Origin of the sequence: Paeniroseomonas aquatica (genome assembly GCF_030409335.1) — a bacterium.
Lineage (GTDB): Bacteria > Pseudomonadota > Alphaproteobacteria > Acetobacterales > Acetobacteraceae > Belnapia > Belnapia aquatica.
On the sequence record NZ_JAUFPN010000147.1, the window covers coordinates 56,010 to 110,646 of the forward strand.

Here is a 54,637-nt window from a genome sequence, read left to right on the forward strand (position 1 = left end):
CCGGACGACAGCCGGGCGATCGCCGAGGCCGCCGTCGCCGCCCGGGCCTGCGACCTGCTGGTGACCACCGGCGGCGCCAGCGTCGGCGATCATGACCTGGTCCAGAGCGCCCTCGGCCCGCAGGGCTTCGCGCTGGACTTCTGGAAGATCGCGATGCGGCCGGGCAAGCCGCTGATCTGGGGCAGGCTTGGTCCGACGCCGGTGCTGGGCCTGCCGGGCAATCCCGTCTCGGCCCTGGTCTGCAGCGTGCTGTTCCTGTTGCCGGCGCTCGACCGGCTTTCCGGCCTGCCGGGTGCGGCGCCACGGACCGTCCGCGCCCTGGCCGGAGCGCCCCTGCCCGCCAATGACGGCCGCTTCGACCACCTCCGGGCAATCCTGCAGCCGGGGCCGGATGGCGTGCCGGTCGCCACCCCCTTTCCGGTTCAGGACAGTTCGATGATGAAGACCTTGGCGCGGGCCGAGGCACTGATCCTGCGGGCGCCGGGTGCCCCGGCCGTGCCGGCGGGGGCGCCGGTTGCGGTCATCCCATTGGGCGAACTCGGGATCTGAAAAAGCCATATCGCGTCTGTGCTTGACCCGATTTTGGAACTTCCGTAGAACATCCACACGATTCGTGGTTTGTTCGCCGAACCATGCCGAGGTTTAGCCGCGGCTCCTGGGCCGCAGACGGAGGGGACGTATGCTCACCCGCAAGCAGCATGAGCTGCTGATCTTCATCGACAAGCATCTGCGCGCGACCGGCTTCTCTCCCTCCTTCGAGGAGATGAAGGACGCGTTGAAGCTGAAATCGAAATCCGGCATCCACCGGTTGATCACCGCCCTCGAGGAGCGCGGCTTCCTGCGGCGGCGGGCGCATCGTGCCCGGGCGCTGGAGGTTATCCGGCTGCCGGAGAACGTGGCGCCGCGCCGCGCAGCCGAGGCAGCCGCCCCACCGGCCCCGGCGGGGCGGGAGGCCTCCTTCGCGCCCAATGTCATCCATGGCCGCTTCGCCCCCAACCTGCCGGGCGTGGCCCGGACGGGCCATGAGGGCATGGCGGTCCAGCTGCCGCTCTATGGCCGCATCGCCGCCGGCCTTGCCATCGAGGCGCTGCGCGACAGCGGCACCAGTGTCGAGGTGCCCGCGGGGCTGTTGGCGAGCGGCGAGCACTACGCGCTGGAAGTCGCCGGCGATTCGATGATCGAGGCCGGCATCATGGACGGCGACACCGTGATCATCCGGCGCGGTGAGACGGCGGACAACGGTGCCATCGTCGTCGCCCTGGTCGATGAGAACGAGGTGACGCTGAAGCGGCTGCGCCGGCGCGGCAATTCCATCGCGCTCGAGGCAGCGAACCCGCGCTACGAGACCCGGATCTTTGGGCCGGACCGGGTGAAGGTGCAGGGCCGGCTGGTGGGGCTGCTCCGCAAGTACTGACTATTCGACCGCGGCCGGCGGTGCGGCCGAGGCCATGCCGCGCGGCAGCGGCACCGGTGGCACCCAGGGGCGGTCGCCGCGGAAGGCCCGGTCGCTGACCACCCGCACGCCATCCGGGCGCAGCCAGATGGCATGCGGGCCATCCCGCCATACGGCAAAGCGGTCCACCACCTGGGCCAGGCAGGGGCCCCTGATCGGCTCCGCGGAGACCACCACGGCAGCGCTGGCGCAGCCCTCCCGCGGGGAATCCCCCCGCAGCACCACGGCGGCGGGTATCGTGTCGCCGAGGCTGATGCGGCAGGCACCGGCCGTGCATTGCACGCTGCCCTGCGCCAGGGCCCCTTCGCGTGGCAGGGCTTCGGTCTCGGTGACTGCGTAGAGCCGCTGCCAGTTCTCCCGCGTCATGGCCGAAGCGCCGGACAGCCTTTGGGTGAACAGCGTCGCCCCGGCATGGACGCCGATCAGCCGGCCATCACCGGAAACCAGGAGGTCCGGTCGCCGGTCCAGGGAAGCGCTGGCAAGGCCCACCAGCAGGAACGGCAGGCCGAACAGGCGCCAGCCGGTGCGCCACAGGCATAGCCAGATCAGTCCGAAGGTGCAGAGGCCGAGCCCCCAGCCCGGGATCGGCACGGCCGACATTGCCGCGCCGGGCCAGCCGGCGACCCAATGGGCGATGGCGAGGATCGCCTCCACCCCCCAGCCCATCGGCACCAGCGCCAGCCGTTCAAGGCCAAGCGGCATGAGCAGGGCCGCGACCATGCCGGCCGGCATGACCAGCATCGTGGTGACCGGCACCGCGATCGCATTGGCCAGGACCCCATAGACCTGCAGGCGGCCGAAGTGATGCAGCCCGAAGGGCGTGGTGGCGGCGCCTGCGAGGATGGAGGTCATCACCAGGCCGAAGCCGGCGAGGAGCAGCCGGCGCCGCCAATCGGCCCCGGTGCCGGCGACCGGTACGTGCGGCCGCAGCCATTCCCAGCCGGCGATCAGCGCCAGCACCGCCGCGAAGCTCATCTGGAAGCTGGCGCCGAGGATCGCCGCCGGCTGCAACAGCAGCACCGCCGCCGCGGCCATCGCCAGCCCGCGCAGGGTCAGCGCCCGCCGCCCCGCCAGCAGCGCCGCGGTGGTCAGCACCGCCATGGCGACGCTGCGCTGCATCGGCACCTGGGAGCCGCTGAGCAGCAGGTAGAAGCCGCCGGCGCCAAGGGCCAGCAGCGCCGCGAGCGCCTTCACCGGCAGGCGCAGCGCGGCCCAGGGCAACAGAGCCAGCATCCAGCGCAGTCCGGTGAAGGTGATGCCCATGACGATGGCGATATGCAGGCCGGATACGCTCAGCAGATGCGCCAGGCCCGAATCCCGCATGGCGGCGAGGTCGTCCGGGGCGATGGCGGTCTGTCCCCCGGTAAGCAGGGCGCTGGCCACCGCACCCGCGGCCCCCGGCACCGCTGCCGCGACCCTGGCCTCGATGTCGGCGCGCAGGGCGGCGAAGGCCGGTGGGGGAGCCAGGCCGGGAGAGACCTCGGCCGGCCCCAGGGCATAGCCGCTGGCGCCGAGACCGGAGAACCAGGACGCCCGCTGGAAGTCGAAGCCGCCGGGGACGGACGGCCCGACCGGTGCCCGCAGCAGGGCACGGACCCGCAGCCTGTCGCCTGGCGCCGGTGCGGCGGCATCCTGCCGCTTCAGCCGGATGCGGATGGTTCGCTCCTCCATCGCACCACCGTCGAACCGTGCCTCGGCCAGGGTGACGCGGCGGCCTTCCGCCAGCAGCTCCACGGTCAGCACACGGCCGGTGACGATCGTGGCGGTGCGCGGCACATCCAGCGCCGGAGCCTGTCGCCCGGCATGCCACGTGGCGCTGGCGAAGCCTGCCAGGCCGGCCGCGGCCAGGCCAAGCGCCCAGCCAGCCATTGGCCGGCGCAGGCCCAGCCAGACGGCGAGCAGCACCATGGGCGGGGCGACCCAGATCACCGCCGCCGGCGGTTCGCCCGGCAGAGCAAAATAGGCCAGCACACCCGCACCAAGGGCGACAGCGAGCCAGGGCGCGAGACGCGACCGCTCGTTCACCAAATGGGTGGTCCATTTGGCGGCCTGTGGAACGGGCCTGCTGGGCCACCGGACGGTCGGCCAAGCAAGCGAGATGCTCATTCGACTCGACGAATAAGGCTGCGAATCGGGAATTGCAACCAAAAGGCGAGCAAGAATTTAATCCGAGTCGATGAACCGGCTCGGCCACATGACAAAACTTTCAGAAAATACTTCACAAATTTATAGGACTAAGTTCCACCAAGTTAAGAATGCCTTGTCCTTCCGGACGTCGCATTTCCCCGCAAGCCGGGTTCCGGTAAGCTTGGCCTCCTCCGGCCAAGGTTTCCCATGAGCGTCCGTACCCGCTTCGCACCTTCTCCCACCGGCTTCCTGCACATCGGGGGGGCCCGCACGGCGCTGTTCAACATGCTGTTTGCCCGCCACCACGGTGGCCAGTACCTCCTGCGCGTGGAGGACACCGACCGGGCCCGCAGCACCGAGGATGCGGTGCAGCAGATCCTGCACAGCCTCGACTGGCTCGGCCTCAGCCCGGACGAGGCGCCGGTCTTCCAGAGCAGCCGCGCCGCCCGCCACGCGGAGGTGGCGCGCGAGATGCTGGCCGCGGGGCGGGCCTATCACTGCTGGTGTACAAGTGAGGAACTCGTGGCGATGCGGGAACAGGCCGTGAAAGAAGGCCGCCCGCCCCGCTACGACGGTCGCTGGCGTGACCGCGACCCGGCCGAGGCCCCCGCCGGCGTCCAGCCCTCCATCCGGCTGAAGGCCCCTCGGGAGGGATCGACCGTGGTCGAGGACCTGGTCCAGGGCCGGGTCGAGGTGCAGAACGCCGAGCTGGACGACATGATCATCCTCCGCTCGGACGGCACGCCGACCTACCTGCATGCGGTGGTGGTGGACGACCACGACATGGGCATCACCCATGTCATCCGCGGCGACGACCACCTGACCAACACCTTCCGCCAGGTTCAGGTCTATGACGCCATGGGCTGGTACCGCCCCCACTTCGCCCATATCCCGCTGATTCACGGCGCCGACGGCGCCAAGCTCAGCAAGCGCCACGGCGCCGTGGGCGTGATGGAATTCGACGCCCAGGGCTTCCTGCCGGAGGCCGTCTGCAACTACCTGCTCCGCCTGGGCTGGGGCCATGGCGACGAGGAGATCCTCGACCGCGACCGTGCCATCGCGCTCTTCGACCTGAAGGATGTCGGCCGCGCCGCCTCCCGCATGGATTATGCCAAGCTGACGCACCTCAACGGCGTCTATCTCCGGCAGGCCGATGACGACCGGCTGGCCAAGGAAGTGCTGAAGCGCCTTGCCGCCCGCGGCGTCCTGTTCGGCACCCTCGGCGGGGACCGGGTGAAGGCGCTGATGCCGGCGCTGAAGGAGCGGGCCAAGACCCTGGAGGAGCTGACCGGCGCCGCCGTCTTCGCCGCCCAGGAAGGCCCGCCGAAGCTGGAGGCCAAGGCCGCCGCCATGCTGACGCCGGAGGTCAAGGCGCTGCTCGCCGATCTCGCCCAGTTCCTGAACACCGCACCCTGGGAGCGGGAGGATCTGATGAACTGGCTGCGCGACTACGCCGACGTGAAGGGCGTCAAGCTCGGCCAGGTCGCCCAGCCGCTGCGCATCGCCCTCGCCGGCAGCACCCAGAGCCCGCCGATCGACGCCGTGCTCTGGGCCCTCGGGCGGACCGAGGCGATGGACCGGATCCTGGCGGCCGCGGAGTAGCGCGCGGCCGCGTCAGGCGGCCGCCAGCAGCCGCTCCCCGAGCCCCGTTCCCAGCACCACCCGCAGCGGGGCCGCGGCTGTCGCGACCTCCACCGGCAGGCGGCCGGCCGGGTCGCCATCGGCCTGCACCGCCACCCCGTCGCCCTCGATCCGTACCCAATCCGCCCGCCGCAGCACCACCCCGGGCATATGCGGCAGCAGGTTCAGCGGCAGGGCCGCGCCGTAGGCCGCGGTCGCCAGCGGCCCGGCCCCGGGGAACAGCGCCACCTGGAAGCTTGGCCGCGCCATCGCCGCGGCCGGAGCCAGCAGATGCCGACCGGCATAGAAGCGCCCCTTGGTGACGATGACGGACCGCGCCGCCACCGCCCCATCGGCGAAGACCACGCGCAGCGGCGGGAAGCCGTAGCGGCGCAGCTGCCGCATCGCTCCCCAGACATAGGCACCGCGTCCGAAGCGACGCTTCAGCCCGAGGTCCAGCGCCTCGACCACCGCCGCGTCGAAGCCCGCCCCCAGCATCTGCACGAAGAGCCGGACCGAGCCATCGCCGAAGCGGGCGACGCCCGGATGCACGCAGGCGGTTCGCCCCGTCGCCAGCAAGGCCGCCGCCGCCTCCGGCCGGATCGGAATGCCGAGCTCCCACGCAAAGACATTGGCGGTGCCGAGCGGCAGCACCCCCATCGCCGCGCCGCTGCCATCGAGCCCCGCGGCAACCTCGGCAATGGTCCCGTCGCCGCCCGCGGCAACCACCAGCGTCGCCCCGGCGGCGGCGGCCGTCCGGGCGAGCGCTGCGGCATGGCCAGGATGCGTCGTCTCGGCTACGGCATGCGTGCAGCCATGCCGGTCGAGCCAGGCCAGGGCCCGGTTCAGCCGCTGCCGGCGCCGCTGCCCCGCGGCGGGATTGTAGATGATCAACATGCCGATCTTATCGCAATCACCCATGACGTTTTTCTGTCAATCCTCGGTCACGCCGCGGTCAAGCCAGTGTATTCGCGGAAACGACCCGTATCCAGACTGACGTGCGGGTGACCCACAGGGCCCGTTACTGCACGGTTTCATGAAGGGTTCACGGCACGCCCGCAGCTTCCGCGTTACGGCCCCGTTGAGACCGTGACCGGGATTCGGCCCACCATCGGCCGGGCCCGGCGGACAGCGAGGGCAACGCGATGCAAGCCGCTCATCCCAAACGCCGGTACCGGGGCGTCTTCCTCTCCGACACCCACCTCGGCATGCGCGGCTGCCGTGCCGACTTCCTGGCCGACTTTCTCCGCCACACCGAATGCGAGCAGCTCTACCTCGTCGGCGACATCATCGACGGCTGGCGACTGCGCAAGTCCTGGTACTGGGATCCCGACCATGACGAGGCGATCCGCCTGATCCTGAAGCTGGCGCGATCGGGCACCGAGGTCACCTACATCCCGGGCAACCACGACGAGCTCTTCCGCAACTGGATGGCCCAGGGCCTCGAGGTCGCCGGCGTCCGGCTGTTGCGGGAGGCGGTCCACCACTCGGCCGACGGCCGGCGCTTCCTGGTCATCCACGGCGACGAATTCGACGGTGTCATCCGCTATGCCAAGCTGCTCGCCCACCTGGGCGACTGGGCCTATGACGCCGCCCTGGTCCTGAACCGCTGGTTCAACGCCGTCCGCCGCCGCCTCGGCTACCCCTACTGGTCGCTGTCGCAGTGGCTGAAGCGCCAGGTCAAGGAAGCGGTGAAGGCGATCGACCGCTTCGAGGAGGCTCTGGCGAACGAGGCGCGGCGCCGCGGCCTCGACGGCGTCATCTGCGGCCACATCCACCATGCCGAGATGCGCGAGGTCCACGGCATCACCTACATGAACGACGGCGACTGGGTGGAGAGCTGCACCGCGCTCGTCGAGCACGCCGATGGCCGCTTCGAGCTGATCGACTGGGCGCGCGAGATGCGCCTTGCCGCCGCCGCGGCGGACGACCAGCGGATGGCCATCGCCCGTGCCTGACCTTGCCCTGCCGGTCGCGGAAGGCGGCGCCGCTGCCGCGGCCGGGCCGCTTCGCCTGCTGATCGTCACCGATGCCTGGACCCCCCAGGTCAACGGCGTGGTCCGTACCCTCGGGATCATGGCCAGCATGCTGCGGGCGGCGGGGGATACCGTCGAGGTCATCGGCCCCGATCGCTTCTTCAACCTCCCCATGCCCGGCTACCGGGAGATCCGCCTGGCCGTCGTCCCGCCGCGCAAGCTGGCGCGGCTGGTCGACGCCGCCATGCCCTGCGCCGTGCATATCGCCACCGAGGGACCATTGGGCTGGGCGATGCGGGCACTCTGCCGCCGCCGTGGCTGGCCCTTCACCACTGCCTTCCACACGAAATTCGCTGAGTACCTGCAAACCCGCATCGGCGTGCCCGCCGCCTGGTCCTGGCGGGTGCTGCGGCACTTCCACCAGCCGGCCGAGGCGACCATGGCCGCCACCCCCAGCCTGCGGGCCGAGCTCGCCGCGCGCGGCTTCACCAAGGTGCGGGCCTGGACCCGCGGCGTTGACCTCGAGCGGTTCCGGCCGGCGCCGCGCGACCCGTTCGAGGGCCTGGCGCGGCCGATCTTCCTCCATGCCGGGCGGATCGCGGTGGAGAAGAACATCGCCGCCTTCCTGGCGCTCGACCTGCCCGGCAGCAAGGTCGTGGTGGGCGACGGGCCGCAGCGCGCGGCGCTGATGCAGCGCTTTCCCGCCGCCCACTTCCTCGGCTGGCGGGACAATGGGGTGCTGGCACGGGCCTATGCCGGGGCCGATGTCTTCGTCTTCCCCTCCCGCACGGATACCTTCGGGCTGGTGCTGCTGGAGGCCATGGCCAGCGGCACGCCGGTCGCCGCCTTCCCGGTCACCGGCCCGCTGGACGTGGTGACCGACCCCCGCGCCGGCGTGCTGCACGCCGACCTGCGCACCGCCTGCCTCGCCGCCCTCGACTGCGACCGCGCCGCCGCCCGGACCCATGCCGAACGCTTCTCCTGGGCGGCATCCGTGGCGCAATTCCGCGGCGCCCTCGCCCCCTTCAAGCCATGACCACGCACCGGAGCAACCCTTGATGCGGACCACCAGCAGCCTTGGCCAGGATGCCGACCGCCCCGGCACGGCGAACCTCCCGCTGTTCTTCCGCCGCTGGCTGTCCGACCCGCTGCAGATGGGCTCGATCGTCCCCTCCTCCCGCACCCTCTGCCGCCGCATCGCCCGCCTGGTCGCCGCCGGCGGCGAGGGGCCGGTGGTCGAGATCGGCGCCGGGACCGGGGTCATCTCCCGGGCGCTGATCGAGGCTGGCATCGCCCCCGAGCGGCTGGTGCTGGTCGAGATCGTGCCGGAGATGGCCGACCACCTGCGCGCCAGCCTGCCCGGGACCACCGTGGTCTGCGCCGATGCCTTCGCCTTGCCGCAGCACCTCGTGGCGCGGCTGCCAGGGCCAGTCGGCACCGTCATCTGCGGCATCCCGCTGGTGATGCTGCCGCTCGAGCGGCAGCGGCAGTTCGTCGCGCAGGTCGAGCGGATCGCCCCCGGCCTCGGCTTCCTGCTCTACACCTACTGCATCACCTCGCCGCTGCCATACCGCAAGCTCGGCCTCGAGGCGGTGCGGGAGGCCTGGACGCCGCGCAACTTCCCTCCCGCCAGCGTCTGGCGTTACCGTCCGCTCGGTCCGCCGGCCGGCTGAAACCCAGCTGCCATCGATGCGCCACGCAGCGGTAACATGGCCCGGCTAGGAGCAGTGCCGAACCGAACCGGATGGAATTTCCATGCGCAAGCTGCTGCTGCTCGCCACCGCCGCCCTGATGCAGGCCGCGCCCGCGCTGGCCGAGATGCGTTTTGAGGCAACCCTGGCCGGGCATGCGATCCTGCCGGCGCAGAGCATGACACTGCCGCCGGGAGATGCGCCGCGGGACGCGCTGATCGCCGGCAAATTCACCAGCCCCGGCAACCTTCGCACCGACCGCACGGGCAGCATCCCCGGCACCACCGGCCCCGCCCCTTCCGGCCGTCCCACCGGCATCGCCCTGCCCTTCGTCGGCCAGGCCATTCAGGGCTTCTCCGGCATCAAGCCGGTCGAGGGCCAACCGGGCGCCTATTGGGTGCTGACCGACAACGGCTTCGGCAACAAGCGCAACAGCCCCGACGCGTTGCTGATGCTGCACCGTATCCGGCCGGATTGGCAGAGCGGCCAGGTCGCGGTCGAGCAGACCATCTTCCTCTCCGACCCCGACCGCCGCGTGCCCTTCCGCATCACCCATGAGGCGACGGGCCCGCGCTACCTGACCGGCAGCGACTTCGACCCGGAAGCGGTCCAGCCCGTTGCCGACGGCTTCTGGATCGGCGAGGAGTTCGGCCCCTTCCTGATCAAGATCGACCGGGAGGGCCGGGTCCGGCAGGTGGTGGAGACGGTGATCGAGGGCCGCGCCATTCGCAGCCCGGACCACCCGGCGCTGCAGGTCCCGGCCAGCCCGGCCGCCACCACCGCCTTCGACTCCGCCCGCAGCGGTGGCTACGAAGGGCTGGCCGCCAGGCCGGACGGCAGCCGACTGTTCGCGCTGCTGGAGAAGCCGCTGCTCACCGCCGCCGGCACGCCGGAAGGCCGCTTCCTCCGCATCGTCCAGTTCGACACCGCTCGCGCCACCTGGACGGGCCGCGTCCTGCGCTACCGCACCGAGGAAGGCACCACCTCGATCGGCGACTTCAACATGATCGACGACCGCCGCGCCCTGGTCATCGAGCGAGACGATGGCGAGGGCGACCCCTCGCTCGCCTGCGCCGCCGGCAGCAACCCGCCCGGCTGCTTCGCCAATCCGTCGCGGCTGAAGCGGATCTACGTCGTCGACCTCGGCGCCACCGATGCCGAGGGCTTCGTGCGGAAGCTCGGCCATATCGACCTGATGGCCATCCGCGACCCCGAGGGCCTGGCCCGCACCCAGGGCGATCGCGCCGCAAGCCTCCCGCGCGACCGCTTCGGCTTCCCGTTCTTCACCATCGAGAATGTCGCCGTGGTGGATGCCGACCACATCATCGTCGGCAACGACAACAACCTCCCCTTCAGCGCCGGCCGCCACCTGACGCGAGCGGACGACAACGAGCTGGTCCTGCTGCGGGTGCCAGAGCTGCTGCGCGCGCGCTGAGGATCCCAGACCGGGGGAGGATGAGGCTGCTCCGCCCCCAGTCCCGGCTTTGGCGCGGTCGTCAGGACCGTTCGATCGGCCACCCATGGGCCCGGCGGACGCGCCGCCGCAAGGCCAGCAGCCCGGCTGCTGCCAGGATAGCCACGGCGCCCAACAGCCAGACCGCCGGACCCCAGCCGCTTCCCTGGCCACCTTCCATGCCAAGCCGCAGCCGAAGCGAGCCGAAACCCGCCCAGGCCAATTCCGCCAGCACGGCACAATGGAAAGCCGACAGGCTCACGGAAGCGCATCCATCGCCAGGTTCAGTTCGAGCACGTTGACCCGCGGGTCGCCGAAGATGCCCCATTCCGGCCCTTCGGTATGCGCGGCCAGCAACGCCCTCACCCGCGCCTCCGGCAGGCCCCGCGCCGCGGCGACCCGGGCCACCTGCCGCGCCGCATTCGCCGGGCTGATATGCGGGTCGAGCCCGGAGGCGGAAGCGGTCACCGCATCTGCCGGCACCGGCGCCGGTCCAGCCTCGGCCACCCGCGCCGTCACGCCCTGCAGCAGCGCCGCGCTCGTCGGCCCTGCCTGAGACGCCGCCGAGGCGGCTCCGTTGTATGGCGCGGCCCGGGTGCCGCCGGGCTGATCCGGGTCGGCCTCGGTCGTTACCGAGGGCCGCGGGTGGAAATAGCGCATCCCGGTGAACTGCTGACCGAGGAGCCTGGATCCCACCAGCTTTCCCCCGGCCTCCACCAGGCTGCCATTGGCAGGCCCCGGCAGCACCAATTGGGCGAAGCCCGTGAAAGCCAGCGGCACCAGGAGCCCCAGCAGCAGGGTCATACTGCCGACCATCGCAAAGGCCGGACGCAACATCGCAACCATGACTCAGGCAATCCCCATGACGGTCAGGACAAGGTCGATCAGCTTGATGCCGACGAAGGGCGCGACGATGCCGCCCAGCCCGTAGATCAGCAGGTTCCGCCGCAGCAGCGCCGCCGCGCCCACCGGCGTATAGGCCACGCCCCGCAGCGCCAGCGGCACCAGCCCCGCGATGATCAGCGCATTGAAGATCACCGCCGAGAGAATGGCGCTTTCGGGCGAGGCGAGGTGCATGACGTTGAGCGCCTGCAGCTCCGGATAGCTGGCGACGAAGATCGCCGGCAAAATAGCGAAGTACTTCGCCACGTCATTGGCGATCGAGAAGGTGGTCAGCGCCCCGCGGGTGATCAGCAGCTGCTTGCCGATCTCCACCACCTCGATCAGCTTGGTCGGATCGCTGTCGAGGTCGACCATGTTGCCGGCCTCGCGCGCCGCCTGGGTGCCGGTCTGCATCGCCAAGCCCACATCCGCCTGGGCCAGCGCCGGGGCATCGTTGGTGCCGTCCCCGGCCATGGCCACCAGCCGCCCCTCCGCCTGGGCGTGGCGGATATAGCCCAGCTTGTCCTCCGGCGTCGCCTGGGCGAGGAAGTCGTCCACCCCCGCCTCCGCCGCGATGGCCGCCGCGGTCAGCCGGTTGTCGCCGGTCACCATCACCGTGCGGATGCCCATCTGCCGCAGCGCGGCGAAGCGCTCGCGCATGCCGGGCTTGACGATGTCCTTCAGCTCGATCGCGCCGAGCACCACCCCGTCACGGCCGACCGCCAGCGGCGTCGCCCCCTGGCGCGAGATGCGGTCGATCGCCTCGGCCAGCGCCGGCGGGATCGGCACGCCGAGGCTCTGCGCCAGGCTGCCCACCGCGCCCTTGCGATAGCTGCGCCCATCGGTATCCAGGCCGGAGAGCCGGGTCTGCGCGGTGAAGGCCACCACCTTGGCCTCGGCCGGCAACCCCGGCGCGGCGACACCGTACTTCTCCCGCGCGAAGGCGAGGATGGACCGCCCCTCCGGTGTCTCGTCGCCAAGGCTGGCCAGCACCGCCGCCTCAGCCAACTCCTGTTCGCCCACCCCCGGCGCCGGCACGAAGCCCGCCGCCTGGCGGTTGCCGAAGGTGATGGTGCCGGTCTTGTCCAGCAGCAGCACGTCGACGTCGCCCGCGGCCTCCACCGCCCGGCCGCTGGTCGCCAGCACGTTGAAGCGCACCAGCCGGTCCATGCCGGCGATGCCGATGGCCGAGAGCAGCCCGCCGATCGTCGTCGGGATCAGGGTCACCAGCAGCGCCGCCAGCACGGTGACGGAGGGAGGCTCCCCGCCCCAGCTGGCGAAGCCTACCAAGGTGGCGACGGCGATCAGGAAGATGATCGTCATCCCCGCCAGGAGGATGTCGAGCGCGATCTCGTTCGGCGTCTTCTGCCGCGAGGCGCCCTCGACCAGCGCGATCATCCGGTCGAGGAAGGTCGAGCCCGGCGCCGCGGTGATCCGCACCACCAGCCAGTCGGAAACCACCAGCGTGCCGCCGGTGACGGCACTGCGGTCGCCGCCGGACTCGCGGATGACCGGTGCGCTCTCGCCCGTCACCGCCGCCTCGTTCACGCTGGCGATGCCCTCGACGATCTCGCCGTCGGAGGGCACCAGGTCGCCCGCCTCCACCAGCACCAGGTCGCCGACCTTCAGGTCGGTCGCCCCGCGCGGCTGCCACAGCGTGCGGTCATCCGCCCGCAGCAGCAGCTTGGCTCGCGCATCGCCGCGGGCGCGCCGCAGGCTTTCCGCCTGGGCCCGGCCGCGGCCCTCGGCGACGGCCTCGGCGAAGGTGGCGAAGACCACCGTCAACCAGAGCCAGGCGCCGATGCCCGCCTGGAAGCCCCAGGGCGCGCCATCGACGGCGGCCAGCACCGCCAGAAGGGTGACGAGGATCGCCACCACCTCGGTGACGAAGATCACCGGATTGCGGATGAGCTTCGCCGGGTTGAGCTTGCGCAGCGCATCCAGCGCCGCGCGCCCCAGCAGCTGCCGGTCGGTGAAGGCCGCCACGCGCAGCCGGCGCGTGGCAGTGCCCTGCGGAATCATCATGTCCATCGGATTGCGCCTCAGAAGGTCTTGCCGGCGAGCATCGAGAAATGTTCGGCCAGCGGGCCGAGCGCGAGGGCGGGCATGAACTGCAGCCCGCCGAGGATCAGGATCACCCCCGCCAGCAGGCCGGCGAACAGCGGCCCATGCGTCGGGAAGGTGCCCGGCCCCTCCGCCGCCTTCACCTTGGCGGCCAACGAGCCCGCGATCGCCATCACCGGCACCACATAGGCGAAGCGCCCCAGCAGCATGGCGATGCCGAGAGTCGTGTTCAGCCAGGGCGTATCCGCGGTCAGCCCGCCGAAGGCCGAGCCGTTGTTCCCCGCCGCCGAGGTATAGGCATAGAGCATCTCGCTCAGCCCATGCGGCCCCGCCGCCGGGATCGAGGCGACCGCCACCGGCAGCACCAGCGAGGCCGCGGCGAAGCCGAGGATGGTCGCCGGCAGCACAAGCACCGCCAGCATCGCCAGCTTAATCTCCCGCGCCTGCACCTTCTTGCCGAGGTACTCCGGCGTCCGCCCCACCATCAGCCCGGCGACGAAGACCGCCAGCAGCGCGAAGACGAGGATGCCGTAGAGGCCCGAGCCGGTGCCGCCCGGCAGCACCTCACCGAGCTGGATGAGAAACAGCGGCACCAGCCCGCCCAGCGGGGTGAAGCTGTCGAACATCGCATTCACCGCGCCGCAGGAGGCACCGGTGGTGGTCGCGGTGAACAGCGCCGTCAGCGCCATGCCGAAGCGGACCTCCTTGCCCTCCATGTTGCCGAGTGCCGGGTCCACCCCCAGCGCCAGGTGCAGCGGGTTGCCGCCGGCCTCCGCCGCATAGACCGCGAGCGTGCCCACCAGCACGTAGCCCAGCATCACCAGCAGCAGCGCGCGGCCCTGGCGGATGTCGCCGACGATGGCGCCGAAGGTCAGCGCCAGCGCGAAGGGGATCACCTGGTGCGACCAGATCTGCAGCGCCGTCGCCAGCGCGCTCGGCCCCTCGAAAGGATGCGCCGAGTTCACCCCGAAGAAGCCGCCGCCATTGGTGCCGAGATGCTTGATGGCGATCTGCAGCGCCGCCGGGCCGAGCGGGATGACCTGCGTCGCCCCCTCGAGCGTCGTCGCCTCGGCATAGGCCGCGAGCGTCTGCGGCATCCCCATCGCCACGAAGGCGAGGCCGACCAGGATGGTCAGCGGCAGCAGCACATAGAGCGTGACGCGGACGAAATCCGCCCAGAAATTGCCGAGGTCGCGCACCCCGCCCTTGGCGAAGGCCCGCGAGACGGCGAGTGCCAGGGCGATGCCGGTCGCCGCCGAGAGGAAGTTCTGCACGCCGAGCCCGGCCATCTGGCTGAGGTAGGACATGGCTTGCTCGCCGCTGTAGGCCTGCCAATTCGTGTTGGTCACGAAGGAGACCGCGGTATTGAAGGCGAGCCAGGGGCTCAGGCCCCCGAAGCCTTGCGGGTTGAAGGGCAGCAGCCCCTGGAAGCGCAGCAGCGCGTACAGCACGACGAAGCCCGCGGCATTGGCCGCCAGCATCGCCAGCGTATAGCCCTGCCAGCCTTGGCCGCGGGCCGGTTCTACCCCGGCGAGGCCGAAGATCGCCCGCTCCAGCGGCGCAAGGAAGGTGACACGCCCCGCGGCGACCGCGGCGATGTAGCGCCCAAGCGGGATCGCCGCCGTGACGACGGCGGCGAGCACGAGCGCGATCTGCGCCCATCCGATCAGGGTCATGGGATCAGAGATCCTCGGGGCGCAGCAGCGCCCACAGCAGGTAGAACAGCAGGCCGGTGGCGACGACGCCGCCCAGGATCAGGCCGAACATGGCGGTCTCCCGGGTCAGACGCGGTCGCAGGCGGCGGCATAGGCGGCCAGCAGGCCGAAGAGGCCAATGCCGAGGGCAAGCAGGATCAGGTCAGGCATGTTGGCTCCAGGCCGGAACGAAGGGTCCGGCTGGGAGGGAGCCTGCCTAACGAGGGCGAAAGCCCGCCATGCGGAAGCGGCGGGGGCGGTGTAAGGCCGGCGTAAGGACCGGCAGCCTCAGACCCGCTTGGTGTTGCGCCAGGACGCGCGCGGCCGGGCCGCACCGCTGCCGCCACGCCGGACGACCTGGGCGCCGCCGCGGGCGGCAGCCGATTCGCCCGCCATCTCCAGCGCCGCCTCGGCATCCGCCGCCACCGCCTGCTGGGCGGTCTCCTCGACGCGCGGGGCCTCGCCGGCGATCAGCATGGCGATGGCGCCATGCGTCTCCTTGACCGCGCCGTCGTTGCGGGTCGCCACATGCGGTTCGCCGGCGATGGTGAAGATGCGGCGCTGCATCGTCAGCCGGGCAACCTGTTCATCGGTGGCGGGAAGGAAGGCGCAGCCGCTGGCCTTGGCCGCGGCGATCTGCTCAGGGGTCAGTTCCATGCCGCCAGCATAGCACTTCCGTCGCGGAGGGCGACTGCCGGCGGGGCCGGCGCCCTTCATGCTGCATCGCATCACGAAATCCTGCGTTACGCGTCCGCGCCTTGACCGATCACTGGAAACGGCAGAGTTTCCATGCTCGGAAACTATTGCGTTTCCCATTTCACCGGATGCCGCCGATGTCCCGCGCCCTCTCCTTTCCCCGCGCCGCCGTGGACCGCCGCCGCTGGTCGTTCCTCCCGGCCGGGCTGCTGGCAGGGCTCGTCCTGCCCCTGGCCGCCTGCCAGGAAGAGGCGGCCAAGCCTGCCGCGCCGCCGCCGGCCGCCGTCACCGTGCTGCCCCTCAAGCCCGAGACCGTCGCCATCACGACCGAGCTGCCGGGCCGCACCACGCCCTTCCGCACCGCCGAGGTCCGCCCCCAGGTCGGCGGCGTGATCAAGGAGCGGCTCTTCACCGAGGGCGCCGCCACCGAAGCCGGCAAGCCGCTCTACCAGATCGATCCCGCACCGTTCCAGGCGAGCCTGCAGAGCGCCGAGGCCAGCCAGGCCCGGGCCGAGGCCGCGGCCACCTCGGCCCGCACCACCGTCAACCGCTATCAGCCCCTGGTCCGCGCCCGGGCGGTCAGCCAGCAGGACCTCGACAATGCGCTGGCGACCCTCCGCCAGGCCGAGGCGGACATTGCCTCCGCCAAGGCCAGTGTTACCACCGCCCGGCTGAACCTCGGCTATACCCGGGTCGATGCGCCGATCCCCGGTCGGACCGGGCGGTCCTCGGTCACCCCCGGCGCGCTGGTGACGGCGGACCAGACCAATGCCCTGGTCACCATCACCCAGCTCGATCCGATCTACGTCGACGTCACCCAGCCCAGCTCCACCCTGCTGCGGCTGAAGCGGGAACTGGCCGCCGGGCGGCTGCGCCGGGTCGCCGACGACCAGGCCGAGGTCCATCTGACGCTCGAGGACGGCAGCGACTATGCCCAGGCCGGGCGGTTGCAGTTCAGCGAGGTGATCGTCGATCCCGGCACCGGCTCCGTCACCCTCCGCGCCGTCTTCCCCAACCCCGACGGCGTGCTGATGCCCGGCATGTTCGTTCGCGCAAAGCTCGAGGAGGGCACCGCCGAAGGGGTCATCCTGGTCCCGCAGCAGGCGGTCGCCCGCAATGCTAAGGGCGAGGCGACGGCGATGGTGGTCGATGCCGAGGGCAAGGTGCAGCCCCGGATCATCCGGGCCGACCGCGCCATCGGCAATCGCTGGCTGGTCTCGGAGGGGCTGCAGGCGAATGACCGCGTCATCGTCGAGGGGCTGCAGCGGGCCCGTCCGGGCGCCCAGGTGCAGGCGACCGAGACGACGCAGCAGGCGCTCGACAACCCGGCGAAGCCGGCCGAGGGCCCCGGCCCGCAGCAACGCGCCGCGCGCTGAAGAGGGCCCCGCATGTCACGCTTCTTCATCGACCGCCCGGTCTTTGCCTGGGTGCTCGCCATCGTCACCATGCTGGCCGGCATCCTGGCGATCCGGTCGCTGCCCATCGCGCAGTATCCCTCGGTCGCGCCGCCTGCCATTGCGATCACCGTCGTCTATCCCGGCGCCTCGGCCGAGACGGTGCAGAGCACCGTTGTGCAGGTGATCGAGCAGCAGCTCAGCGGTCTCGACAACCTGCTGTACTTCTCCTCGCAATCCGCCAAAGACGGCAGCGTCCAGATCACCCTGAGCTTCGCCCAGGGCACCGACCCGGACACGGCCCAGGTGCAGGTGCAGAACAAGGTGCAGCTGGCCGTCCCGCGGCTGCCGCAGGCGGTGCAGCAGCAGGGTCTGCGCGTCGCCAAGGCCACCCGCAACTTCCTGATGGTGGTCGGCTTCGTCTCAACCGACGGCAGCATGACCAGCGGCGACATCGGCGACTTCATCGCCTCCACCGTCCAGGACCCGCTGAGCCGCACCCCCGGCGTCGGCGACTATCAGCTGTTCGGCGCGCAATACGCCATGCGCATCTGGCTCGATCCGGCCAAGCTGGTGAATTTCGGGATGACGCCGGCCGATGTCGCCGCCGCCATCCAGGCCGAGAACGTCCAGGTCGCCTCCGGCGAGCTGGGCGCCCTGCCCGCCACCCCCGGCCAGCAGCTCAATGCCACCATCATCGGCCCCTCCTACCTGCAGACGCCGGAGCAGTTCGGCCGCATCCTGCTGCGGGCCGACCCCGGCGGTGCGCAGGTGCGCCTGCGCGATGTCGCCCGGGTCGAGCTGGGCAACGAGAACTATGCGACCTCCACCAAGTTCAACGGCAGCCCCTCCGCCGCCATCGCGGTGAACCTCGCCCCCGGCGCCAATGCGCTGGCGACCGATACCGCGGTGCGCGAGACCCTGGCCCAGCTGCGTCCGAGCTTCCCCACCGGCATCGAGGCGGTCTTCCCCTACGACACCACGCCCTTCGTGCGGCTGTCGATCGAGGAGGTGGTGAAGACCCTGGCGGAAGCGGTCGGCCTGGTCTTCCTGGTGATGCTGGTCTTCCTGCAGAACTTCCGGGCGACGTTGATCCCGACGCTCGCGGTCCCGGTCGTGCTGCTCGGCACCTTCGCCCTGCTGCTGGTCTTCGGCTTCACCATCAACACGCTCACGATGTTCGGCGTGGTGCTGGCGATCGGCCTGCTGGTGGATGACGCCATCGTGGTGGTCGAGAACGTCGAGCGGGTGATGGAGGAGGAGCACCTCAGCCCGCTCGAGGCGACGCGGAAATCGATGGACCAGATCAGCGGCGCCCTGGTCGGCATCGCCCTGGTGCTCTCGGCGGTGTTCCTGCCGATGGCCTTCCTCGGCGGCTCCACCGGCGTCATCTACCGCCAGTTCGCCGTCACCATCGCGACGGCCATGGGGCTCTCGGTGCTGGTCGCGCTGATCTTCACCCCGGCGCTCTGCGTCACCCTGCTGCGCCCGCGCAAGCATGGCGCCGGCACCACCGGCCTGACCGGCTGGTTCAACCGCAATTTCGACCGCGGCAACCGCGGCTATGTCGCCGCCCTGACCCGGATGCTGCGCAAGCCGCTGCGCTGGCTGCTGGTCTATGGCGTGCTGGTTGGCGGCATGGCCTTCCTGTTCCTACGGCTGCCCGTGTCCTTCCTGCCCGATGAGGACCAGGGCGTGCTCTTCATGCAGGTGAGCACCCCGCCCGGCGCCACCGCGGACCGCACCCAGCGGGCGCTCGATGCGGTGAACGACTACCTCCAGACCGAGGAGAAGGGCGTCATCGGCTCGGTGCTTACGGTCAACGGCTTCAGCTTCGGTGGCCGCGGCCAGAATGCCGGCATCGGCTTCGTCACCATGCGGCCCTGGGACGAGCGGCCAGGGGCGGCCAACAGCACCGCGGCGCTGGCCGGACGCATCATGCAGAAATTCGCCGGCTACCAGGACGCGCTGATCTTCGCCTTCCCGCCGCCGCCGATCATCGAGCTCGGCAATGCCACCGGCTTCGACATGATGCTGGTCGACCAGACCGGCGTCGGCCATGCCGCCCTGCTCGGGGCCCGCAACCAGCTGCTGGGCATGGCGGCGCAGAGCCCGCTGCTCGCCGGCGTCCGTCCCAACGGCCAGGACGACGAGGCGCAGTATCGCCTGGTGATGGACTGGGAGAAGGCCCGCGTCCTCGGCGTCACTGCGGCGGCCATCAACAGCACCATCTCCGCGGCCTGGGGCTCCAGCTACGTGAACGACTTCATCGATCGCGGCCGGGTCAAGCGCGTCTACATGCAGGGCGATGCCTCCTCCCGCATGCGACCGGACGACCTCGAGCGCTGGTTCGTCCGCAACACCGCCGGGCAGATGGTGCCCTTCTCCGCCTTCGCCCGGGCCGAGTGGACGCAGGGCTCGCCCCGGCTCGAGCGCTACAATGGCCGCCCCTCCATGGAGATCCTCGGTACCCCGGCTCCCGGCCAGTCGACCGGTGCCGCCATGGCCGAGATCGAACGCCTGGCCAAGCAGCTGCCCGCCGGCATCGGAGTGGAATGGACCGGCCTCTCCTTCGAGGAGCGGCTGTCCGGCAACCAGGCGCCGGCGCTCTATGCCATCTCGCTGCTGGTCGTCTTCCTCTGCCTCGCGGCACTCTACGAGAGCTGGGCGATCCCGGCCGCGGTCATGCTCGTGGTGCCGCTTGGCATCCTCGGCGCGGTCGCCGCGACCTATCTTCGTGGCCTGAACAACGACGTCTACTTCCAGGTCGGGCTGCTCACGACCATCGGCCTTGCCGCCAAGAACGCCATCCTCATCGTGGAATTCGCCAAGGAGGAGTTCGACCGGGGCGCCAGCCTGATGGACAGCGCGCTCACCGCCTCGCGCCAGCGGCTGCGGCCCATCCTGATGACCTCGCTGGCCTTCATCCTCGGCGTCATGCCGCTGGCGATCTCGACCGGGGCTGGCTCCGGCGGGCAGAATGCCATCGGCACCGGGGTGATCGGCGGCATGCTGGCCGGCACCGTCCTGGCGCTGCTGTTCGTGCCGGTCTTCTTCCTGGTGGTGCTGCGCACCTTCAAGGTCGGGGACAAGGCCCCCGAGGCCGATGCCAGGCCGAGCAGTGCCCATCCCCCTGCCCATCCCCCTGCCCATCCCCCTGCCCACCCCCAGCCGGCGGCGGGAGAATGATCATGCGCGCTACCCTTCCTGCCCTGACCCTGACGGCCATCCTGCTCTCGGGCTGCAGCCTGATCCCCGACATCCTGCGCCCGGCGGCGCCTGTCCCGACCGGCTGGCCGGAAGGTCCCGCCTACCAGCGGCCGCCCGAGGCGCAGGACGCGACCACCGCCGACAACATCGGCTGGGAAGACTTCTTCCGCGATAGCCGGCTGCGCCGGACACTGGGCCTGGCGCTCGAGGGCAACCGCGACCTGCGGGTGGCGGCGCTCAACGTCGCCCAGGCCGAGGCGCAGTTCCGCGTGCAGCGCGGCGCCATCCTGCCGGAGTTCGGTGCCACCGGCAGCCTTTCGGCGACGCGGACGCCGCGCGCGGCCTCCTCCTTCGCCGGCCTCATTCCCGGCGGCGGCGTCGAGAGCACCGGCGGGCTGAACTACCGGCTCTGGAGCGCCGGCCTCGGCTTCACCTCCTATGAGATCGACCTGTTCGGCCGGGTCCGCAGCCTGACGGCCCAGGCCTTCCAGCAATACCTCGGCTATGCCGAGACCCGGCGCAGCACCCAGCTCAGCCTCGTCTCGCAGGTCGCCAATGCCTGGCTGGCGGTCGCAGCCGACCAGGAGCTGCTGGACCTGACGCGCTCCACCCTGGCCAACCAGGAGGATGCCTACCGTCTGACCAAGGCCGGCTACGACGGCGGCAATTCCACCGCCCTGGCGCTGCGCCAGGCGCAGACCTCGGTCGAGACCGCCAAGGCCAACCTGGCGCAATACACCCGCCAGCTGGCCCAGGACCGCAACGCGCTGGACCTGCTGGTCGGCCAGCCGGTGCCGGTCGCCCTCCTGCCCGCGACCAAGCTGGAGTCGACCCTGCTGCCGCCCCGGATCCCGGAGGGCCTCTCCTCCGAGCTGCTGCTGCGCCGGCCGGACGTGCTGGCAGCCGAGCACAACCTGCTGGCGGCCAATGCCAATATCGGTGCGGCGCGGGCGGCCTTCTTCCCCTCGCTCAGCCTCACCGCCAGCTACGGGTCCTCGAGCTCGGGGCTGAACCGCCTGTTCAGCCCGGGGTCCAGCGCCTGGACCTTCGCGCCGGCCGTCAACATCCCGATCTTCAACGGCGGCATCAACCGCGCCAACCTCGATCTGTCCAAGCTGCAGCGGGACAGTAACGTCGCCCAGTACGAGAAGGCGATCCAGACCGCCTTCCGCGAGGTGGCCGATGCCCTCGCCGCCCGGGGCACCTACGACGAGCAGATCGCGGCGCAGACCCGGCTGGTGGATGCCTATGCCGACGCCTATCGGCTGGCGCTGCTCCGCTTCCGCGGCGGGCTGGATACCTACCAGGCGCCGCTCGACAGCCAGCGCTCCCTGTTCACCGCGCAGCAGACCCTCATCAGTTTGCGACTGGCACGGCTGCAAAACCTCGTTACGCTGTACAAGACCCTGGGCGGCGGCTGGAGCCGCCAGACGGTCGCGGCGGCCGCCATGGCACCGCCACGGTAGCGAGGGAACAGAGCCGCGTGAGCACCTCCACCACCATCGCCCCGCGTCGGCTGAGCGAAGCCGAGCGGCGCAGCGCTCTGATCCAGGCGGCGGAGACGGTCTTCCTTCGCCAGGGCTATGCCGCCGCCAACATGGACGACGTCGCCCAGGCGGTGGGGATGTCGAAAAAGACCCTGTACCAGCTCTACCCTTCCAAGGAAGCGCTGTTCGATGCGGTGGTGACGCGCTTCTGCGCGCCGATGCAGGTCGCCGCCGAGCCCACCGCGCGGGGCGATGCGGCGGCGCTGGCCGGTCTGCTGGCGGATGTCGCGCTGCATATCCTGTCGCCGCGCCACGTGGCGCTGTTCCGGGTCATCGCCTCGGAGGTCAACCGGGCGCCGGAGCTTGCCGCCGCGGTGCAGCGCAGCCGCGGCCGCGGCACCGGCGTGGTCGAGCAATGGCTGGCGGAACAGGCCGCCCTCGGCTGGCTTCGGCTCGAGGATCCGGAACAGGCCGCCGGCATGCTGATCGGCATGGTGGTCGGCGAGCCGCACATGCTGATGCTGCTCGGCCAGCGCCCGCCGCCCGATGCCGAGGAGATCCGGAAGCGGGCCGGTCAGGCGGTCGCCATCTTCCTCGAAGGCGCCGCTTCCGGGGCTTGAACCCTACTCCGCCGCCGCCACCCGCGGGGCGAGGTCGGTGCTGTAGTCGAGGCTGACCGGCGTCTCCGCCTCGAAGGGGCTCTTGAGGTCGAGCGCCTTCGCCGTCTCCCGCAGCGCCGGCAGCACCTCCTCGCCGAACAGCCGGATGCAGGTCAGGCTGTCGGCATGGCTCACCGCGCCGTCATTGGCCCAGAGCGCCATGATCCCCGGCCGCGTCGCCTCCATCACCTGCCGCAGCTTGGCGATGACCGTCTTCGGCGTGCCGGCGATGATCATGTTGTCGCGGATCTGCTCGTCGAAGGTGGGACGCTTCCGCGGGCTGGTCCCCCGCCCGGTCGAGAATTCGACGAAGCCGCGCCGGTTCTCCGGCGAGGAATACCCCGCCGGCGTGCTCCAGACCGGATGCGCAAGGCCGGTGAACTCGCCCTGCATCCAGGTGAACTGCCGGGCATTCTCCAGCGCCTTCTCCTCGGTTTCGGCCACATGCACCTGCTTGAGGTAGCCGTGGTATTCCGGTCCGCCCTGGAAGCCGACCTCGGCGGCGGTGTCGTCGTAGAGCTTCCAGATCTTCTGCGTCTGCTCGACGGTCGTGTTCAGCGCGATATAGGGGTAGCGGTGCTGCGCCGCCCAGATCACGGTCTCGCGGCTGATGACGCCGGGCACCCAGACGCGCGGATAGGGCTTCTGCAGCGGCACCGCCCAGGGGTTCACCACCCGGTGCTGATAATGCGTCCCCTCCCAGCGGAAGGGCCCCGGCTGGGTCCAGGCCTTGACGATCAGGTCATGCGCCTCCTCGAAGCGTTCCCGGTTGAAGGCCGGGTTCACCCCGACCGCCAGCTGCTCCTGCCCGCCGCCGCGGACGAAGCCGGAGACGAGGCGCCCCTTCGAGATCATGTCGATCATCGCCAGCTCCTCGGCCAGGCGGATCGGGTTCTCCGCCAGCGGCAGCGGATTGCCGAGCATGACGATCTTCACCCGCTTGGTCAGGCCGGCCAGGAGTGCGGCGAAGATGTTGGCCTTCGCCTGCATGCAGAAGGGCGCGTTGTGGTGCTCGTTCAGCATGATGCCGTCGAAGCCGACGGTCTCGGCCAGCACGTACTGCTCGATGTACTCGTTGTAGAGCCTGCTGCCCTCGGCGGGGTCGAAGTGGCTGTTCGAGAACATCAGCGCCGTCGCGCCGAACTCCAGCCCCTTGTCGGCGGGGTAGGTCGCCATCGGCTGTTCGGTGAAATACATGATGTGCATGGCGCTCTCCCCTCAGCCGATGAAATCGGTGACGAGCCGGGCGAATTCCGCCGGCTTCTCCATCTCGACGCAGGCGCCGCAGGCCGGCACCACCGCCAGCCTGGCTCCCACCAGCCCCGCCATGACGCGATCGGCGGCGCTGATCGGCACCACCTTGTCCTCGCCGCCCCAGACCACCAGCGCCGGTGCCCGGATGGCGCCCAGCAGATGCGGCAAGGTCTGGCTATGCATGTAGGGCTTCCAGGCGAGGCGGAAATTCATCTCCCGGCAGAGGTCCCATTCGACGAGCTGGTCGGTGCTCGGCTCCGCGCCGTACACAGCCTCGAATGCCTTTTGCTCGTGGAAACCGGCCCGCGCATAATCGATATGGCTCACCAGCGCCTGGTCGAGGATATCCCCCTGCGGCGGCTTGAACCCCATCGGCCCGACCAGCACGAGCTTTTCGAAATCCCGCGGCGCCAGGCTCGCCATCTCCGCGGCGATCCAGCCGCCGAAGCCCAGGCCCAGCAGGCTGGCACGTGGGATGTCGAGCGCCGCGAGCAGCCCCTGGTACACCGCCGCCAGGTCGCGCGGATGCCGCATCCAGGCCGCACGCTCCGAGGCGCCATAGCCCGGATGCTCCGGCAGCAGCAGGTCGTAGCGCTCGGCCAGCGCCACGTAGATGGGCAGTTGGTCCGGCGTGCCGATATCCCGGTGCAGCACCAGCAGCGGAGCGCCGCTTCCCGCCCGTCGCAGCCGCAACTGCAAACCGGCGACGGCCACATGGGATTCCTGCCATTCGAGTGGCGCGGCCATTCCGTTTCTCCCGTGTTCTTGCCCGAACGCTCGCAGCCGGAACCGGGCCTGTCAATGCGACCGATCTGCGTGATTCCGTTGACGACGACTGGCATTGCACCGCAGCATTACGCTCCCAAGTCGACCGGAGGCTGCATCATGCGCCGTCGCCACCTGCTCGCCGCCAGCGTGTCCCTGGCCGCCCCACGCCTCGCCGCCGCACAGGGCGCCTCGGGCCGGCGCACCCTCCGCTTCGTGCCCCAGGCCGACCTCGCCCTGCTGGACCCGATCCACAGCGTCGCCTTCGTCACCCGCAACCACGCGCTGATGGTCTTCGACACGCTCTATGGCTGGGACAGCGAACTCCGCGCCCGGCCGCAGATGGCCGAAGGCCATACCGTGGAGGACGACGGCAGGACCGTCACCATCACCCTGCGCGAGGGCCTGAGATTCCACGATGGCGAGCCGGTTCGCGGCCGCGACGCCGCCGCTTCCATCCGCCGCTGGGCGACCCGCGACGCCTTCGGCCAGGCGCTCTTCGCGGCCACCGACGAGGTGGATGCGCCGGATGACCGCCGCATCCGCTTCCGGCTGAAGAAGCCCTTCCCGCTGCTGCCGGATGCCCTCGCCAAGGTCGGCACCCATGTCTGCGCCATCATGCCGGAGCGTTTCGCCGCCCTGCCCTCCTCCCAGGCGGTGCCGGAGCTGATCGGCAGCGGCCCCTTCCGCTACGTCGCGGAGGAGCGCATGGCCGGCTCCCGCAACATCTACGCGAGATTCGAGGGCTACCAGCCGCGGCAGGAAGCCGCCTCCTACCTCTCGGGCGGCAAGGTGGCGCATTTCGACCGCGTCGAATGGCTCACCATCCCGGATGGCGCCACCGCCGGCGCGGCCCTGCAACGCGGCGAGGTCGACTGGATCGAGATGCCGACCATCGACCTGGTGCCGCAGCTCAGGCGCGCCCGCAGCGTGAAGATCGACATTCTCGACCCGCACGGCAGCATCGGCTTCTTCCGCCCCAACTGCCTGCACCCGCCCTTCGACAACCCGGCCATCCGCCGCGCCATCCTCCGCGCCACCAACCAGGCGGATTTCATGCTCGCCGCCGCCGGCGACGACCGCAGCTTCTGGCGCGTGCCCTACGGCTTCTTCGCCCCCGGCAGCGTCATGGCCAGCGACGTGGGGATGGAGGCCCTGGCCACGCCCACCGACGCCGCGGCCGCGAAGCGCGAGCTGGAAGCCGCCGGCTACAGGGGCGAGCGCGTTACCTTCCTCGCCGCCACCGACTTCCCCGTCATCAACGCCATGTCGGAGGTGCAGGGCGACCTGCTCCGCCGCATCGGCATCAACCTCGACTACGTCGCGACCGACTGGGGCAGCGTTGTCCGCCGCATCCTGAACCAGGACCCACCGGACAAGGGCGGCTGGAACGCGACCGTCAGCTTCACCGCCGGCAGCGCCCAGGTGAACCCGGCGGCCAACAACCTCATCCGCGGCCATGGCAGGGGCGCCATCTTCGGCTGGCCCACCGCGCCCGAGCTGGAGGCGCTGCGCAACGCCTGGTTCGACGCCCCCGACGACGCCGCCCGCGCCGGCATCGGCCGCCGCATGCAGCGCCAGGCCTTCGAGGACGTGCCCTATGTCCCGCTCGGCCAGTTCTTCTCGCCGACGGCGCTGCGCACCGACCTCGAGGGCATGCTGAAGGGCATCGCCCTCTTCTGGGGCATCAGGCGGGTTTGACGCCCCGGCTTCTCCCGCCGCACCATCCCGGCCAAAGGCAGGAGGAGACCACGATGCCCCGCTTCACCGGCAAGACCATACTCATCTCCGGCGGCGCCCGCGGCCAGGGCGCCGTCGAGGCCCGGATGATCGTCGCCGAGGGCGGCCGCGTCGTCATCACCGACGTGCTCGCCGAGGAAGGCCAGGCGCTGGCCATCAGCCTCGGTGCTGCGGCGCAATTCCTGCGCCACGATGTCACCGATGCGGCCGGCTGGGCCGCCGCCGTCGCCGCCGCCGAGGCCATGGGCGGGTTGCACGGGCTGGTGAACAACGCCGGGATCTATGTCCCGGCCTCGCTGATGGACACCGACGCCGCGCTGTTCGAGCGGCACATGCGCATCAACCAGCTCGGCTGTTTCCTCGGGATGCAGGCGGTGGTGCCGGCGATGGAGCGTGCCGGCGGCGGCGCCATCGTCAACATCTCCTCGACCGCGGGGCTGCGCGGGTCGCCCGGCGCCATCGCCTACAGCGCGACCAAATGGGCGCTCCGCGGCATGACCAAGGCCGCCGCCATCGACCTGGCCCCGCGCAACATCCGGGTGAATTCCGTCCACCCCGGCCCGATCGACACGAAGATGCTCGAGGTCCGCACGCCCGAGCAGAACGCCATCCGCCTGCAGTCCGTGCCGATGCGCCGCCAGGGCACGCCCGAGGAGGTGGCGAAGCTGGTGCTGTTCCTGCTCTCCGACGACAGCAGCTACATGACCGGCTCGGAACTCGCCATCGACGGCGGCGCCTCGCTGTAGCTTGTCGTCTCCAGCTTGTCGTCTCCCTTGGGCCGGGCCAGACTGACCTGAAGCAAAACGAACGGGGAGGCACCGATGACGCTGATCGCACGGCGAAGCCTGCTGGCCGGGGCACTCCTCGCCCCGGCCCTGGCGGGGGCGCAATCCGCCTATCCCGGCCGCACCGTCCGCGTGATCAACGCCTATAGCCCCGGCGGGACCGCGGATGTCGTCTGCCGCATCCTCTTCGCCAGGCTGTCGGAACGCCTCGGCCAGAGCTTCGCGGTCGAGAACCGCCCCGGCGCCGCCGGCACCATCGCCGCCCAGGCGGTCGCCCGTGCCCCGGCCGATGGCTACACGCTGCTGTACGACGCGACCGCCCATTCGGTGAACCCGGCGCTGTTCGGCAGCCGGCTGCCCTACGACACGCGGCGGGACCTGCTGCCGGTCTTCCTTGCCATGGTCACGCCGAACACGCTCATGGTGACCAACGGCTTCGGCCCGAGAACCGTCCCCGAGCTCATCGCCCATGCCAAGGCCAATCCCGGCAGGCTCGACTGCGCCTCCACCGGGATCGGCACCGTGCAGCATGTCTCGCTGGAATTGCTGAACCACCGGGCGGAGATCCGCATCAACCACGTGGTCTACCGCGAGATCGCCGCGGCGCGGAACGACCTCACCTCCGGCCGGGTCCCGATGCAGTTCAGCAACGTCCCCTCCACCCTGCCGGTGACCCAGGCCAACCAGGCGCGCTGCCTGGCCCATTGCGGCCCGGCGCCGATCGCCCAACTGCCCGGCATCCCCGGCTTCGCCGAGACCCTGCCGGGCTTCGAGACCTGGGAATGGAACGGCGTCTTCACCCCGGCCGGCACCCCGGGCGAGGTCATCACCCGGCTGAATGCGGAGCTGAACGCCACCATTCGCGACAGCGTGGTGATCGAACGCCTGACCGGGCTCGGCGCCCTCACCCGGCCCAACACGGTCGAGGAATTCGCCGCCTTCCGCGACCAGCAGACCGAGTTCTTCACCGGCATGGTCCGGATGGCGAATATCCGCATCGACTGATCGACAGGCCCCGGCTTCGCCGGTGCCAGGATTGCAGCCGAATCCGCCGCGCTTCGGCTACACTCCCGCCGCATGACCGCTTGCGCCCAAGCCCCGCTCGTCATCTGCCTCGGCCATCTGGTGGCCGATCACACCTTCTGGGTCGAGGATATCCCGCAGCCCCCGGCCAAGGCGGTGGCGCGGCGCTACAGCCTCGGCGTCGGCGGCCTGGCCGCCAATGCCGCCATCGCCGTCGCCCGGCTGGGCGGCCGGGTGCGCTTCTGGGGCCGCATCGGCGACGACCGCAACGGCGGCCCGCTGGCGGCGGAACTGGCCGGTTTCGGCGTCGATGTCAGCGCCATCCGCATCGCCCCCGGCGCCCGCACCCCGGTCTCCTCCGTCCTGCTCGACCCGGTGGGCGAGCGGGTCATCTTCGCCTTCCGCGGCGAGGGGCTGGACCTCGACCCCGAGGTGCTGCCGATGGGGACGCTGGGCGAAGCCGGTGCCCTGCTCTGCGACCCTCGCTGGCCGCGCGCCGCCGAGGCCGCCCTCCGCCGGGCCCGCGCCATCGGCGTGCCCAGCGTGCTGGACGCGGAGAAGTCCGAGGCCCGGCTGCTCGCGGCCCTGGTGCCGCTGGCCGACCACGCGATCTTCTCCCAGCCCGGGCTGCAGATCTTCGCCCCGGGCGTCGCCCCCGCCGAGGGGCTGCGCCGGGCGCTGGCCGCCGGCGCGCGGGTCGCCGCCGTCACCCGCGGCGAGCATGGAACGCTCTGGCTCACCGACGGCATGGAGCGCCCGGCCGAGACCCCGGCCTTTCCGGTCGAGGCGACCAACACCGCCGGCGCAGGCGACGTCTTCCATGGCGCCTATGCGCTGGCCCTGGCGGAGGGACAGCCGCTGCCGGCCCTCATGCGCTTCGCCTCGGCCGCGGGGGCGCTGCGGGCGCAGGATGGGGTGACGCCGGACCGGACGGAGGTCGAGACGCTGATCCGGGGCTGAGCGCGGAAGCTGCCGCTCCCGCGTCACGGTTCAATCCAGGGCGATGCCGAGCGGCGCCGCAACCCGGCTCCAGCGCGCCAGATCCTCCCGCTGCATCGCGCCGAAGGCCGCGCCATCCGCGCCATTGGGCATGGCGCCGAGCAGATCGAGGCGCGACCGCACCAGCGCCGAGCCCAGCGCCGTGGTGAAGGCCGCCGCCAGCCGGGCCACCACCGGTGCCGGGGTTGGCGCCGGGGCGGAAAGCCCGGTCCAGATGCTGGCCTCGAAATCCTCGACGCCGGCCTCCGCCAGGGTCGGCACCTCGGGCGTCGCCGGGAAGCGCGCGGCGGAGGTGACGGCCAGTACCTTGAACTGCCCACCGGCCGCGGCGAGCACCGAGGGGACGGAGACGAACATCAGCGCGATCCGCCCGGCCTGCAGGTCGTTGAAGGCCGCCGCCGCGCCGCGATAGGGCACGTGCTCCACCTGCAGACCCTGTCGGGCCTTCAGATCCTCCATGATGAGATGGGTATTGGTGCCGATGCCCGTGGAGGCATAGGGCAGCGGCCGCGATGCCTCGCGGGCGTAGCGCAGCAGCGCCGGGGCATCGGCGACGGGCAGGTCGGGGGATGCCAGCAGCGCCACCGGGCTATCGGTGAGATGCAGGATGGGGGTGAAATCGGCGATGGGGTCATAGGGCAGCCGCCGGCCGATCGCCTTGGCGATGGTGAGCTGCCCCGCGGTGGACAGCAGAAGGGTCAGCCCATCCGGGGCGGCGCGCGCCACCGTTTCCGCCCCCAGCACGCCGCCGGCGCCGGCGCGGTTCTCGACCACCACCTGCTGCCCGAGCGGCCCGGCCACGCCCTGGGCCAGCAGCCGCCCCAGCACGTCCTGGGAGCCGCCGGGGGCGAAGGGGATCACCAGCCGCACCGGCCGGTCCGGCACCCAGCCCTCAGCGAGGGCCGCCCCGGGGATGACGGCGCCGAGTAGCGCCCGCCGCCCGATCACGGCGCCACCGAGGCGCCGAGCGACTGCATCAGCCGGTTGGCATTGGCGAACATTGCGATGGCATGGATCAGGTCCAGCACCTCCAGGTCCTCCAGCCCCGCCGCCCGCAACGGCGCGAGATCGGCACCGGTGATGGCGCCCGGCGTCGCCGTCAGCTTCGCGGCGAAATCGACGATGGCGCGGCGCCGCGGCGGCAGCGCGGTGCCGATGCCCTCATCCAGCAGCGCCTGCATCGCCGCCGGCTCCCGCGTCAGCTCGGCGAAGCGCCGGGCATGGACCGAGGTGCAGTAGATGCAGCCGTTGACGAGGGAGACCACCGCCGTCGCCAGCTCCCGCTCCGCCCGCGGCAGCCCGCGCGGCGCATACATCACGCTGTTGAACAACGCCCCGCGCTCGCCGAGCGATCCCGGGTCGTTGGCCAGCGTCAGGAAATAGGTCGAGCGGCGCTGCGCCGGCGGGCAGGCCTCGAGCGCGGCGAGCTGCGCCGGGGTGGCCTGCTCGGCCGCGACGGGCGGAATGCGCGGGTGCCAGGCGACCTCGTCCATGGTGAAGCGGCTCATGCGGCGGCCTCCTCCTGCAACGCGCGCAGGCCGGCGAGCAGCCGGATCTGAAAGGGGATGAAGGCGATCAACTGCGTCACCGCGACGATATCCTGCGGCGAGAGGCCGGCGGCGCCGAGGGCATCGATCTCCGCCTGGCCGCAGCGCTCCGGCGCCTCGGCGACGAGGTCGGCGTAGCGCAGCAGCAGACCGAGCCGTCCCTCCGCCCGCACCGGGTCCTCGGCTGCCGCCAGTGCCTCGGCCGGCACCGGCAGGGTGCGGATATGCGCCGCCAGCCCGTCATGGCCACCGAGCCGCGCCACCCGCAGCGCCAGCGCCGCCCGCTCGGCCAGGCTGACGCCGCCAGGCTCCGCCGGCAGCACCAGCTCGCGCCAGGCGCCCTCGGTATGCTGGCGGATCCCCGCCCTCTGCCCGCGCAATTCGGCGAGCGGCGAGCCGGGGGCGATCCCCAGCAGCGTCTCGACCAGATCCATCAGACGATCCTTTCCGCGGGCCATTCATCGCCCTGCAACTCGGGGGTGGCGAAGGCCTCAAGGGTGGCGAAATGCGCCTCCCGGTCGGCGACGAAGAAGTCCCGCGTGATGGCCAGCGCCAGCCGCCGGGCGCCGGCGCTGACCGCCGGGATATCCCCGGTCAGCTTGCCGTGGCTGAGGGTCGCCGGATAGGTGAAGCAGTGGATGCGGGCCAGCGCCGGGCAGGCGCCGGGGACCCGTTCCTGGAAGCTGAGGTCGGAGGCGAGGTCCGGCGAGGCCGCCAGCTCCGCCTGCTCCTGGCCCGGCCTCGGGGTGAAGCGGTCGCCCCAGCGGCGAATCTGCGGCGCCACCAGCCGCAGCTCCGGCCGAAGCGTCGCATCGACGCCAAAGCCGGTGCCGAAGATGAGGAAGTCGAGCTCGAAGGCGCCCTTCGGCGTCTCCACCCGCAACGCCCGGTCCCGCTCGGCCAGGCCCAGGATCGGGCTCGAGAGGTGCAGCCGCGCCCCGGGGTGGCGGGAGACGCGGAGCGTGCTGTCGCGCGGCGGCGGGGTCTGGGCGCCGAGCACGTGATGCAGGAAGCGCCATTTCCAATCGTCCGGCAGGGCGGCGAAGCCATGCACCACGCCGGGGCTGCCGATGCCGGTGAACTTGTTGACCCGCGGCAGCGCGGCGCGGCGGACGAAGAGCTCGAGGCTCACCGCCCCCGCCTCCAGCGCCGTCGCCGCATTGTCCATGGCCGAGGCCCCGGCGCCCACCACCCCGACCCGCCTGCCGCGCAGCGCGGCGAAGTCGATCTCATCCCGCGTATGCGCCCAGAAGCGCCGGTCGATGCCGCGCGCGATCTCCGGCACGAAGGGCCCGCCCATGCCGTCCCGGCCGCTGGCCAGCACCGCCCGCCGGGCGAGGATCTCGCCCGCGCTGGTCTCGACCCCGACCAGCTCATCGGTACGCGGCCGCAGCAGCGAGACCGCGATGCCGTTCTCCACCGGCACCGCCATCACCCGCCGGTACCAGCCGAGGTAGTCCATCCATTGCCCGCGCGGGATCTTGCCGAGCGCCTCCCAGGCGGCGGTGCCATGCTGCGCCTCGAACCAAGCGCGGAAGGTGAGAGAGGGCAGGCCGAGGGCGGGGCCGGCCAGGCCCTTCGGCGAGCGCAGGGTCTCCATCCGGGCGAAGGTGACCCAGGGCCCCTCCTGCCCGGCCGGCGCCCGGTCCAGCACCCGGATGTTGTCGATGCCGAGCAGCCGCAGCGAGGCGGCGATGGCGAGACCCGACATGCCGGCGCCGATGATGACGACATCGACCACTGGCACGCCCTCGGCCTGCCGCCGGGGCACCCAGGCCTTGGCCGGCAGTTCGAGGTAGTCGAGGTCCTGGCGAAGCCGGGCCTCCAGCGCGGGGAGGCCGATCGGGGCAGCGGGGCTGGTCATGCCCCGCTTCTTAGCAAGAAATCAGCCGTGCAGCGCGGTGGGCACGTCCTGGCCGAAATAGGCGCGTTCCAGCCGGTGCGGCAGATCCGCCTCCTGCGCCCCGGCCTCCAGCACCACCTGCCCCTGGGCCATGGCATAAACCCGGTCGGAAACGGCCAGTGCCTTCTCGATGAGCTGCTCGACCAGCAGCACGGCGGTGCCCTTAGACCGCAACTCCCGCACCACGCCGAGCACCCGGTCGACCAGCACCGGCGAGAGGCCGGCCGAGGGCTCATCGAGCATGAGCAACTTCGGCCGCTGCACCAACCCCTGCGCCACCGCCAGCATCTGCTGCTGCCCGCCGCTGAGCGCGCCGCCCTTGTCGGCCCGCTTGGCGGCGATCTCGGGGAAATACTCCAGAGCCTCCTCGATCCGCGCCATGCGTTCCCGCCGCGGCAGGTCGTAGCCGGCCAGCAGCAGGTTGTCGGTGACCGAGATCTGGGTGAAGACGCGGTGGCCCTCGATCACATGCACCAGCCCGGCGCGGGCCGCGGTGCGCGGATCGGCGCCGGCCATGTCGGCCCCGCCGAAGCGCACCGTGCCGCCATTGACCGGCAGCAGGCCGGAGATGGCGCGCAGCAGGGTGGTCTTGCCGGCGCCGTTCGGGCCGAGCAGCGCCACCACCTCGCCGGCGGCGATCGCCAGGTCGATGCCGTGCAGCACCGCGATCTTGCCGTAGCCAGACCGCAGGCCGGCCACCGCCAACAGGGGCTCACCCACCGAGATAGGCACTGACAACCTCCTTGTGCACGCGGATCTCGGCCGGCGTGCCGGCGGCCAGCACCTTGCCGAGGTTCAGCACCGTCACCTGGTCGCAGATGTCGAAGATCAGGTCGGCATGGTGCTCCACCAGCAGCACGCCGGTGCCCTGGCGGCTGACCGATTTGATCAGCGCGCCGAGCCGCTTGATCTCCTCCACCGAAAGCCCCGCCGCCGGCTCGTCCAGCAGCAAGAAGCCGGGCTTGAGCATCAGCGCCCGGGCGATCTCCATGAAGCGCAGCTCGCTGTGCTGCAGCCGGTCGGCGCGGACCTCGGCCAGCGCCGAAAGCCCCACCGCGGCCAGGGCCAGCCGCGCCTGCGCCTTCATCCGCCGCTCGTCCGCCATGTGCCGCGGCAGCGAGAGCAGGGATTCGACGAAGGTCGCGGTGCCGCTGATGCTGGCGCCGATCATGACGTTCTGCAGCACGCTGGCCTCGCCGATCAGCCGCGGCGTCTGATAGGTGCGGGCGATGCCCCGCGCCGCGCGGCCCTCGGGCGCGCCGGGCGGCAGCGCCGCAGCACCAATCGTCATGCTGCCCGCCTCCGGCTTGTAGTAGCCGGAGATGACGTTCAGCGTGGTGGTCTTGCCGCTGCCGTTCGGGCCGATCAGCCCATGCACCTCGCCCTGGCGGACGTCGAGGTCGACGCCGTCGATGGCGCGGACCCCGCCGAAGGCCAGCACGATGCCGCGCAGCGCCATGGTCTCCGGCGCGCCACGCTGGCCGATCAAGGGCTCCAGCGCCGCCGCATCCGGGCGGATGTCGCGGTTCTCCGGCAGCGCCAGGCGGTTGCGCCGATCGAGCAGCGCGGCGATGCCGCCCGGGATGGCAAGGACGATGACCAGCAGCAGCGCCGCGTAGAGGAAGGTGGACCAGGCCGCGAGCGGTGCCGCAATCTCCGGCAGCAGCGTCAGCAGGATGGTGCCGAGCAGCGGCCCGAGGATGGAGCCGCGCCCGCCGATCAGCACCGCGATGAAGAAGAGCAGCGACAGCTCGAAGGTGAAGGCATCCGGGGTGATGTAGGTCTGCAGCGAGGCAAACAGCCCGCCGGCGAAGGCCGCGAGCGCGCCGGCCAGGATGAAGACCAGCACCAGCATCCGCGGCTTGTCGATGCCGGCGGCCTCGGCCGCGACTTCCGTATCGCGGATCGCCACCAGCGCCCGGCCGAAGCGGCTATGCGCGATATTGGCCGTCGCCCAGGTGCAGACGACGGCGACCGCGAGGCAGAACCAGTAAAGGCCCCAGGCGGTATCCATCGGCGCCGGCAGCGCCGGGCCGGGGATGCCGATGCCGCCCCCCGTCACGTCCTGCCAGGCCAGGGTGATCTGGGTGACGATGGTGGCGAAGCCGAGCGTCGTCATGGCGAAGTAGAAGGTTCGCAGCCGCAGCGCCGGCAGGCCGACGATGACGCCGAAGAAGGCCCCGGCCACGGCGGCGATGCCAAGTGCGGGGAAGGCCCCGATCGGCGCCATCACCGTGCCAGCGGTCAGCACGCTGGCGGTATAGGCGCCGATGGTCAGCAGCGCGACATAGCCGATGGCGAGCTGCCCGGCATAGCCGACGATCAGGTTCAGCCCGGCGACCAGGATCCAGTAGATCGCCGCCCGCGTGGCGATCAGCGCCCAGTATTCATTGCCCGAGAGCGGCAGCAGCGCGGCGAGCGCCAGCAGCAGGGCGAATGGCCATAATGCGCGGACCATCAGACCCTCCGCGCCACGGGCGCGCCGAACATGCCCTGCGGCCGCAGCAGCAGGACGATGATGAACAGGGTGAAGACGGCGACCGAGGAGAAGATGCCACCGACGGTGAAGTTCGCCGCCTGCTGGAACAGCCCGAGCAGGATGCCGCCAATGACCGCACCGCGGTTGTTGCCCAAGCCCCCCAGCGCCACCGGGATGAAGCCGTAGAAGTTGAGCAAAGGTCCGTTGGCAAAGAAGGCCAGCAGGAGCTGCCCACCGGCGAAGCCCGCCAGCGCGCCGACGGCGCCGGCCAGCGCATAGCTGGCGATGCGCAGGTTGCGCTCGGGCAGGCCGAGGGCGCGGGCGGCGAAGTTGTCCTCGGCGATGGCGACGAAGGCGCGGCCGACCAGCGTGTGGCGATAGAGGTATTCGAGCCCGACGATGGTGACGACGCAGGCGCCGACCGGCAGCCAGTATTTCTCGTCCCAGATGCCGGAGCCCATCTCCAGCAGCCGCGGGAAGGGTTGCGGCTCCGTGCTCCACTGAAGCGCGGTCAGGTTCTGGATCAGCAGCGCGACGGCCAGCGTCGAGAGCACGTAGAGGTGCTGGTCGAGGCTTTTCAACACCGGCCGCACCGCGACGAATTCGGTGACGACGCCGAGCAGCGCGCAGGCCGTGAGCGTCAGCACCAGCGCCACCGGCCAGGGCAGCCCCAGCCGCAGCATGAACAGCGAGCCGAAGACGCCGCCGAGCATCCCGAGCTGCCCGGCGGTAAAGCTCATCACCCGGGAGGTCGAGTACATGGTGTTGTAGGTGATGCCGATCAGCGCATAGACCGCGCCGACCGCCAGGCCCGAGGCCAGGATGGAGGCGAGCATGCGGTCAGCCGTAGCCGGGGGCGAGGGCGAAGGTGCCGTTCTTGCCGGTCGAGGCCGCCGACATGACGATATCCGAGACGGGGAAGCCGTTGTGGTCGGTCGGGGTGTAGCTGTAGTCGCCGAAGTAGCCGGGGTAGTCCTTCAGGGCGTTCCAGGTCTTGATGATGGATTCGGAGGAGGAGGAGCCGCCGGTCTCGACCGCCTTGGCCACCAGGTTCACCGCATCGATGCCGCAGGCGACCCACCAGAGCAGCGTATCCTGCAGGTTCACCTTGCCCTGGAGCTTGGCCAGCAGCTCCTCGTTGCGCGGCGGCAGCTTGCCGGCGGCGTCGTAGCTGCAGCTCTTGTAGCCGATGGCGTAGACCTTCTCCCAATTCGCCGGCTTGTCGATCAGCGTGCCGATCTCGCCGGACGCCAGCGAGGGATGGCCGATGAAGGGCACGTCCCAGCCCATGGTGGCGCGGGTGTTCAGCAGCCGGGCGATCATGCCGGTGGAGACGGACCAGATGACGATGGCCTGGGCGCCGGCATTGCGGGCGCGCAGCATATCGGGGGTCATGTCCGGCTGGGTCGCGTCGATGTTCGCCTTGACGACGACCTCGGCCCCATCCTTGGCCAGGGCGGCGGCCGAGGCATTGGCGGCGCTGACGCCATAGCCGGTGGTATCGCCGAAGACCGCGACCTTCTTCGCCTTGGCGATGTTCAGCGTATAGCCGCGCACCGCGTCGTCCCATTGGGCGTTGGAGGGGGCGATGCGGAAGGCATTCGGGTAGCGCGTGGTATCGATCAGGCTGTCGACGACGCAGGGGTGGATGTTCGGCATCTTGCCGCGGGCCATGATGGCGGTGACGGCGAGCGACTCACCGGAGTTGGTCGGACCCCAGATGGCATGCACCTTGAGCTGGCTGATCATCTCCTGCGTCGCGTTCACCGCCTTGGTCGGGTCGCCCTGGGTGTCGCGGGTGATGATCTCGACCTTGCGGCCCTTCACGCCGCCGGCCGCGTTCAGCGCCTCCGCGGCATAGACCACGCCGCGGTTGAAGCCTACGGCGGGGGCGGAGCTCGGGCCGGTGAGTGCCGCGAGCCAGCCGATCTTGATCGGCTCGGACTGCGCGAGGGCGGGGGCGGCGAGGCTGCTGGCGGCGGCGAGGCCGGCACTGGCCTGGACCAGGCCGCGGCGGGTGATGGTCATGCTGGGTTATCCCTTGCTTGTCTTGGACGTCAGGCGGTGATGCGGGTCGGCGTGCCGAGGGTGGTGCGGGCCAGCAGGTCAGGGTCCGGATCGGCGCCAAGGCCGGGGCCGGTCGGCACCGCGACCCGCCCGTCCCTGCTGCGGACCCAGGGATCGAAGGGGTTCGGCGCCATCTCCAGCCAGAGCACCTCGACCAGCGGGTTCTCCACCAGCGCGGCGGCGATGTGCAGCGTGGCGACGAAGCCCGGGCCGAAGTAGGGGCTGTGCGGTGTGACGGCGACGCCGGCCGCCTCGCAGAGGCGGATGACCCGCACCATCTCGCCGATGCCGCCGACTTTCGTCACGCTGGGCTGGGCGATGTCGATGGCGCCGGCCTCGATCAGCGCCTTGAAGCCGAAGAGCCCGGCGGTGTTCTCCCCGGCCGAGAGCGGGATGCCGTGGCGGCGCAGGCTGGCGAGGCCGGCCGCATCCTCCGGTGGCCAGACCGGCTCCTCCAGCCAGAGCAGCCCGTCGGCGGCCAGCGATTCCGCCATGCCGCGGGCGACCGGCGGGGTCCAGGCGCAGTTCACGTCGAGCATGATGCGCGCCTCGGGTGCGGCGGATTGCGCCGCCAGCACCGCGTCGCGGGTCAGCTCGTGCAGCTTGATGTGGCGGTAGCCCCGGGCCACCGCATCGGCGGTATTGCGCGCGACCAGGCCAAGGTCGCCGCCATAGGAGAGCAGGCTGGCATAGGCCGGCAGGCTCTCCGGCGCGGCGCCGCCCAGCAGCCGCCAGACCGGCTGGCCGCAGCGCTTGCCCATGATGTCCCAGAGGGCGATCTCGATGCCGGAGAAGGCATAGACGAATGGCCCGTTCCGCCCCAGCAGGTGCACCCCGTGCAGCACGCGGCGGGTCAGCCCGGCGATATCGGCCGAGTCCCGGCCCACCACCAGCGGCGCGACGATGGTATCGAGCGCCGCCCTGGTGCTGGCAATGGCGGCATGGCCGAAGGCCTCGCCCCAGCCAACCAGCCCGTCCGCGGTCTCGACCCGGACCAGCAGGATCTCCATGCGGTCCCAGCGCTGCCCGGCGAAGCTGGAATGCGGGCCGCCCATGGTGAAGGGCATCGAGACCACGGAGGATTCGACGGCGGTGATCAGCATGGCGGGAAATTCATGATCCTGGATGGTCCTCCGACGCGGCCATCTCCGGGCCGTCGCGGCGCATCCTGCGGCGGGCGGGCAGCCAGTTCAACCGCCCCCCCGGGCGAATTCCCGCCTACCGCCCGGTGAACACGGGCTTGCGCTTCTCGGCGAACGCCCGCTGCGCCTCCCGCGTGTCCTCGCTGGTCGAGAGCGCCACGGTCTGCGACTGCTCGTAGCGATAGCCCTCGTGCAGCGGCAGGTCCTCGACCAGATTGAAGGACCGCTTGGCCGCCCGCACCGCCAGCGGCACCTTGCCGGCGATCTCGCGGGCGATGCCCATCGCCGTCTCGAGCAGCTCGGCATCGGGGACGCAGGCGGAGACGACGTTCATCCGCAGCAGCTCCGGCCCGGTGATGCGGCGCGCCGTCATGATCATCAGCCGCGCATCGGACTGGCCGAAGTGGCGCAGCACATGCTTCACCCCGCCGGCCAGGCCGACGTCCACCTCCGTCATCGACAGGAAGGCGCTCTCTCCGGCGATGAGGATATCGGCCGAGAGCGCCAGGGCGCAGCCGGCGCCGATGGCCGCGCCGTTGATGGCGCAGATGACCGGCTTCTCGCATTCCATGACGCAGGCAAAGGCAGCCCGCACCAGCCGGTTGTGCCGCGGATAGGCGCCTGGCTCACCCGACAGGCCCGGCCGTTCCTTCAGGTCGGCGCCGGCGGAGAAGACCCGGCCGGCGCCGGTCAGCACGATGGCCAGCACCTCCGGCGTGTCGTGCAGCAGGTCGAAGATACGGATGATCTCGTCGCGGAAGCGGCCGTTCTGGGCATTCACCGGCGGCCGGGCGATGGTCACCGTGGCGATCCCCTCGGCGACGGTCAGGGTGAAGCATTGCAGATCCTGCAGCGTGTTCATGGTGTTTCCTTGTACTGGGCGGCGAAGGCGATGACCGCCGCCGCGGTTGCGGCCGGCTGTTCGGGCAGCAGCGCATGGCCGGCCTCGGCGATGCTGACCATGGTGACCTGCGGGCCGAGCGCGGCACGGAGCGCCTCGAGGCTCGGCGGCGGCGCGATGGTGTCCTGCGCAGCGGAGACATAGAGCGTCGGCACGCGCTCCGCGACGCGGCGCCAGGTCTGGTCGGGCGTCGCCGCGGTCGCCGCCCGCTGCATCGCGGCCACCGACGGGTGCCAGCCGCCGAGCCAGACCCGGGCATCATGGCCCGGGGCGAAATAGCCGCGCCGGAGGTGGCCGAGCCGCTCCGCCTCGCTCAGCGCCGGGTCGAAACTGCCATCGATGGAGGCGCGAACATCCGCCGGCATCTCCGTGGTGACGGAGGCGGCAAGCAGCACCACGCCCCGGACCAGCGCCGGCCGAGAGACCGCCAGCGCCCGGGCCACCCAGTTGCCGAAGGCATGGCCGGCGACGATGGCCGGCGCCTCGCCCGCCGCATCGACCAGCGCCGCCGCCGCATCCGCCGCGAGGTCATAGAGGGTAAGCCCCTCCATCGGCCCCACGGAGCAGCCGATCCCGCGGGGGTCCGGCCGCACCACCTGGAAGCCGGCGGCGGCGATCCGCGGCGCGACCTCGTCGAAATCCTCGGCCCCGCGGCCGAGCGAGGCGAGCAGCAGCACCGGCGGCCCCTCGCCTTCCACCCGGTATGCGATGCGCGCCGGACCACGCCGAACCTCGGCCATGGGCCTATCCCCTCTCCCTTGGGGTGTCAGCCTGTCCGCATCCCGCCCGGCTTTCAATCCACCCCGGTTCGGCGGCATGCTGGCAGGGAGGGAGGAACAGCCATGCAGCCGCCGGATCGCTTCGACCCATGGCCCGAGGGCATCGAGCCGGCGGTCCCCATCCCCGGCTATGCCAATACCTTCACCCACCTGCCCTCCCAGCCGCTGATCCGCCGCCCGGCGACCCGCACCGAGGCGACCGGCCCCTTCCGCCTCGACCGCAAGCTGCCCTGCGGCGACGACAACCTGGCGGTGCCCGGACCCGGCCGCATCGCCCTGGGCCAGCTCATCCACATCGCCGGCCGGGTGCTGGACGAGGATGCCCGCCCGGTGCCCGGCGCCGTGGTGGAGCTGTGGCAGGCCAATGCCGCCGGTCGCTACTTCCACCCGATCGATACCCGGGACGCCCCGCTCGATGCGAACTTCATCGGCAGCGGCCGGGTGCTGAGCGATGCCGAGGGGCGCTATGGATTCTTCACCATCCGGCCCGGCGCCTATCCGGTGCCCGGGCCGGCGACCTGGTGGCGGCCGCCGCATGTGCATTTTTCGGTGCTCGGCCCGGCCTCGCTCTCCCGCCTCGTGACCCAGATGTACTTCCCGGGGGACCCGCTGAACCCGCTCGACCGCATCCTGATGTCGGTGCCGGATGCTGCGGCGCGGGAGCGGCTGGTGGCGCGGCTGGTGCCCCCGGCGGAGGTCGGCCTGGGCTGGCTCGGCTATGCCTTCGACCTCGTGCTGCGCGGCCGCGCCGCGACGCCGGCGATGCCATGAGCCGCCCGCCCCTCTCCCAGCACACCATCGGGCCCTTCTTCCCGCGCAGCTTCGTCCGGCCCGACGACAACGACCTGGCGCGCATCGGCGCCGGGGCGCCGCCCAGCACCCGGGGCGAGCGCATCACCCTGCGCGGCCGGGTCACCCGCGAGGCCGGTGCGGCCTGCGTGAACGCGCTGGTCGAGGCCTGGCAGGCCGATGCCGCCGGCCGCTTCCGCCACCCGGCCGACCCGGCGCATGCGCTGGCGGATCCGGACTTCCTCGGCTGGGGCCGGGCGGCGACCGATGCCGACGGCGCCTTCGAATTCCGCAGCCTGATGCCGGGCGGCTATGCCGAGGGCAATCATCACCGCGCCCCGCACATCAACCTGACCGTCATGGCCTCCGGGTTGATGCGGCCTTTGGTCACCTGCCTGTTCTTCCCCGACCACCCCGCGGAGAATGCCGGCGACCCGGTGCTGGCCCTGGTCCCGCCGGCGGCCCGGGCCCGGCTCCTGGCGCGGCCGGAAGGCCTGGCCGATGGCAGCCGCTGCTTCCGCTTCGACCTGCGGCTGCGCGGCGGCGCCACGGAGGAGACGCCCTTCTTCTGCGAGTGAGCCGGCCTGAGGCCGGCGCAGCCCGGACGACGGGAGACGGAAAGGAAATGCATGCCTTGGTTGACCAAGGAGGGGAAGGGATTCGAACCCTCGAAGGGCCTTGACGACCCTTAACGGTTTAGCAAACCGTCGCCTTCAGCCACTCGGCCACCCCTCCATCGGTGTGACAGGCCCACGACGTATGCAGGCCGCTACATACAGGCGGGCCGGCGGGTCGTCAAACCCGCAGCGGTGATGTCCCGGCCACGTTGACCCCGCCCCAATCCCTCCGCACTCTGCCCGGCGGGAGACAGGAGGCTGGATGAGAGGGTCGCGTTGGCGGCGGATGGCGTTTGTCCTGGTGGTGGCGGGGGCCTATGGGCTGGTCCTGGCGCCGGTGCTTGCCGTGGTGGTCATCAGCGTCTTCGCCCAGGAGATCGTCAGCTTCCCGCCCGAGGGATTCACCCTCCGCTGGTATGCCAATGCCTGGGAGAAGCGGGAATTCGCCCGCGGCTTCGTCACCTCGCTGCAGGTTGCCTTCGCCGCCTCGGCGATCGGCGTCCCGCTCGGCACCGCCGCGGCGCTGGCCATCAACCGCGGCTTCGGCCGGATGGACGGGCTGCGGGGGGCGATGAACACGCTGCTGCTCGGGCCGCTGGCCGTCCCCGGCGTGGTCGCGGGCACCGCGCTCTACCTCTTCTACGTCCGGGCCGAGTTCTGGATCGACGACGACATCAAGGGCACCACCCTCGGCCTGGTCGCGGCGCATGTGCTGCTGACCATCCCCTGGACGGTCCGGCTGGTCTCGGCCTCCCTCCAGGGCCTCGACCGCTCGGCGGAGGAGGCTGCGGCCAACCTCGGCGCCCGGCCGCTGACGGTCTTCTGGCGGGTCACCCTGCCGATGCTGCGGCCCGGCGTGGTCGCCGCCTGCCTCTTCAGCTTCATCCAGAGCTTCGAGAACCTCGAGCTCACCCTGCTGCTGGTCGGCCCGGGCCGGGTCACCCTGCCGGTCGCCATGCTCAACTACCTGGAGTTCCGCGTGGACCCGACGCTTGCCGCCGTCGCCACCGTGCAGATCGTGCTGGTCGGTGCGCTGATGCTGATCACCGACCGCTTCGTCAAACTCAGCCGGGTGGTCTGAGCATGGGCACCCTCGTCCTCGAAGGCCTCGCCCGCCGCTACGGCGCCACCGTGGCGGTGGAGCGGGTCGACCTCGACGTGCAGGACGGCGAGCTGGTGGCCTTGCTCGGCCCCTCCGGCTGCGGCAAGACGACCACCCTGCGGATGGTCGCGGGCTTTGTCCCGCCGAGTGCCGGCCGGGTGCTGATCGGCGGCCGGGACGTGACCCGGGCGGCGCCGCATGGCCGCGATACCGGCATGGTCTTCCAGTCCTATGCGCTGTTCCCGCACATGAGCGTCGGCCAGAACGTCGCCTTCGGGCTCGAGATGCGGAAGGTCGGCCGCGCCGAGCGCGAGCGGCGCGTGACGGAGGCGTTGCGCCTAGTCCGGCTGGAGGGGCTGGCGGACCGGCTGCCGCGGCAGCTCTCGGGCGGGCAGCAGCAGCGGGTGGCACTGGCCCGCGCCCTGGTGGTGAACCCGGCGGTCTTTCTGCTGGACGAGCCGCTGTCGAACCTCGATGCCAAGCTGCGCGCCGAGGTCCGCTTCGAGATCCGCGCCCTGCAGCAGCGGCTCGGCCTGACCACGCTGTTCGTGACGCATGACCAGGAGGAGGCGCTGACCATGGCCGACCGTCTCGTCGTCATGGACCGCGGCCGCGTCCGCCAGATCGGCAATGCCGAGGCGCTCTACGAACGCCCGGCCGATGCCTTCGTCGCCGGCTTCATCGGCCGCTGCAACCTGCTGCGCGGGGCCCTCGAGTCGCCCGGACGCTTCCGCGCCGCCGGCGGCGCCACCCTGCCCTGCGCCCCCGGCGCCGCCCCGGCCGATTCGGTGCTGGCGCTCCGGCCGGAGCGCGTCTCGGTCGAGACCCGGGGCGAGGGCCTTCCCGCCCGGCTGCTCGCGGTGACCTATCTCGGGGCCCAGACCGAGTACCACCTGGATCTGGGCGGCACCAAGCTGCTCGCCATCCGGGCGACGCCGGCCGAGGACGACCCCCGCCGCGCCCTGGCCCCCGGGGATGCCGTGACGGTGCACTGGAGCCCGGCCGAGGCGCGGCTGCTGCCGGCCCTGCCCGGCGACCTCGTGGAGGAGGCCGCGTGAGCCTGACCCGTCGCGGGTTGATCGCCGCCGCCCTGGCGACGCCGGCGCTGGCGCAGGCGCCGAGCGAGGTGGTGGTCGGCACCTGGGGCGGCGACTACGGACGGCGCGCTGCTCGGCAGCGAGATCGAGGGGCCGCTGCTGCGCCCGCTGGGCATCACGGCGCAGCAGGATGTCGGGACCCCGGCCGCCCGCCGGACCAGGCTGATCGCCGAGCGAACCTCCCGCCGGGCCAGCATGGACGTGGTCTGCCTCGGCGACGCGGATACCCATGCCATGGGACAGCTGGGGTTGCTGGAGGAGCTGACGCCGGAGAAGGTGCCCAACCTCGCCAAGGTCATCCCGGCGCTGCGGCTGCCCTTCACCCTGCCGCACATCTATTCGGTGCGGACCATCCTGACCAACCCGGCCCGCATCCAGCTGGCGCCGGCGCGCTATGCCGATCTGTTCGAGGAGCGCTTCCGCAACCGCATCGGCTTCTCCGACCTGCTCTTCACCCACATGACCGAGGCGGCCGCCATCGCCGCCGGCGGCGACGAGCGCAACCACCAGCCGGGCTATGCCAAGCTGCTGGAGTGGAAGCGGCTGGGCGCCCGGGTCTATCCCTCGAACGAGGCCCTGGCGGCGGCGCTGAAGTCGGAGGAGGTGAGCGCCACCATCATGTGGCTCGGCCGCGCCTACATGTGGAAGAAGGCCGGCATCCCGGTGCAGGCGGTGATCCCGGCGGAGGGGGCCACGCCCTATATCTCCTGCGCCTGCGTGCCGCGGAATGCGCGCAACAAGGCGGCGGCCTTCGCCTATCTCGATGCGATGCTCGACCCCCGCGCCGCGCTGGGCTTCGCCGAGCGGATGGGCTTCCTGCCGACCACCGACACGCCGCTGCCCGCCGCCCTGCAGGCCGAGATCGGCCTGACGCCGGCGCAGCAGGCCGCGTTGCGGGTGCAGGATTTCGATTATCTGGCGCGGAGCAATGCCGCGACGCTCGACTTCTGGAACAGGGAATTCAAGGGATGATCACCCGCCGCGGCGCGCTTGCCACCAGCCTCCTCGCCGGCCTGCCCGGCCTGTCCGCGGCCCAATCCGCCCAGGTCGTCGTCGGCACCTGGGGCGGCGACTATGGCGACCTGCTCGCCGGCAACATCGACAAGCCGCTGCTGGCGCCGCGCGGCACCGAGGTGATCCAGGACGTCGGCCCGCAGGACCCGCGCAAGACCAAACTGATCGCCGAGCGCAGCGCCCGGCGCGGCAGCATGGATGTCTGCTGCCTGTCGGACGTCGACATGTTCAGCATGGCGCAGCAGGGCGTCTTCGAGCCGATCGACGAGGCCCGGGTGCCAAACCTGGCCAAGGCCATCCCCTCGCTGAAGCGGCCCTACTCGATCCCGCACATCTATTCGGCCAAGGTCATCCTCTACAACCCGGCCAAGGTCACCGCCGCGCCGCAGAGCTATGCCGACCTCTGGGACCCGAAGTACCGCGGCAAGGTGGGCCTGGTGGACATCCTGCACCTGCAAAACATGGAGACGGCGGCCATCGTCGCCGGCGGCGACCACCACGACTACGAGCCGGGCAAGCGCAAGCTGATGGAGCTGCGCAGCCTCGACGTGAAGGTCTATCCCTCGAACGAGGCCCTGGCAGCGGCGCTGAAATCCGAGGAGGTCTGGCTCAGCCTGATGTGGCTGGCGCGCGGCTTCATGTGGAAGAAGTCGGGCATTCCGGTGGAGGCCGCGGTGCCCTCCGAGGGCGCGACCAGCATCTGCTTCGAGATGGCGGTGCCGAAGAATGCCCGCAACCGCGAGGGCGGGCTCGGCTACCTCAATGCCGCGCTCGACGCCAAGGCGCAGGGGGCCTTCGCCGACCGCATGGGCTATGCCCCGACCGTCACCGACGCGACCCTGCCGCCCGACCTTGCCCGGCAGATCAGCCTGACGCCGGAGCAGCAGGCCAAGCTGCGCACGCCGGACTACGAGTACATCGCCAGGAACCAGGTCGCGCTGATCGACTTCTGGAACAAGGAATTCAAGCGTTGAGGCGGCGGGATCTCGCGCTTGCGGTCGCCGCGCTGACGGCGGGGGCGCCGCGCCTGCCGCGGGCCCAGGGCTCCCAGGTCGTGGTCGGCACCTGGGGCGGCGACTACGGCGAGATCCTGCAGCAGGGCCTCGATGCCCCCCTCGCCCGCCCGGCCGGGTTGGAGCCGGTGCAGGACGTGGCGCCGGCGCCGCCGCGCAAGGCCAAGCTGCTGGCCGAGCGCCAAGCGCGCCGCGGCAGCATGGATGTCGCGGCGCTGTCCGACGTCGACATGTACGAGCTCTCCCAGCATGGGCTGTTCGAGCCGGTGCCGGCGCTGACGCGCGCCGCCGCCGTCATCCCGGCGCTGCGCAAGCCCTATGCGGTGCCGCACATCTATTCCGCCCGCGTCATCCTCTACAATCCGGCCCGGGTAGCGACGCCGCCGCGCAGCTATGCCGACCTCTGGGACCCGCGGTACCGCGGCCGGGTCGGCCTCTCCGACCTGCTCTACGCGCAATACGCGGAGACGGCCGCCATCGTCGGCGGCGGCGGCCCCGGCGACTTCGCCCCGGCATGGAACAAGCTGCGGGAGTGGAAGCGCCTCGGCGCCCGGGTCTATCCCTCGAACGAGGCGCTGGCGGCGGGGCTGAAGTCCGAGGAGGTCTGGCTGACCGTCATGTGGCTGGCCCGCGGCTACATGTGGAAGCAGGCCGGCCTGCAGATCGAGCATGTGGTGCCCGAGGAGGGCGCCACCTCGATCACCTACGAGATGGGGGTGCCGAAGAACAGCCGCGGCAAGGACCAGGCCTGGCGCTACATCGACCTGATGCTGGACCCGCGCGCCCAGGGCGCCTTCGCCCGCCGCATGGGCTACGTCCCGACCGTGAGCGATGCGCCGCTGCCGCCCGATCTGGCGCGGCAGATCAGCCTCTCCGAGGCCGACCAGGCGAGGCTCCGCACCCCGGACTACGGCTACATGGCGCGCATGGCGCCGGACGTGCTGGAGTTCTGGAACCGCGAGTTCAAGGCCTGAGCATGGCGGCCCTGGTCCTCCCGGCGGCACTGCTGGTGCTGGTCCTGCTGGTCGCGCCGATGGCGATGCTCTTCCGCATCAGCCTGAACCAGTACAGCCCGACCGAGCTGATGATCGAGGCGCTGTCGCCGGAGAACTACCTCCGCGCCATCGCCGACCCCTACTACCAGGACGTGCTGGCGACCACGATGGGGGTGGCGCTGTCCTGCACCCTGATCGCCCTGCTGCTCGGCTTCCCCGCCGCTTACTGGCTGGCGCGGATGGAGAGCCGCTGGAAGAGCCTCGCCGTCATCCTGACGCTCTTTCCGCTGCTGGTCGGCAACGTGGTCCGCGCCGCCGGCTGGATGGCGCTGCTCGGCCGCGACGGCGCCATCAACGCCGGGCTGATGGGCCTCGGGCTGATCGCGGAGCCGCTGACGCTGCTCTACACCCGCGGCGCCGTCATCCTCGGCATCGTCGCGGTGGTGGCGCCCTACATGATCCTGACGCTCGCCTCGGTGATCGAGGCGATCCCCCGCCAGGTCGAGGAGGCCGCCGCCAACCTCGGGGCCGGGCCGCTGACCGGCTTCCGCCGGGTGGTGCTGCCGCTGGCGCTGCCGGGGGTCGCGGCCGGCAGCGTGCTGGTCTTCATCCTCTGCATGAACGCCTATGCGACGCCGGTGCTGCTGGGCGGGCCGCAGTTCAAGATGATGGCGCCGGCGGTCTACGACCAGTTCGTCAAGGGTACCAACTGGCCCTTCGGCGCGGCGCTGGCCTTCGTCCTGCTGGTGGTGACCCTGACCCTGACCATCGCCGGCAGCGCCCTGCTCGCCCGCCGCAGCCGCCGCGGCTGATCCCGGCGCGCCGCGCCGCTCGGCACCCGGCGCGGCGCCGCTCGGCAACAGCCAGCGCCCAGGCGCGTTGCATGCGGCGAACCCAGGAGGAAAGCCGTGTCCGATACCGTCACCCCGTCCAGCCCGAACCCTGGCCCGGAAATCCCGGCGCCCTCGCCCTCCCCGGCGCCGTCGCCCGGCCCCGGACCGCTCGACCCCTCCCCCGGCCCGGGTCCGGAACTGCCGCCGACCAGCCCGCCGATGCCTCCGACCATGCCTCCGCCGCAGGCTGCAGCATATTGATTTTGCAGTATTATGTTCCGGTAATCCGGGGCGGCTGACGCATCTGGCCGGGGTCCGCCACGTTGGCGCGGGGCGGGCCGCATCGGGTGGCCCCAGAGCAGCGGAAGGAGCGGATCCCATGGCCCAGACCGGCAAGCGCAATCCAGGCAATTTCGCCAACGACCGAGAGCGTGCGGCGGCCGCCGGCCGCCTGGGCGGACTTCACCAGGGCAAGGCGACCAATCCCGGCAATTTCGCCAACGACCGCGAGCGGGCCGCCAGTGCCGGCCACGCCGGCGGGCAGAGCCAGGGCAAGGCCAACAACCCCGGCAATTTCGCCAATGACCGCGCCAAGGCCGCCCTGGCCGGCCGCGCCGGCGGCCGCGGCTGAGCAGGCAGGGCCGGGCGCGCCTCAGATCCGCCCGAGCAGCCCGGCCCCGATGACGGCCAGCCGGTCGCCGAGGCCGCGCCCCGGCGGCACCGCCCGGCCCAGCCGCAGGCGCCGCAGGTCGCGCCGTGCCAGCACCAGCGGCAGGCCGGCGGCGGTGACCAGCCGGCCGAGGCCCAGCCGCCGCGCCTCCGCCGGCCGTGCTCCGGCTGCCGCCAGTGCCGCCACGACGGGCCCGGCGGCGCCGGGCGCCGCCGCCGCCGCCTCCGCCGACAGGCCATGCCGGGCCAGCGTCTCGGCCGGCAGCAGGCAGCGGCCCTGCCCGGCCAGGGCCGGGACGCTGCGCAGGACCCCGGCCAGGCCATAGGCCACGCCGGCCTCCTGCAGCGCCACCAGCGCCGCCCCCGAGGCGCCGAGCAGCCGCCCGACGGCCACCGCGAAACCGCCGGCCGTGCCGCGCAGATAGGCCTGGAAGGCGGCCTCCGTCGGCATGCCCTCCTCCTCGGCCTCGGCTTCGCGGGCATCCGCCAGGGCCAGCAGCGCCGCCGGCTCCAGCAGTCCCGCGGTGATCGCCGCATGCAGCGGCCCGGCCACCTCGTGCAGCCGCGGCGGCTTGCCGGCGGCGGCCTCCGCCACCACGTCGCGCCACCACTGCAGGCGGATCAGCGCCAGCAATGGCGTCCGCGCCGCCTCCCGGGCGCGGGCCAGCTCGTGGTTGAAGCCGATCAGGGTGAACAACGCCTCCCGCTTCGCCGCGGGGGCGAAGAGGGCGCAGAGGAATCGGTCGGGATCGCGGGCCCGGGCGAGGGCGGCGATTCCGGAAAGCGACGACGGCGCGGGGGTCTCGGGCATATGCGGCTTCATGCCCGCTTGCTTGACGCGCGGGAAGCCGCCGCCTAGCTGTCCTTCAGCCCCCGGGCCTGCCGGGTGCACCACCCACAAACGGGAGAGACCCCATGGCCTTCAGCCTGCCTGCGCTGCCTTACGATACCAGCGCGCTCGCCGCCCAGGGCATGTGCCAGGAGACGCTCGAGCTCCATCACGGCAAGCACCACAACGCCTATGTCACCGCGCTGAACGGCCTGGTCGAGAGCAAGGGCCTGGCCGGCAAGTCGCTCGAGGCCATCGTCGCCGAGGCCGGCAAGGCCGGGGCCGACGGCGCCCCGGTGCTCAACCAGGCCGGCCAGCACTGGAACCACATCCTGTTCTGGCAGGTGATGTCGCCCAAGGGCGGCGGCGACAAGCTGCCGGCCACGCTGGCGGCCAAGATCGAGCAGGACCTCGGCGGCTTGGCGACCTTCAAGGAGGCCTTCAAGCAGGCCGGCGTCACCCAGTTCGGCTCCGGCTGGGCCTGGCTGATCGTCGGCGCCGACGGCAAGCTGAAGGTGACCAAGACCCCGAACGGCTCCAACCCGATCGCCACCGGCGAGGGCACGCCGATCCTCGGCGTCGACGTCTGGGAGCACGCCTACTACCTCGACTTCCGCAACGTCCGGCCGAACTACCTCGACAACTTCCTGAACAAGCTGGTCGACTGGGAAGTGGTCGAGGGCCTGCTGAAGAACGGCGGGCTGAAGTCCGGCCAGGCGGCCTGAGCAGGACGTCTGGGAGACGGTGTCTCCCGGATGCTTGTTCGTCGATGCCGGCTGGTCGGCATCGACGGATGAAGGGCCCGAGGGATTTCGCCTCCCCGGGCCCGCGCTGCTGCTTAGTCGGTGAACCTTGGCCCCCGTTCGAGGCCCGGGGCGAAGCGATGGAAGGGCTCGGCCAGCTCCTCCGGCCAGACCGCGACGCGCGGCGGTGCGAGGTAGATGGGCCCGCCATCGACCAGCAGCATCAGGTACAGCCGCTCGCCCTCGGCGTCGAAGGCCATGAACAGGCCGCGGTCGCCCTCGCTGCCCCAGCCCACCAGCCAGCGGTCGGCGACAAGCGCCACCGGCGGCCCCGGCAGCCGCATGCCCTCGTAGACCGATTGCTGCCGGCCGCGTGCGGCGCCGCGCAGCAGCACGGCGACCGAGCCCAGTGCACCCAGCTGCACCAGCGTGCCGCCGGCAACCGCCCGGGCTTCCGGGTCCGCCGCCCGGGCAGCGCACGGGGCGAGCAGCCGCGCCCCGCAGGCCGCCGGCAGCAGGACCGCCAGCGCCCGGCGCGACGGCGTCACCCCTTGGCCGGGGCGTCGCTGCCGGTGATCGGCTTCAGCACGTCGCCGATGGTCGCCCGCAGGACGCTGACGCGCACGTTGGGGGCGATCTCCACCTCGACCTCGTCCACGCCGTCCTTCACGGTGATGACCTTGGCGATGATGCCGCCCGCGGTCAGCACGCGGTCGCCGCGCTTGAGCGAGGCCAGCAGCGCGCGGTGCTCCTTCTGCTTCTTCTGCTGCGGGCGGATGAGCAGGAAGTAGAAGACGCCGAAGATGAGCAGGAGCGGCGCGAGCTGCATGACCAGCGCCATCGGGCCGCCGGCGGCGTCCTGGGCATAAGCGGGGGAGATGAACATCCCGGGGATTTCCTTGTTGGGCCGGCTTGGCGTATGCGGCGGGGCGCAAACTAGCGGGCGCCCCCCCAGCGTCAAGTGCGGCCGGCGGCAGGCGGGGCTCGCCCGCGGGATCACGGATGGACAATCACATGGACAATGCCCTGCTGACCCGCATCGCCGAGGCCCTGGAGCGGCTGGCCCCGCCGCCCCCCGCCCCGCCCCGGGTCGAGGGCGCCGATGCCTTCGTCTGGCACGCCGAGCCGGTGGCGCGCCTCGCCCCGGTCGCCCGCGTCTCCCGCGTCGAGCTCGGGCTGCTGCAGGGCGTGGAGCGGCAGAAGGGCATCCTGCTGGAGAACACCCTGCGCTTCGCCCGCGGCCATGCCGCCAACAACGTCATGCTCTGGGGCGCCCGCGGCATGGGCAAGTCCTCGCTCATCAAGGCCGCGCATGCCGCCGCCAATGCCGAGATCCCCGGCAGCCTGGCGCTGATCGAGATCCAGCGGGAGGACATCCGCACCCTGCCGGAGCTGCTGAACATCCTCCGGGCCCAGCCGCGCCGCTGCCTGGTCTTCTGCGACGACCTCTCCTTCGAGAAGGAGGACGCCGACTACAAGGCGCTGAAATCCGTGCTCGACGGCGGCATCGAGGGCCGCCCGGTCAACGTGCTGTTCTACGCGACCTCCAACCGCCGCCACCTGATGTCCCGCGACATGATCGAGAACGAGCGCAGCACCGCCATCCACGGCCAGGAGGCGGTGGAGGAGAAGGTCTCGCTCAGCGACCGCTTCGGGCTCTGGATCGGCTTCCACAACTGCGACCAGCCGACCTACTTCGCCATGGTCGAGGGCTATGCCGCATCCTTCGGCATCGCGCTGTCGCCGGAGGAGCTGCGGCGCCAGGCGAATGAGTGGTCGGTGACCCGCGGCGGCCGTTCCGGCCGGGTCGCCTGGCAGTTCATCCAGGACCTCGGCGGCCGGCTCGGCGTGGCGACCTGAGGCCGGGCGGCGGCCTCACCCCGCGTCGAGCCAGTCGACATCGCCATCGTCGAGGTCGTAGCGGGCGGCGACGATCCTGAGCCGCCCGGCGGCGACCGCATCCCGGAGGATGCCGCTCTGCGTCGCAAGCCGGGTGGCGACCCGGCGGGCATTGGCCCGCACCGCATTGTCGAGCGGATCGCCCGCCGCGCCGCGCACCGACAGCACGGCCGGGATGATGGGCTGCACCATCTCCCCGATCACCCCGGGGAAGACCGCGTTCCGCTCGACCACGTCGAGCGCCGCGGCGACGGCGCCGCAGCCCTCGTGCCCCAGCACCACCACCAGCGGGCAGCCGAGCACGCCCACGCCGTATTCCACGCTGCCGAGCGCCGCCGTGTCGATGGTGTTGCCGGCGTTGCGGACGATGAACAACTCGCCCAGGCCGCGGCCGAACAGCAGCTCGGGCGGCACCCGGCTGTCGGAACAGCCGACCAGCACCGCGAAGGGCGCCTGCCCCCGGGCCAGCTCGACCCGCCGCTCCCGCCCCTGGGTGCTCCGGAAGGGCGCCTCGGTCAGGAAGCGGTCGTTGCCGTCCTGCAGCTGGCGCAGGGCCTGGTCCGGGGTGAGGCTGGTGCGGGCCACCACCTCGGCCGTCCGCCCTGACGCCGGCGCCAGAGCCGCGGTGGCCGCGAGCAGGCCGGCCGCGGCGAAACGGCGGCGGCCCCAGCCCTGGCCCGCGGGTCGATCCTGGGCCGGAGGATGAGGATGGGCGCTGCCGCAGCAGCGGCACGAGGCGTCAGGCATAGGAAGGTACTCCCGGTTCTCGGTCAGAACGCCGCAGGCGGCCGGCGCTGGCATCGGGCCGGGCGCCGAAGCCCCGACCGCTCAGGAAATCCGCTCGGCCCCGCCCATCCAGGGCCGCAGCACCTCGGGGATCAACACGCTGCCATCGGCCTGCTGGTGGGTCTCGAGCACCGCGATCAGCGCGCGACCCACCGCCACGCCGCTGCCGTTCAAGGTATGGAGGAAGGCGGTGCCCTTGCCCTCGGCCGGGCGGTAGCGGGCGTTCATGCGCCGGGCCTGGAAGTCGCGGCAATTGGAGCAGGAGGAAATCTCCCGCCACATCTGCTGCCCCGGCAGCCAGACCTCGAGGTCATAGGTCCGCGCCGCGCTGAAGCCGGTATCCCCGGCGCAGAGGAACAACCGCCGCCAGACCAGCCCGAGCTCGGTCAGCACCCGCTCGGCGCAGGCGGTCATGCGCTCGTGCTCGGCGTCGCTGTCCTCCGGCCGGGTGACCGAGACCAGCTCGACCTTCTGGAACTGGTGCTGCCGCAGCATCCCCCGCGTATCCCGCCCCGCGCTGCCGGCCTCGGAGCGGAAGCTGGGCGAGAGCGCGGTGAGGCGGAGCGGCAGCGCCGATTCGGCGAGGATCTCCTCCCGCACCAGGTTGGTCAGCGGCACCTCGGCGGTCGGGATGAGGTAGCGGCCGTCGGTGGTCTTGAAGAGGTCGTCCTCGAATTTCGGCAGCTGGCCGGTGCCGTACATGGTCGCGGCATTGACCAGGTAGGGCACCGCGGTCTCGGTGTAGCCGTGCTGCTCGCTGTGCAGGGTCAGCATCCACTGCCCGAGCGCCCGCTCCAGCCGCGCCAGCGCGCCGCGGAGCACGGTGAAGCGGGTGCCGGCGAGCTTGGCCGCCGCCGCGAAATCCATCAGCCCGAGGGCCTCGCCCAGCTCGAAATGCTGCTTCGGCGCGAAGTTGGGGCGCGGCGGCTCGCCGTGCTGGTGGAGCACGACGTTGGCGGTCTCGTCGCGGCCTTCGGGGACCTCGGCGTCGAGGATGTTCGGCAGGGATTCCAGCACCTGCTTGAGCTCGGCATCGAGGCCGATGCGCGCTTCGGTCGCCGCGGCGTCGAGGCCGGCACCGGCCTCGGCCATGAGCCGGGCGACCTCCGCCTCGTCGCCCTTGCCCTTGGCCCGGCCGATGGCCTTGGCGCGCTCGTTGCGACGCTTCTGCGCCGCCTCCTCGCCGGCGATGGCGTCCCGCCGCCGGGCGTCGATCCCGACGATGGTGCCGCCGATCGCTGCCACGCCCCGCCGCGCCATCGCCGCGTCGAAGGCCTCGGGCGCCTCGCGGATTCGCCGGATGTCGTGCATGGCTCAGGTCTTCTTCGTGTCGTCGGGCTTGGCCTCGGGCTTCTTCCGGGCCATCCAGGTCGCCGCCAGGATCGAGAGCTCGTAGAGCGCCAGCAGCGGCACCGCCAGGCCCACCTGGCTGATGACGTCGGGCGGCGTCAGCACCGCCGCCACCACGAACATGCCGACGATGGCGTAGCGCCGCCCCTTCTTCAGCGTCTCGACGCTGAGGATGCCGACGCGGCACAGCAGGGTCAGCAGCACCGGCATCTGGAAGGAGATGCCGAAGGCCAGGATCATCTGCATGACCAGCGAGAGGTACTCGCTGACCTTCGCCTCGAGCTGGATCGGCAGGCTGCCGGCGCCGGGCGGCGTCTCGAAGGTGATGAAGAAGCGCCAGGCCAGCGGGAAGATGAAGTAATAGGCCAGCGCCGCCCCCGCCACGAACAGGAAGGGCGAGGCCACCAGGAAGGGCGTCACCGCCCGCTTCTCGGAGCGGTAGAGGCCGGGGGCGATGAACAGCCAGAGCTGCGTCGCCCAGACCGGGAAGCTGAAGAAGGTCGCGCCGAAGAAGGCCACCTTCAGGTAGGTGAAGAAGGCCTCGTACAGCGCGGTGAAGATCATCCGCCGCTCGCCGCCGCCCTGCTGCTGCAGGATGTCGGCCAGCGGCTGGGCCAGGAAGCCGTAGATCTGCGCCGAGAAGTAGTAGCAGATCGCGAAGGCGATGCCGAAGGCACCGACCGACCAGAGCAGCCGCGTGCGCAGCTCCATCAGGTGGTCGAGCAGCGGCATCGGCTTGTCGTCGATGATATCGTCCGGATCGCGCGACACTGGTTCGGGTGCTCAGCTCTGGGTCTGGGTGGGCGCCGGCGGCGCGGCCGGCGCCACCGGCGCCGGTCCGGCGGGCGGCACGAAGGCAGGGGCGGCGGGCGGCGCGGCGGCCAAGGCCGGCGGCGGCACGAAGGCGGGCGGGATGAAGGCCGGCGCCGCCGGCGGGGCGAGGCCTTCCGTGCCGGCGCCGCCGGGTCTGGCGCTGGCCCCTTCCATGGCAGCCGGCGGCGGCTCGAGGCCCGGCCCCATCGGCTCGCCGGCGGGCGTGGCCGGCGGCGGCGGGGAATAGGGGGTGTAGTCCGGCTTCAGCGGGTCCTCGGTGAAGGTCTTGCGGATCGAG

The 54,637-nt window shown here is 71.4% G+C and carries 53 protein-coding genes and 1 tRNA gene (2 of these 54 only partly in view); 26 read left to right on the plus strand and 28 right to left on the minus strand.

Features of this window, described 5'->3' with window-relative positions; translation table 11 throughout:
• Window positions 1-549: the end of a molybdopterin molybdotransferase MoeA gene (locus QWZ14_RS13690; RefSeq protein WP_290317248.1), read on the plus strand. It extends 657 nt beyond the left edge of the window; only the last 549 of its 1,206 coding nucleotides appear in the window; the start codon falls outside the window, past its left edge; the stop codon is at window positions 547-549.
• A gap of 130 nt (window positions 550-679) precedes the next feature.
• Window positions 680-1,414: a transcriptional repressor LexA gene (gene lexA / locus QWZ14_RS13695; RefSeq protein ID WP_290317249.1), complete on the plus strand. Its 735-nt coding sequence runs from the start codon at window positions 680-682 to the stop codon at window positions 1,412-1,414.
• On the opposite strand, the gene QWZ14_RS13700 is transcribed toward lexA, so the two are convergent.
• Window positions 1,415-3,478, minus strand: a complete 2,064-nt coding sequence (locus QWZ14_RS13700) for a ComEC/Rec2 family competence protein (RefSeq protein WP_290317250.1) — start codon at window positions 3,476-3,478, stop codon at window positions 1,415-1,417.
• A gap of 309 nt (window positions 3,479-3,787) precedes the next feature.
• On the opposite strand from QWZ14_RS13700, the gene gltX reads away from it, so the two are divergent.
• The gene (gene gltX / locus QWZ14_RS13705; protein WP_290317251.1) at window positions 3,788-5,182 is read left to right on the plus strand and encodes a glutamate--tRNA ligase; all 1,395 of its coding nucleotides are present in this window, start codon (window positions 3,788-3,790) and stop codon (window positions 5,180-5,182) included.
• A 12-nt stretch (window positions 5,183-5,194) separates the two neighbouring features.
• Here gltX and QWZ14_RS13710 read toward each other — a convergent pair whose 3' ends face one another.
• Window positions 5,195-6,121, minus strand: a complete 927-nt coding sequence (locus QWZ14_RS13710) for a diacylglycerol/lipid kinase family protein (protein ID WP_290317252.1) — start codon at window positions 6,119-6,121, stop codon at window positions 5,195-5,197.
• Between the two features lie 224 nt (window positions 6,122-6,345).
• On the opposite strand from QWZ14_RS13710, the gene QWZ14_RS13715 reads away from it, so the two are divergent.
• The 4 genes from QWZ14_RS13715 to QWZ14_RS13730 all read left to right on the plus strand — a co-directional run bounded on the left by QWZ14_RS13715 (window position 6,346) and on the right by QWZ14_RS13730 (window position 10,302).
• Entirely contained in the window at window positions 6,346-7,158 is an 813-nt protein-coding gene (locus QWZ14_RS13715; RefSeq protein ID WP_290317253.1) for a UDP-2,3-diacylglucosamine diphosphatase, read from the plus strand.
• Entirely contained in the window at window positions 7,151-8,212 is a 1,062-nt protein-coding gene (locus tag QWZ14_RS13720; protein ID WP_290317254.1) for a glycosyltransferase family 4 protein, read from the plus strand. The genes QWZ14_RS13715 and QWZ14_RS13720 overlap by 8 nt, the downstream gene beginning before the upstream one ends.
• Before the next feature lie 22 nt (window positions 8,213-8,234).
• The gene (locus QWZ14_RS13725; RefSeq protein WP_290317255.1) at window positions 8,235-8,849 is read left to right on the plus strand and encodes a class I SAM-dependent methyltransferase; all 615 of its coding nucleotides are present in this window, start codon (window positions 8,235-8,237) and stop codon (window positions 8,847-8,849) included.
• 82 nt (window positions 8,850-8,931) lie between these two features.
• Window positions 8,932-10,302, plus strand: a complete 1,371-nt coding sequence (locus QWZ14_RS13730; protein ID WP_290317256.1) for an esterase-like activity of phytase family protein — start codon at window positions 8,932-8,934, stop codon at window positions 10,300-10,302.
• A gap of 276 nt (window positions 10,303-10,578) precedes the next feature.
• On the opposite strand, the gene kdpC is transcribed toward QWZ14_RS13730, so the two are convergent.
• The 5 genes from kdpC to QWZ14_RS13750 all read right to left on the minus strand — a co-directional run bounded on the left by kdpC (window position 10,579) and on the right by QWZ14_RS13750 (window position 15,617).
• Complete coding sequence (gene kdpC / locus QWZ14_RS13735) at window positions 10,579-11,166, minus strand: potassium-transporting ATPase subunit KdpC (protein WP_290317257.1); 588 nt, start codon at window positions 11,164-11,166, stop codon at window positions 10,579-10,581.
• Window positions 11,167-11,169: 3 nt separating this feature from the next.
• Window positions 11,170-13,224 carry a potassium-transporting ATPase subunit KdpB gene (gene kdpB / locus QWZ14_RS13740; protein WP_290317347.1) on the minus strand — a complete coding sequence of 685 codons (2,055 nt, stop codon included), beginning with the start codon at window positions 13,222-13,224 and terminating at the stop codon, window positions 11,170-11,172.
• 20 nt (window positions 13,225-13,244) lie between these two features.
• Window positions 13,245-14,942: a potassium-transporting ATPase subunit KdpA gene (gene kdpA, locus QWZ14_RS13745; RefSeq protein ID WP_290317258.1), complete on the minus strand. Its 1,698-nt coding sequence runs from the start codon at window positions 14,940-14,942 to the stop codon at window positions 13,245-13,247.
• A 4-nt stretch (window positions 14,943-14,946) separates the two neighbouring features.
• Entirely contained in the window at window positions 14,947-15,033 is an 87-nt protein-coding gene (kdpF, locus tag QWZ14_RS32000; protein ID WP_353959308.1) for a K(+)-transporting ATPase subunit F, read from the minus strand.
• Window positions 15,034-15,248: 215 nt separating this feature from the next.
• Window positions 15,249-15,617: a hypothetical protein gene (locus tag QWZ14_RS13750; protein WP_290317259.1), complete on the minus strand. Its 369-nt coding sequence runs from the start codon at window positions 15,615-15,617 to the stop codon at window positions 15,249-15,251.
• 176 nt (window positions 15,618-15,793) lie between these two features.
• On the opposite strand from QWZ14_RS13750, the gene QWZ14_RS13755 reads away from it, so the two are divergent.
• Genes QWZ14_RS13755 through QWZ14_RS13770 form a run of 4 tightly spaced genes read left to right on the plus strand, consistent with a single transcriptional unit; the run spans window position 15,794 to window position 22,367 of the window.
• The gene (locus QWZ14_RS13755) at window positions 15,794-17,032 is read left to right on the plus strand and encodes an efflux RND transporter periplasmic adaptor subunit (RefSeq protein WP_290317260.1); all 1,239 of its coding nucleotides are present in this window, start codon (window positions 15,794-15,796) and stop codon (window positions 17,030-17,032) included.
• A 12-nt stretch (window positions 17,033-17,044) separates the two neighbouring features.
• Window positions 17,045-20,239: an efflux RND transporter permease subunit gene (locus tag QWZ14_RS13760; protein ID WP_290317261.1), complete on the plus strand. Its 3,195-nt coding sequence runs from the start codon at window positions 17,045-17,047 to the stop codon at window positions 20,237-20,239.
• 2 nt (window positions 20,240-20,241) lie between these two features.
• On the plus strand, window positions 20,242-21,726 hold the full coding sequence (locus QWZ14_RS13765; RefSeq protein WP_290317262.1) for an efflux transporter outer membrane subunit: 1,485 nt from the start codon (window positions 20,242-20,244) through the stop codon (window positions 21,724-21,726).
• Between the two features lie 17 nt (window positions 21,727-21,743).
• Window positions 21,744-22,367: a TetR/AcrR family transcriptional regulator gene (locus QWZ14_RS13770; RefSeq protein WP_290317263.1), complete on the plus strand. Its 624-nt coding sequence runs from the start codon at window positions 21,744-21,746 to the stop codon at window positions 22,365-22,367.
• A 3-nt stretch (window positions 22,368-22,370) separates the two neighbouring features.
• Here the strand turns inward: QWZ14_RS13770 and QWZ14_RS13775 are convergent, their stop codons facing one another.
• Window positions 22,371-23,612: an LLM class flavin-dependent oxidoreductase gene (locus QWZ14_RS13775; protein WP_290317264.1), complete on the minus strand. Its 1,242-nt coding sequence runs from the start codon at window positions 23,610-23,612 to the stop codon at window positions 22,371-22,373.
• Between the two features lie 12 nt (window positions 23,613-23,624).
• A complete protein-coding gene (locus tag QWZ14_RS13780; RefSeq protein WP_290317265.1) occupies window positions 23,625-24,407 on the minus strand; it encodes an alpha/beta fold hydrolase in 783 nt (260 codons plus the stop codon).
• Between the two features lie 138 nt (window positions 24,408-24,545).
• On the opposite strand from QWZ14_RS13780, the gene QWZ14_RS13785 reads away from it, so the two are divergent.
• The 4 genes from QWZ14_RS13785 (at window position 24,546) to QWZ14_RS13800 (ending at window position 28,933) form a co-directional block, all read left to right on the plus strand.
• Window positions 24,546-26,126 (plus strand): ABC transporter substrate-binding protein, encoded by a 1,581-nt coding sequence (locus QWZ14_RS13785; RefSeq protein WP_290317266.1) that lies wholly within the window; start codon window positions 24,546-24,548, stop codon window positions 26,124-26,126.
• A 53-nt stretch (window positions 26,127-26,179) separates the two neighbouring features.
• Window positions 26,180-26,911: an SDR family NAD(P)-dependent oxidoreductase gene (locus QWZ14_RS13790; protein ID WP_290317267.1), complete on the plus strand. Its 732-nt coding sequence runs from the start codon at window positions 26,180-26,182 to the stop codon at window positions 26,909-26,911.
• A gap of 75 nt (window positions 26,912-26,986) precedes the next feature.
• On the plus strand, window positions 26,987-27,955 hold the full coding sequence (locus QWZ14_RS13795) for a Bug family tripartite tricarboxylate transporter substrate binding protein (protein ID WP_290317268.1): 969 nt from the start codon (window positions 26,987-26,989) through the stop codon (window positions 27,953-27,955).
• Between the two features lie 72 nt (window positions 27,956-28,027).
• Window positions 28,028-28,933, plus strand: a complete 906-nt coding sequence (locus QWZ14_RS13800) for a PfkB family carbohydrate kinase (RefSeq protein WP_290317269.1) — start codon at window positions 28,028-28,030, stop codon at window positions 28,931-28,933.
• A 30-nt stretch (window positions 28,934-28,963) separates the two neighbouring features.
• On the opposite strand, the gene QWZ14_RS13805 is transcribed toward QWZ14_RS13800, so the two are convergent.
• The 11 genes from QWZ14_RS13805 to QWZ14_RS13855 form a co-directional block, all read right to left on the minus strand.
• Window positions 28,964-29,920, minus strand: coding sequence for a Bug family tripartite tricarboxylate transporter substrate binding protein (locus QWZ14_RS13805; protein WP_290317270.1), 957 nt, complete (start codon window positions 29,918-29,920; stop codon window positions 28,964-28,966).
• Window positions 29,917-30,480: a peroxidase-related enzyme gene (locus QWZ14_RS13810; RefSeq protein WP_290317271.1), complete on the minus strand. Its 564-nt coding sequence runs from the start codon at window positions 30,478-30,480 to the stop codon at window positions 29,917-29,919. The genes QWZ14_RS13805 and QWZ14_RS13810 overlap by 4 nt, the downstream gene beginning before the upstream one ends.
• Entirely contained in the window at window positions 30,477-30,953 is a 477-nt protein-coding gene (locus QWZ14_RS13815) for a CMD domain-containing protein (protein WP_290317272.1), read from the minus strand. The genes QWZ14_RS13810 and QWZ14_RS13815 overlap by 4 nt, the downstream gene beginning before the upstream one ends.
• Window positions 30,953-32,383: an FAD-dependent oxidoreductase gene (locus tag QWZ14_RS13820; RefSeq protein ID WP_290317273.1), complete on the minus strand. Its 1,431-nt coding sequence runs from the start codon at window positions 32,381-32,383 to the stop codon at window positions 30,953-30,955. The genes QWZ14_RS13815 and QWZ14_RS13820 overlap by 1 nt, the downstream gene beginning before the upstream one ends.
• A gap of 21 nt (window positions 32,384-32,404) precedes the next feature.
• Window positions 32,405-33,154: an ABC transporter ATP-binding protein gene (locus tag QWZ14_RS13825; protein ID WP_290317274.1), complete on the minus strand. Its 750-nt coding sequence runs from the start codon at window positions 33,152-33,154 to the stop codon at window positions 32,405-32,407.
• On the minus strand, window positions 33,135-34,880 hold the full coding sequence (locus tag QWZ14_RS13830; protein WP_290317275.1) for a branched-chain amino acid ABC transporter ATP-binding protein/permease: 1,746 nt from the start codon (window positions 34,878-34,880) through the stop codon (window positions 33,135-33,137). Before QWZ14_RS13830 ends, QWZ14_RS13825 begins: the two co-directional genes overlap by 20 nt.
• Window positions 34,880-35,737, minus strand: a complete 858-nt coding sequence (locus QWZ14_RS13835) for a branched-chain amino acid ABC transporter permease (protein WP_290317276.1) — start codon at window positions 35,735-35,737, stop codon at window positions 34,880-34,882. The genes QWZ14_RS13830 and QWZ14_RS13835 overlap by 1 nt, the downstream gene beginning before the upstream one ends.
• Before the next feature lie 4 nt (window positions 35,738-35,741).
• Window positions 35,742-36,929: an ABC transporter substrate-binding protein gene (locus QWZ14_RS13840; RefSeq protein WP_290317277.1), complete on the minus strand. Its 1,188-nt coding sequence runs from the start codon at window positions 36,927-36,929 to the stop codon at window positions 35,742-35,744.
• Between the two features lie 29 nt (window positions 36,930-36,958).
• On the minus strand, window positions 36,959-38,071 hold the full coding sequence (locus QWZ14_RS13845; RefSeq protein WP_290317279.1) for a mandelate racemase/muconate lactonizing enzyme family protein: 1,113 nt from the start codon (window positions 38,069-38,071) through the stop codon (window positions 36,959-36,961).
• A 115-nt stretch (window positions 38,072-38,186) separates the two neighbouring features.
• Window positions 38,187-38,972 (minus strand): enoyl-CoA hydratase/isomerase family protein, encoded by a 786-nt coding sequence (locus tag QWZ14_RS13850; RefSeq protein ID WP_290317280.1) that lies wholly within the window; start codon window positions 38,970-38,972, stop codon window positions 38,187-38,189.
• A complete protein-coding gene (locus tag QWZ14_RS13855) occupies window positions 38,969-39,751 on the minus strand; it encodes an alpha/beta fold hydrolase (protein ID WP_290317281.1) in 783 nt (260 codons plus the stop codon). Before QWZ14_RS13855 ends, QWZ14_RS13850 begins: the two co-directional genes overlap by 4 nt.
• Before the next feature lie 102 nt (window positions 39,752-39,853).
• Between QWZ14_RS13855 and QWZ14_RS13860 the strand changes: the two genes are divergently transcribed.
• Entirely contained in the window at window positions 39,854-40,561 is a 708-nt protein-coding gene (locus QWZ14_RS13860) for a dioxygenase family protein (RefSeq protein WP_290317282.1), read from the plus strand.
• Window positions 40,558-41,157 carry a protocatechuate 3,4-dioxygenase subunit alpha gene (pcaG, locus tag QWZ14_RS13865; protein ID WP_290317283.1) on the plus strand — a complete coding sequence of 200 codons (600 nt, stop codon included), beginning with the start codon at window positions 40,558-40,560 and terminating at the stop codon, window positions 41,155-41,157. Before QWZ14_RS13860 ends, pcaG begins: the two co-directional genes overlap by 4 nt.
• Window positions 41,158-41,224: 67 nt before the next feature.
• Here the strand turns inward: pcaG and QWZ14_RS13870 are convergent.
• Window positions 41,225-41,314, minus strand: a tRNA-Ser gene (locus QWZ14_RS13870).
• A gap of 144 nt (window positions 41,315-41,458) precedes the next feature.
• Here QWZ14_RS13870 and QWZ14_RS13875 point away from each other — a divergent pair.
• The 7 genes from QWZ14_RS13875 (at window position 41,459) to QWZ14_RS13905 (ending at window position 47,881) form a co-directional block, all read left to right on the plus strand.
• Window positions 41,459-42,277 (plus strand): ABC transporter permease, encoded by an 819-nt coding sequence (locus tag QWZ14_RS13875; protein ID WP_290317284.1) that lies wholly within the window; start codon window positions 41,459-41,461, stop codon window positions 42,275-42,277.
• Between the two features lie 2 nt (window positions 42,278-42,279).
• Entirely contained in the window at window positions 42,280-43,356 is a 1,077-nt protein-coding gene (locus tag QWZ14_RS13880; protein WP_290317285.1) for an ABC transporter ATP-binding protein, read from the plus strand.
• A 234-nt stretch (window positions 43,357-43,590) separates the two neighbouring features.
• A complete protein-coding gene (locus QWZ14_RS13885) occupies window positions 43,591-44,367 on the plus strand; it encodes an ABC transporter substrate-binding protein (protein WP_290317286.1) in 777 nt (258 codons plus the stop codon).
• Window positions 44,364-45,383, plus strand: coding sequence for an ABC transporter substrate-binding protein (locus QWZ14_RS13890; RefSeq protein WP_290317287.1), 1,020 nt, complete (start codon window positions 44,364-44,366; stop codon window positions 45,381-45,383). The genes QWZ14_RS13885 and QWZ14_RS13890 overlap by 4 nt, the downstream gene beginning before the upstream one ends.
• Entirely contained in the window at window positions 45,380-46,396 is a 1,017-nt protein-coding gene (locus QWZ14_RS13895; RefSeq protein WP_290317288.1) for an extracellular solute-binding protein, read from the plus strand. The genes QWZ14_RS13890 and QWZ14_RS13895 overlap by 4 nt, the downstream gene beginning before the upstream one ends.
• Before the next feature lie 2 nt (window positions 46,397-46,398).
• Window positions 46,399-47,229: an ABC transporter permease gene (locus tag QWZ14_RS13900; protein WP_290317289.1), complete on the plus strand. Its 831-nt coding sequence runs from the start codon at window positions 46,399-46,401 to the stop codon at window positions 47,227-47,229.
• Between the two features lie 400 nt (window positions 47,230-47,629).
• On the plus strand, window positions 47,630-47,881 hold the full coding sequence (locus QWZ14_RS13905; RefSeq protein WP_290317290.1) for a con-10 family general stress protein: 252 nt from the start codon (window positions 47,630-47,632) through the stop codon (window positions 47,879-47,881).
• A 21-nt stretch (window positions 47,882-47,902) separates the two neighbouring features.
• Here the strand turns inward: QWZ14_RS13905 and QWZ14_RS13910 are convergent, their stop codons facing one another.
• Window positions 47,903-48,730: a squalene/phytoene synthase family protein gene (locus tag QWZ14_RS13910; RefSeq protein ID WP_290317291.1), complete on the minus strand. Its 828-nt coding sequence runs from the start codon at window positions 48,728-48,730 to the stop codon at window positions 47,903-47,905.
• Window positions 48,731-48,834: 104 nt separating this feature from the next.
• Here QWZ14_RS13910 and QWZ14_RS13915 point away from each other — a divergent pair, with 104 nt between their 5' ends.
• Complete coding sequence (locus QWZ14_RS13915) at window positions 48,835-49,473, plus strand: superoxide dismutase (RefSeq protein ID WP_290317292.1); 639 nt, start codon at window positions 48,835-48,837, stop codon at window positions 49,471-49,473.
• Window positions 49,474-49,586: 113 nt separating this feature from the next.
• On the opposite strand, the gene QWZ14_RS13920 is transcribed toward QWZ14_RS13915, so the two are convergent.
• Both QWZ14_RS13920 and yajC read right to left on the minus strand, forming a co-directional pair.
• Window positions 49,587-50,039, minus strand: a complete 453-nt coding sequence (locus tag QWZ14_RS13920; protein WP_290317293.1) for a hypothetical protein — start codon at window positions 50,037-50,039, stop codon at window positions 49,587-49,589.
• On the minus strand, window positions 50,036-50,377 hold the full coding sequence (gene yajC, locus QWZ14_RS13925; RefSeq protein ID WP_290317294.1) for a preprotein translocase subunit YajC: 342 nt from the start codon (window positions 50,375-50,377) through the stop codon (window positions 50,036-50,038). Before yajC ends, QWZ14_RS13920 begins: the two co-directional genes overlap by 4 nt.
• Window positions 50,378-50,505: 128 nt before the next feature.
• Between yajC and QWZ14_RS13930 the strand changes: the two genes are divergently transcribed.
• Window positions 50,506-51,351: an ATP-binding protein gene (locus QWZ14_RS13930; protein WP_290317295.1), complete on the plus strand. Its 846-nt coding sequence runs from the start codon at window positions 50,506-50,508 to the stop codon at window positions 51,349-51,351.
• A 15-nt stretch (window positions 51,352-51,366) separates the two neighbouring features.
• Here the strand turns inward: QWZ14_RS13930 and QWZ14_RS13935 are convergent, their stop codons facing one another.
• From QWZ14_RS13935 to tatB, 4 genes are all read right to left on the minus strand, one after another.
• Window positions 51,367-52,137, minus strand: coding sequence for a carbonic anhydrase (locus QWZ14_RS13935; RefSeq protein ID WP_290317296.1), 771 nt, complete (start codon window positions 52,135-52,137; stop codon window positions 51,367-51,369).
• A gap of 81 nt (window positions 52,138-52,218) precedes the next feature.
• Window positions 52,219-53,487 carry a serine--tRNA ligase gene (gene serS / locus QWZ14_RS13940; RefSeq protein WP_290317297.1) on the minus strand — a complete coding sequence of 423 codons (1,269 nt, stop codon included), beginning with the start codon at window positions 53,485-53,487 and terminating at the stop codon, window positions 52,219-52,221.
• A gap of 3 nt (window positions 53,488-53,490) precedes the next feature.
• Window positions 53,491-54,297, minus strand: coding sequence for a twin-arginine translocase subunit TatC (gene tatC, locus QWZ14_RS13945; RefSeq protein ID WP_290317298.1), 807 nt, complete (start codon window positions 54,295-54,297; stop codon window positions 53,491-53,493).
• 12 nt (window positions 54,298-54,309) lie between these two features.
• On the minus strand, window positions 54,310-54,637 hold the 3' portion of the coding sequence (gene tatB / locus QWZ14_RS13950; protein WP_290317299.1) for a Sec-independent protein translocase protein TatB. Its footprint extends 257 nt past the window's final position; only the last 328 of its 585 coding nucleotides appear in the window; the start codon falls outside the window, past its right edge; it ends in the stop codon at window positions 54,310-54,312.

Bases quoted from the DNA above. Each gene is read 5' to 3' on its own strand.
- lexA (WP_290317249.1), top strand. From the start codon at position 680: ATGCTCACCCGCAAGCAGCATGAGCTGCTGATCTTCATCGACAAGCAT.
- gltX (WP_290317251.1), top strand. From the start codon at position 3,788: ATGAGCGTCCGTACCCGCTTCGCACCTTCTCCCACCGGCTTCCTGCAC.
- QWZ14_RS13710 (WP_290317252.1), bottom strand. From the start codon at position 6,121: ATGGGTGATTGCGATAAGATCGGCATGTTGATCATCTACAATCCCGCC.
- QWZ14_RS13715 (WP_290317253.1), top strand. From the start codon at position 6,346: ATGCAAGCCGCTCATCCCAAACGCCGGTACCGGGGCGTCTTCCTCTCC.
- QWZ14_RS13725 (WP_290317255.1), top strand. From the start codon at position 8,235: ATGCGGACCACCAGCAGCCTTGGCCAGGATGCCGACCGCCCCGGCACG.
- QWZ14_RS13730 (WP_290317256.1), top strand. From the start codon at position 8,932: ATGCGCAAGCTGCTGCTGCTCGCCACCGCCGCCCTGATGCAGGCCGCG.
- kdpC (WP_290317257.1), bottom strand. From the start codon at position 11,166: ATGGTTGCGATGTTGCGTCCGGCCTTTGCGATGGTCGGCAGTATGACC.
- kdpB (WP_290317347.1), bottom strand. From the start codon at position 13,224: ATGATTCCGCAGGGCACTGCCACGCGCCGGCTGCGCGTGGCGGCCTTC.
- kdpA (WP_290317258.1), bottom strand. From the start codon at position 14,942: ATGACCCTGATCGGATGGGCGCAGATCGCGCTCGTGCTCGCCGCCGTC.
- kdpF (WP_353959308.1), bottom strand. From the start codon at position 15,033: ATGTTCGGCCTGATCCTGGGCGGCGTCGTCGCCACCGGCCTGCTGTTC.
- QWZ14_RS13750 (WP_290317259.1), bottom strand. From the start codon at position 15,617: ATGGAACTGACCCCTGAGCAGATCGCCGCGGCCAAGGCCAGCGGCTGC.
- QWZ14_RS13755 (WP_290317260.1), top strand. From the start codon at position 15,794: ATGTCCCGCGCCCTCTCCTTTCCCCGCGCCGCCGTGGACCGCCGCCGC.
- QWZ14_RS13760 (WP_290317261.1), top strand. From the start codon at position 17,045: ATGTCACGCTTCTTCATCGACCGCCCGGTCTTTGCCTGGGTGCTCGCC.
- QWZ14_RS13765 (WP_290317262.1), top strand. From the start codon at position 20,242: ATGCGCGCTACCCTTCCTGCCCTGACCCTGACGGCCATCCTGCTCTCG.
- QWZ14_RS13775 (WP_290317264.1), bottom strand. From the start codon at position 23,612: ATGCACATCATGTATTTCACCGAACAGCCGATGGCGACCTACCCCGCC.
- QWZ14_RS13780 (WP_290317265.1), bottom strand. From the start codon at position 24,407: ATGGCCGCGCCACTCGAATGGCAGGAATCCCATGTGGCCGTCGCCGGT.
- QWZ14_RS13785 (WP_290317266.1), top strand. From the start codon at position 24,546: ATGCGCCGTCGCCACCTGCTCGCCGCCAGCGTGTCCCTGGCCGCCCCA.
- QWZ14_RS13790 (WP_290317267.1), top strand. From the start codon at position 26,180: ATGCCCCGCTTCACCGGCAAGACCATACTCATCTCCGGCGGCGCCCGC.
- QWZ14_RS13795 (WP_290317268.1), top strand. From the start codon at position 26,987: ATGACGCTGATCGCACGGCGAAGCCTGCTGGCCGGGGCACTCCTCGCC.
- QWZ14_RS13800 (WP_290317269.1), top strand. From the start codon at position 28,028: ATGACCGCTTGCGCCCAAGCCCCGCTCGTCATCTGCCTCGGCCATCTG.
- QWZ14_RS13810 (WP_290317271.1), bottom strand. From the start codon at position 30,480: ATGAGCCGCTTCACCATGGACGAGGTCGCCTGGCACCCGCGCATTCCG.
- QWZ14_RS13815 (WP_290317272.1), bottom strand. From the start codon at position 30,953: ATGGATCTGGTCGAGACGCTGCTGGGGATCGCCCCCGGCTCGCCGCTC.
- QWZ14_RS13820 (WP_290317273.1), bottom strand. From the start codon at position 32,383: ATGACCAGCCCCGCTGCCCCGATCGGCCTCCCCGCGCTGGAGGCCCGG.
- QWZ14_RS13830 (WP_290317275.1), bottom strand. From the start codon at position 34,880: ATGGTCCGCGCATTATGGCCATTCGCCCTGCTGCTGGCGCTCGCCGCG.
- QWZ14_RS13835 (WP_290317276.1), bottom strand. From the start codon at position 35,737: ATGCTCGCCTCCATCCTGGCCTCGGGCCTGGCGGTCGGCGCGGTCTAT.
- QWZ14_RS13840 (WP_290317277.1), bottom strand. From the start codon at position 36,929: ATGACCATCACCCGCCGCGGCCTGGTCCAGGCCAGTGCCGGCCTCGCC.
- QWZ14_RS13845 (WP_290317279.1), bottom strand. From the start codon at position 38,071: ATGCTGATCACCGCCGTCGAATCCTCCGTGGTCTCGATGCCCTTCACC.
- QWZ14_RS13850 (WP_290317280.1), bottom strand. From the start codon at position 38,972: ATGAACACGCTGCAGGATCTGCAATGCTTCACCCTGACCGTCGCCGAG.
- QWZ14_RS13855 (WP_290317281.1), bottom strand. From the start codon at position 39,751: ATGGCCGAGGTTCGGCGTGGTCCGGCGCGCATCGCATACCGGGTGGAA.
- QWZ14_RS13860 (WP_290317282.1), top strand. From the start codon at position 39,854: ATGCAGCCGCCGGATCGCTTCGACCCATGGCCCGAGGGCATCGAGCCG.
- pcaG (WP_290317283.1), top strand. From the start codon at position 40,558: ATGAGCCGCCCGCCCCTCTCCCAGCACACCATCGGGCCCTTCTTCCCG.
- QWZ14_RS13875 (WP_290317284.1), top strand. From the start codon at position 41,459: ATGAGAGGGTCGCGTTGGCGGCGGATGGCGTTTGTCCTGGTGGTGGCG.
- QWZ14_RS13880 (WP_290317285.1), top strand. From the start codon at position 42,280: ATGGGCACCCTCGTCCTCGAAGGCCTCGCCCGCCGCTACGGCGCCACC.
- QWZ14_RS13885 (WP_290317286.1), top strand. From the start codon at position 43,591: ATGGACGTGGTCTGCCTCGGCGACGCGGATACCCATGCCATGGGACAG.
- QWZ14_RS13890 (WP_290317287.1), top strand. From the start codon at position 44,364: ATGATCACCCGCCGCGGCGCGCTTGCCACCAGCCTCCTCGCCGGCCTG.
- QWZ14_RS13900 (WP_290317289.1), top strand. From the start codon at position 46,399: ATGGCGGCCCTGGTCCTCCCGGCGGCACTGCTGGTGCTGGTCCTGCTG.
- QWZ14_RS13905 (WP_290317290.1), top strand. From the start codon at position 47,630: ATGGCCCAGACCGGCAAGCGCAATCCAGGCAATTTCGCCAACGACCGA.
- QWZ14_RS13910 (WP_290317291.1), bottom strand. From the start codon at position 48,730: ATGCCCGAGACCCCCGCGCCGTCGTCGCTTTCCGGAATCGCCGCCCTC.
- QWZ14_RS13915 (WP_290317292.1), top strand. From the start codon at position 48,835: ATGGCCTTCAGCCTGCCTGCGCTGCCTTACGATACCAGCGCGCTCGCC.
- yajC (WP_290317294.1), bottom strand. From the start codon at position 50,377: ATGTTCATCTCCCCCGCTTATGCCCAGGACGCCGCCGGCGGCCCGATG.
- QWZ14_RS13930 (WP_290317295.1), top strand. From the start codon at position 50,506: ATGGACAATGCCCTGCTGACCCGCATCGCCGAGGCCCTGGAGCGGCTG.
- QWZ14_RS13935 (WP_290317296.1), bottom strand. From the start codon at position 52,137: ATGCCTGACGCCTCGTGCCGCTGCTGCGGCAGCGCCCATCCTCATCCT.
- serS (WP_290317297.1), bottom strand. From the start codon at position 53,487: ATGCACGACATCCGGCGAATCCGCGAGGCGCCCGAGGCCTTCGACGCG.